The 46674-nt window shown below is 31.2% G+C and carries 41 protein-coding genes and 1 tRNA gene; 27 read left to right on the top strand and 15 right to left on the bottom strand.

The genetic code is table 11. The features are described 5' to 3' along the window. Positions 1 to 12: 12 nt before the first annotated feature. The 9 genes from M3Z80_RS01110 to dprA all read left to right on the top strand — a co-directional run bounded on the left by M3Z80_RS01110 (position 13) and on the right by dprA (position 13839). A complete protein-coding gene (locus M3Z80_RS01110) occupies positions 13 to 501 on the top strand; it encodes a hypothetical protein (RefSeq protein ID WP_293916723.1) in 489 nt (162 codons plus the stop codon). Between the two features lie 463 nt (positions 502 to 964). Continuing rightward, positions 965 to 3628: a methionine synthase gene (gene metH / locus M3Z80_RS01105; protein WP_293916721.1), complete on the top strand. Its 2664-nt coding sequence runs from the start codon at positions 965 to 967 to the stop codon at positions 3626 to 3628. 199 nt (positions 3629 to 3827) lie between these two features. Next, complete coding sequence (locus tag M3Z80_RS01100; RefSeq protein WP_293916720.1) at positions 3828 to 4505, top strand: response regulator transcription factor; 678 nt, start codon at positions 3828 to 3830, stop codon at positions 4503 to 4505. Further along, on the top strand, positions 4502 to 5872 hold the full coding sequence (locus M3Z80_RS01095; protein WP_293916719.1) for a sensor histidine kinase: 1371 nt from the start codon (positions 4502 to 4504) through the stop codon (positions 5870 to 5872). The genes M3Z80_RS01100 and M3Z80_RS01095 overlap by 4 nt, the downstream gene beginning before the upstream one ends. Before the next feature lie 113 nt (positions 5873 to 5985). Beyond that, the gene (locus M3Z80_RS01090) at positions 5986 to 7110 is read left to right on the top strand and encodes an efflux RND transporter periplasmic adaptor subunit (RefSeq protein ID WP_293916716.1); all 1125 of its coding nucleotides are present in this window, start codon (positions 5986 to 5988) and stop codon (positions 7108 to 7110) included. A 15-nt stretch (positions 7111 to 7125) separates the two neighbouring features. Further along, a complete protein-coding gene (locus tag M3Z80_RS01085; protein WP_293916714.1) occupies positions 7126 to 10215 on the top strand; it encodes an efflux RND transporter permease subunit in 3090 nt (1029 codons plus the stop codon). Positions 10216 to 10233: 18 nt separating this feature from the next. After that, entirely contained in the window at positions 10234 to 11514 is a 1281-nt protein-coding gene (locus tag M3Z80_RS01080; protein WP_293916712.1) for a TolC family protein, read from the top strand. A 91-nt stretch (positions 11515 to 11605) separates the two neighbouring features. Continuing rightward, positions 11606 to 12586 (top strand): tRNA dihydrouridine synthase DusB, encoded by a 981-nt coding sequence (gene dusB / locus M3Z80_RS01075; protein ID WP_293916709.1) that lies wholly within the window; start codon positions 11606 to 11608, stop codon positions 12584 to 12586. 167 nt (positions 12587 to 12753) lie between these two features. After that, on the top strand, positions 12754 to 13839 hold the full coding sequence (dprA, locus tag M3Z80_RS01070) for a DNA-processing protein DprA (RefSeq protein WP_293916706.1): 1086 nt from the start codon (positions 12754 to 12756) through the stop codon (positions 13837 to 13839). On the opposite strand, the gene M3Z80_RS01065 is transcribed toward dprA, so the two are convergent. Next, entirely contained in the window at positions 13826 to 14551 is a 726-nt protein-coding gene (locus M3Z80_RS01065) for a DUF6796 family protein (protein ID WP_293916704.1), read from the bottom strand. The genes dprA and M3Z80_RS01065 overlap by 14 nt on opposite strands. Before the next feature lie 198 nt (positions 14552 to 14749). Then, a complete protein-coding gene (locus M3Z80_RS01060) occupies positions 14750 to 15412 on the bottom strand; it encodes a class I SAM-dependent methyltransferase (protein WP_293916702.1) in 663 nt (220 codons plus the stop codon). A gap of 244 nt (positions 15413 to 15656) precedes the next feature. Between M3Z80_RS01060 and M3Z80_RS01055 the strand changes: the two genes are divergently transcribed. The 3 genes from M3Z80_RS01055 (at position 15657) to M3Z80_RS01045 (ending at position 18666) form a co-directional block, all read left to right on the top strand. Then, a complete protein-coding gene (locus M3Z80_RS01055; protein ID WP_293916700.1) occupies positions 15657 to 16649 on the top strand; it encodes a helix-turn-helix transcriptional regulator in 993 nt (330 codons plus the stop codon). A 288-nt stretch (positions 16650 to 16937) separates the two neighbouring features. Beyond that, positions 16938 to 17453: a YceI family protein gene (locus M3Z80_RS01050; protein WP_293916698.1), complete on the top strand. Its 516-nt coding sequence runs from the start codon at positions 16938 to 16940 to the stop codon at positions 17451 to 17453. Between the two features lie 214 nt (positions 17454 to 17667). Then, positions 17668 to 18666, top strand: a complete 999-nt coding sequence (locus tag M3Z80_RS01045) for a homocysteine S-methyltransferase family protein (protein ID WP_293916695.1) — start codon at positions 17668 to 17670, stop codon at positions 18664 to 18666. Positions 18667 to 18783: 117 nt separating this feature from the next. Here the strand turns inward: M3Z80_RS01045 and M3Z80_RS01040 are convergent, their stop codons facing one another. Next, a complete protein-coding gene (locus M3Z80_RS01040; RefSeq protein ID WP_293916693.1) occupies positions 18784 to 19200 on the bottom strand; it encodes an Hsp20/alpha crystallin family protein in 417 nt (138 codons plus the stop codon). 288 nt (positions 19201 to 19488) lie between these two features. Here M3Z80_RS01040 and M3Z80_RS01035 point away from each other — a divergent pair, with 288 nt between their 5' ends. Then, entirely contained in the window at positions 19489 to 20142 is a 654-nt protein-coding gene (locus tag M3Z80_RS01035; RefSeq protein WP_293916691.1) for a DedA family protein, read from the top strand. A 118-nt stretch (positions 20143 to 20260) separates the two neighbouring features. Beyond that, the gene (locus M3Z80_RS01030; RefSeq protein ID WP_293916689.1) at positions 20261 to 21658 is read left to right on the top strand and encodes a dicarboxylate/amino acid:cation symporter; all 1398 of its coding nucleotides are present in this window, start codon (positions 20261 to 20263) and stop codon (positions 21656 to 21658) included. 408 nt (positions 21659 to 22066) lie between these two features. Here M3Z80_RS01030 and M3Z80_RS01025 read toward each other — a convergent pair whose 3' ends face one another. The 8 genes from M3Z80_RS01025 to M3Z80_RS00990 form a co-directional block, all read right to left on the bottom strand. Beyond that, the gene (locus M3Z80_RS01025; RefSeq protein ID WP_293916688.1) at positions 22067 to 23941 is read right to left on the bottom strand and encodes an acyl-CoA thioesterase; all 1875 of its coding nucleotides are present in this window, start codon (positions 23939 to 23941) and stop codon (positions 22067 to 22069) included. A gap of 128 nt (positions 23942 to 24069) precedes the next feature. Further along, positions 24070 to 25170: an ABC transporter permease gene (locus tag M3Z80_RS01020; protein WP_293916686.1), complete on the bottom strand. Its 1101-nt coding sequence runs from the start codon at positions 25168 to 25170 to the stop codon at positions 24070 to 24072. Then, entirely contained in the window at positions 25167 to 26273 is a 1107-nt protein-coding gene (locus M3Z80_RS01015) for an ABC transporter permease (RefSeq protein WP_293916684.1), read from the bottom strand. Before M3Z80_RS01015 ends, M3Z80_RS01020 begins: the two co-directional genes overlap by 4 nt. Before the next feature lie 36 nt (positions 26274 to 26309). Further along, positions 26310 to 27041 carry an ABC transporter ATP-binding protein gene (locus tag M3Z80_RS01010; RefSeq protein WP_293916682.1) on the bottom strand — a complete coding sequence of 244 codons (732 nt, stop codon included), beginning with the start codon at positions 27039 to 27041 and terminating at the stop codon, positions 26310 to 26312. Then, positions 27010 to 27921: an ABC transporter ATP-binding protein gene (locus M3Z80_RS01005; protein ID WP_293916680.1), complete on the bottom strand. Its 912-nt coding sequence runs from the start codon at positions 27919 to 27921 to the stop codon at positions 27010 to 27012. Before M3Z80_RS01005 ends, M3Z80_RS01010 begins: the two co-directional genes overlap by 32 nt. A gap of 62 nt (positions 27922 to 27983) precedes the next feature. Beyond that, positions 27984 to 28883, bottom strand: a complete 900-nt coding sequence (locus M3Z80_RS01000) for an HlyD family secretion protein (RefSeq protein ID WP_293916679.1) — start codon at positions 28881 to 28883, stop codon at positions 27984 to 27986. Positions 28884 to 28887: 4 nt separating this feature from the next. Continuing rightward, on the bottom strand, positions 28888 to 30153 hold the full coding sequence (locus tag M3Z80_RS00995) for a TolC family protein (protein WP_293916678.1): 1266 nt from the start codon (positions 30151 to 30153) through the stop codon (positions 28888 to 28890). A 10-nt stretch (positions 30154 to 30163) separates the two neighbouring features. Continuing rightward, positions 30164 to 30775 carry a TetR/AcrR family transcriptional regulator gene (locus M3Z80_RS00990; protein ID WP_293916675.1) on the bottom strand — a complete coding sequence of 204 codons (612 nt, stop codon included), beginning with the start codon at positions 30773 to 30775 and terminating at the stop codon, positions 30164 to 30166. A 420-nt stretch (positions 30776 to 31195) separates the two neighbouring features. Between M3Z80_RS00990 and pdhA the strand changes: the two genes are divergently transcribed. The 7 genes from pdhA (at position 31196) to M3Z80_RS00955 (ending at position 36495) form a co-directional block, all read left to right on the top strand. Beyond that, on the top strand, positions 31196 to 32200 hold the full coding sequence (gene pdhA, locus M3Z80_RS00985; RefSeq protein WP_293916674.1) for a pyruvate dehydrogenase (acetyl-transferring) E1 component subunit alpha: 1005 nt from the start codon (positions 31196 to 31198) through the stop codon (positions 32198 to 32200). 22 nt (positions 32201 to 32222) lie between these two features. Further along, complete coding sequence (locus M3Z80_RS00980) at positions 32223 to 33854, top strand: 2-oxo acid dehydrogenase subunit E2 (RefSeq protein WP_293916671.1); 1632 nt, start codon at positions 32223 to 32225, stop codon at positions 33852 to 33854. A 94-nt stretch (positions 33855 to 33948) separates the two neighbouring features. Then, positions 33949 to 34380 carry a nucleoside-diphosphate kinase gene (locus M3Z80_RS00975; protein WP_293916669.1) on the top strand — a complete coding sequence of 144 codons (432 nt, stop codon included), beginning with the start codon at positions 33949 to 33951 and terminating at the stop codon, positions 34378 to 34380. A gap of 123 nt (positions 34381 to 34503) precedes the next feature. Then, on the top strand, positions 34504 to 34968 hold the full coding sequence (gene cdd / locus M3Z80_RS00970) for a cytidine deaminase (RefSeq protein WP_459251431.1): 465 nt from the start codon (positions 34504 to 34506) through the stop codon (positions 34966 to 34968). Between the two features lie 93 nt (positions 34969 to 35061). Further along, on the top strand, positions 35062 to 36015 hold the full coding sequence (metF, locus tag M3Z80_RS00965; RefSeq protein ID WP_293916665.1) for a methylenetetrahydrofolate reductase [NAD(P)H]: 954 nt from the start codon (positions 35062 to 35064) through the stop codon (positions 36013 to 36015). After that, positions 36016 to 36375 carry a dihydroneopterin aldolase gene (folB, locus tag M3Z80_RS00960; RefSeq protein ID WP_293916664.1) on the top strand — a complete coding sequence of 120 codons (360 nt, stop codon included), beginning with the start codon at positions 36016 to 36018 and terminating at the stop codon, positions 36373 to 36375. A gap of 49 nt (positions 36376 to 36424) precedes the next feature. Beyond that, positions 36425 to 36495: transfer RNA gene (locus tag M3Z80_RS00955), tRNA-Cys, on the top strand. A 785-nt stretch (positions 36496 to 37280) separates the two neighbouring features. Here the strand turns inward: M3Z80_RS00955 and M3Z80_RS00950 are convergent. The 3 genes from M3Z80_RS00950 to M3Z80_RS00940 form a co-directional block, all read right to left on the bottom strand. Continuing rightward, positions 37281 to 38459, bottom strand: coding sequence for an acetyl-CoA C-acyltransferase (locus tag M3Z80_RS00950; RefSeq protein WP_293916662.1), 1179 nt, complete (start codon positions 38457 to 38459; stop codon positions 37281 to 37283). Positions 38460 to 38636: 177 nt separating this feature from the next. Then, positions 38637 to 39710: a 2Fe-2S iron-sulfur cluster-binding protein gene (locus tag M3Z80_RS00945; RefSeq protein ID WP_293916659.1), complete on the bottom strand. Its 1074-nt coding sequence runs from the start codon at positions 39708 to 39710 to the stop codon at positions 38637 to 38639. A gap of 73 nt (positions 39711 to 39783) precedes the next feature. After that, complete coding sequence (locus M3Z80_RS00940; RefSeq protein ID WP_293916657.1) at positions 39784 to 40194, bottom strand: hypothetical protein; 411 nt, start codon at positions 40192 to 40194, stop codon at positions 39784 to 39786. 187 nt (positions 40195 to 40381) lie between these two features. On the opposite strand from M3Z80_RS00940, the gene M3Z80_RS00935 reads away from it, so the two are divergent. Next, the gene (locus tag M3Z80_RS00935) at positions 40382 to 41599 is read left to right on the top strand and encodes an MFS transporter (protein WP_293916654.1); all 1218 of its coding nucleotides are present in this window, start codon (positions 40382 to 40384) and stop codon (positions 41597 to 41599) included. Positions 41600 to 41636: 37 nt separating this feature from the next. Here M3Z80_RS00935 and M3Z80_RS00930 read toward each other — a convergent pair whose 3' ends face one another. Next, on the bottom strand, positions 41637 to 42080 hold the full coding sequence (locus M3Z80_RS00930; RefSeq protein WP_293916652.1) for a type I restriction enzyme HsdR N-terminal domain-containing protein: 444 nt from the start codon (positions 42078 to 42080) through the stop codon (positions 41637 to 41639). Between the two features lie 10 nt (positions 42081 to 42090). On the opposite strand from M3Z80_RS00930, the gene holA reads away from it, so the two are divergent. The 5 genes from holA to M3Z80_RS00910 all read left to right on the top strand — a co-directional run. Further along, positions 42091 to 43101 (top strand): DNA polymerase III subunit delta, encoded by a 1011-nt coding sequence (gene holA / locus M3Z80_RS00925; RefSeq protein ID WP_293916650.1) that lies wholly within the window; start codon positions 42091 to 42093, stop codon positions 43099 to 43101. A gap of 246 nt (positions 43102 to 43347) precedes the next feature. After that, complete coding sequence (locus tag M3Z80_RS09765) at positions 43348 to 43470, top strand: hypothetical protein (RefSeq protein ID WP_366519834.1); 123 nt, start codon at positions 43348 to 43350, stop codon at positions 43468 to 43470. Positions 43471 to 43783: 313 nt separating this feature from the next. Further along, positions 43784 to 44641 (top strand): ATP phosphoribosyltransferase, encoded by an 858-nt coding sequence (hisG, locus tag M3Z80_RS00920; protein ID WP_293916647.1) that lies wholly within the window; start codon positions 43784 to 43786, stop codon positions 44639 to 44641. A 68-nt stretch (positions 44642 to 44709) separates the two neighbouring features. Then, entirely contained in the window at positions 44710 to 45990 is a 1281-nt protein-coding gene (hisD, locus tag M3Z80_RS00915; RefSeq protein ID WP_293916645.1) for a histidinol dehydrogenase, read from the top strand. 71 nt (positions 45991 to 46061) lie between these two features. Then, positions 46062 to 46674 (top strand): pyridoxal phosphate-dependent aminotransferase (locus tag M3Z80_RS00910; protein ID WP_293916644.1); only part of this gene is annotated, 613 nt, incomplete at its 3' end.

The raw sequence follows: 46674 nt of genomic DNA, 5'->3' as shown, positions 1-46674 counted from the left end.
AATTAACAACACATGAAACAAAAATTTTGGACTGCCGTATTATTATTATTTTCAACTTTTTATCTTTCTGCTCAAATACAAGATTTAGCAAATCTAGCTGAAGGAGAACTTGAATATGAACAAATATTATACACTAAAAACAATGAAGTATACGGGTATATCTACTTTTTCAATCAAGGTAAAATAAATAATGAAATAGAAAAAGTAGAATATGTTATATTAGATAAAAAATTTCACAAGATATCCAATGGCACATTTACCAGGGAGATATTCGAGTATTTGTCTAGAACTTTAACTCATTGTAATTTTATGGATAATGATTTATTAGTAAATTACGAATTAAGTAATCCTGCTTATGATATAACAATTTGTTCCGCCAACATTATTAATATCAGAAGGAAAACTATAGATAGAGAATATTGGTATTATATTGATAGATGGAAAGATATTCCTAGAACTTATGAAAAATATATGGAAATAATTAATCCACCTATACTGTAGCCCCCCCAGAACCTTAAAAATACAAAATTCAGAATTTTTTAGAAGATTAAAAAGTGTAAATTTTGGGGAAAGTTGGGGTTACTTTTTTCAATTTATTATAAATCTGGCAAAACGAGAATTATAAATAAAAGTCCTCCCTCTTTAATTTGTTTTTCAATTTCTTTATTAAAAGATGAATAATTTTCACGTCATTGTTTTACCTATATTTTTAAGATAATTTACCTGAGTAGATTTCCCCCTTTCATGCTCAGAATTTAAAAAAATTGAAACTGCAAGCTCTCTATCAGCCTTATCTAGAATATATTTAAGTTAACAATAAATTTGTAAATACAAGAAATACACACTTAATTATTTTTATTTCTAAAATTTTTTTGAATCAAAAATACAGTATTCATAATAGTTTCAAATATTCAATAAAAATGAATACAAAAATTGTAACTTTGTTATTCTTTTGAATAACCCCATGGGAAATACATTGAAATTATCAGGCTTAGAAGTTTTCTCTGCATATCCTGGAAGCAATTTTATAAATATAGGCGAAAGGACAAATGTGACCGGATCGCGTAAATTTTTAAATCTTATAAAAAATGAAAGATATGATGAAGCGCTATCCATAGCACGAGATCAAGTGGAAGGAGGAGCTCAAATTATTGATGTATGCATGGATGAAGGCCTAATTGATGGTGTAAAAGCGATGACAACCTTTTTGCGTCTAATAGCTTCCGAACCTGATATAGCGCGAGTACCTATCGTCATTGATTCCTCCAATTGGGAAGTTATTGAAGCCGGTTTAAAAAATATTCAAGGAAAAGGAATTGTTAATTCCATAAGCCTAAAAGAAGGAGAAGAAGAATTCATAAAAAAAGCTAAAATTATTAAGCGGTACGGAGCAGCCATTATTGTAATGGCTTTTGATGAAGATGGACAAGCAGATAATTTGGAAAAACGGAAAATAATTTCCCGTCGTTCCTATGATATACTGGTTTATCAGTTAGGTTTTAACCCATCAGATATTATTTTCGATCTTAACATATTTCCAGTTGGAACGGGAATGAAAGAACACCGAAAAAATGCTCTTGATTTTTTTGAAGGCACTCAATGGGTAAAAGAAAATCTTCCGGGATGTTTCGTTTCCGGAGGAGTAAGCAATGTTTCTTTTTCATTTAGAGGAAATAATAAAGTACGTGAATCTATTAATGCGGCTTTTCTTTTCCATGCCATTACATACGGACTCGATATGGGAATTGTAAACCCTACACAATTAGCTATTTATCAAGAAATAGAACCGGAATTACTACGGAGAATTGAAGACGTATTATTTGACAAAGATGAAGACGCTACAGAAAGATTGATAGAATATGCCGAAACCGTCGTACAACAAAAAGAAGAGAAAGAGCATAAAATAGAAGAATGGAGAACCTGGAGTGTTGAAAAAAGATTGGAATTTGCTTTAATCAAAGGAATCGCAGAGTATATAGAAAAAGACGTTGAAGAGGCACGCTTGCAAGCAAATAAACCTCTCGATGTTATTGAGGGGCCTTTAATGGATGGAATGAATACTGTTGGAGAATTATTTGGTGCAGGGAAAATGTTCCTTCCACAAGTTGTTAAAACAGCAAGAGTGATGAAAAAAGCCGTAGCCTACTTGCAACCTTATATTGAAGCTGAAAAGAATGGAGATTCCCAATCTAATGGACGTATTCTTATGGCTACCGTAAAAGGAGATGTACACGATATTGGTAAAAATATAGTTGGTGTAGTGCTCGCCTGTAATAATTATGAAATCATTGACTTAGGGGTTATGGTTCCCAAAGAAAAAATTATTGAAACCGCAATTAAAGAAAATGTAGATCTAATCGGACTTAGCGGTTTAATTACCCCTTCGTTAGATGAAATGATCAGTGTAGTAGAAGAAATGGAAAGAAGAAAACTTTCTATCCCTATTATGATTGGCGGAGCTACCACCTCTAAAATACATACTGCTTTAAAAATTGCCTCTAAATACAGTCATACCGTTATACATGTTTTAGACGCATCCAAATCAGTCACCGTTGCGTCATCACTGTTATCATCTCAAAGTGAAGATTTTAAGCAAAAGATTTTCGAAGAATATACCTATCTCAGAGAAGGTTATATTAATAGAAGTGCGGAAAAAGAATACTTAACCTTGGAACAAGCTCGTTCTAATAAATTTAACATTAATTGGTGCCAATATATTCCTTATAAACCTAACGAACTTGGAATACAAGTAATTGAATCTATAAAACTGGAAGAGTTAAAAGATTACATCGATTGGCAACCATTTTTCAGAACTTGGCAACTTACCGGAAAATATCCGGATATATTCTCAGATAAAACCATAGGCAAAGAAGCCACCAGCTTATATAATGATGCCTTGAAAATGATCGAAAAAGTAATTCATGAAGAATTACTACAACCCAAAGCCGTATTGGGTTTATTCAAAGCAAATTCCAATACGCAAGACGATATTGAGATATATTCAAATGAAAATATTAAAATTAATACATTCAGAACTTTACGACAACAAACAAAAAAGTCAGATGGATCTCCAAATTTAGCCTTATCTGACTTTATATTACCCATAAATGAGGAAAAGACACATGATTATATAGGTTGTTTCGTCGTAACGATATTTGGAGCAGAAGCTTTAGCAAAACAATACGAAGCCATTAATGACGATTATTCCTCTATCATGATAAAAGCTGTTTCTGACAGATTTGTAGAAGCTTTTGCCGAATATTTACATTTAAAAGTTCGTAAAGAAATTTGGGGGTATGCACCCGATGAAGCCCTGGATAATAAATTACTTTTTAAAGAAAAATATCAAGGTATACGTCCAGCTCCCGGATATCCAGCCTGTCCTGATCATTTAGAAAAATTAACAATCTGGGAATTGCTTGACGTCAATAATACCATAGGTGTACAATTAACAGAAAGTCTCGCTATGTTTCCTGCTTCATCCATTTCAGGATATTATTTTGCCAATCCGCAATCTAAATATTTCGGTTTAGGTAAAATTACTCAAGGACAAGTAGAGGATTACGCAAAACGTAAAGAAATAAAATTAGAAGATGCTCAATATTGGCTTCAACCTAATTTAGCTTAATTTAAGAACATTTAAAAGTAAGCTATAGTAATTTTAACTAGGCTTTACATTAAAAGCATTTATCATAAATTATTTTTTGTCGAAGACAAAATAACAGCATATAAAATAAATATTGACAACCATGTCTTGATTTATTATTGCTATGGTATAGTATAACAAATCGTAATTTATCTAAAAAAGAAACAATACCTTTGTATATATGAATATTCTTTTAGTTGAAGACGATTTAAGAGTTTCGGAACTAATTAAAAAGGGGCTAACTGAGCAAGGTTTTACTCTTACTTTAGCCTATGACGGCTTATCGGGAAAAAAATTACTTGCTAGCAAAGAATTTGATTTGCTGATTACTGATATTATAGTACCGAATATAAATGGAATTGAGCTATGTAAAGATATAAAAACGATAAAACCCGAGCTACCCATTATTATGTTAACGGCTTTGGGGACTATGGACGATAAAATTGAAGGTTTTGATGCCGGAGCTGATGATTATCTGGTAAAACCTTTTGAAATGAGAGAATTAATAGCAAGAATCAAAGCGCTTTTAAAAAGATCTTTGAAAAATAAAGCGGATCTCGTCTTGAAATTTTGCGATTTGGAAATGAATTTACAAACAAAAATCGTCAAAAGAAACAATAAAGAAATAAACCTTACCCTAAAAGAATTTAAATTGCTCGAATTTCTATTGCAAAATCAAGGAAGAATTATTTCCAGAACAGAAATTGCCGAAAAAGTGTGGAATACTCATTTTGATACAGGAACAAACTTTATAGACGTTTACATAAACTATCTAAGAAAAAAGGTGGATAAAGATTTCAACAACAAACTTATTCATACAAGATCAGGAATGGGTTTCATTCTAAAATCCGAACAATGAAAATCCGTACTAAAATAACCCTTCTATTTTCACTTATTACGGCAAGTTTATTATTTATATTCGCTTCTATAATATATTATTCAGCCAAGCAAAACAGAGATAAGGAATTTTATTCCTTATTAAAAAAAGAAGCAGTCACAAAAGCAAATCTTTATTTCAAAGCAAAAGTACCAGCTCAAACCCTTCAACAAATCTATCATAATAATTATCAAACAATTCAAGAAGTAGAAGTCGCTATATATAACAAAAATTTTAAACTACTCTACCATGATGCCGTAGATATAGACTTTGTAAAAGAAACTCCTGAAATGATTGATAAAATCTATAACCAAGGAGAAATACAGTTTCATCAAGGTGATTGGCAAGTAATCGGACTAGTCTATTCTTATGAAAATAACAAGTATATAATTACGGCAGCCGCTTACGATCTATATGGATATAATGAGTTAAAATCCTTATTAAAAAATACATGTATTATTTTTATTCTTTCTATTCTTATTATATTCATTGTCGGATACTATTTTTCCAAAAAAACGCTTGAGCCGATTAAAAATTTAACGGAAAAAATGAATAAAATATCGGCACGCAAATTAAATGTAAGATTAAAAACTTCTCCTCAAAAAGATGAAATTTCGGAATTGTCAGCAACATTTAATAAAATGCTCAATCGTTTGGAAGACTCATTTGAAGCTCAAAAACATTTTGTTTCTAATATTTCCCATGAATTGCGTACGCCTATGGCAGCAATAATTGCAGAACTTGAATTATCTTTAAATAAACAAAAAACATCGGAAGAATACCGTATCGTTATTAAAAATATCTTATCTGACGCACAAAAAATCACAAAATTATCTAATAATCTTCTTGATTTAGCCAAAGCAAGTTATGACCCATCTGAAATTACTTTCAAATCTATACGAATTGATGAAATCCTTATCGATGCATGCGGTCAAGTACAACAAGCCAACACAAACTACCATACAAAATTATCCTTTGAAAATGACCAAATACATGAGAATCAGATCATAATCAATGGAAATGAATATTTGCTAAAAATAGCCTTTATAAATTTGATGGAAAATGCTTGCAAGTTTTCTGAAGACCACCAATGCAACATATCCATTTCTTTCAATAACTCAACAATTCAACTTAAATTTTCCGATCGTGGGATCGGTATACCTGAAGAAGATATACCACATATTTTCGTACCTTTTTACAGAGGGAAAAACAGAGGCTTTACCAATGGTAATGGTATAGGTCTTTCCTTAACTGAAAAAATTATTCAACTACATTCCGGAACCCTACAACTAACCAGTCAATTACATAAAGGAACTACTTTCATAATACAATTCACCCACTTACAGTAGTGACTTCTCTAATAAAATTCTAATTTTTTTTTAAAGATTTTTTAATACTCATTAACAATAAGTTACCTTACTTTTGCAAACAAAAAGTTTACAATCTGAAAAAGGTGGAGAATATGAAAATTATAAAAATTCGAAGCATATGCTTACTAATTTTAGGAGTGTGTTTGATAACTTATTCATGCCACAAACAAAATACGGAAGAAGAAAAACCTGAATATATCGTACGTGGAAATACCATTATTTTAACGGATAATTCTAACATAAAAAATCACTTAAAGGTAGAGCCCGTAAATAAAGAATGGCTAAGCCCCGATCTATCCACAGTTGGAATTGTAAGGGCGATACCTACCGGTTATGCCGAAATAGTTCCTCCCTTTGCCGGAAGAATTACTCAATCATTCGTGAAACTAGGACAAAAAGTGAATATAGGTTCTCCCCTTTTTGCCATTAGCTCTCCCGAATATTTCAACGCACAAAAAGATTATTTCGAAGCTCAACAAGAATATTCCTTATCTAATTTAAATTTAAAAAGACAAAAAGATTTATTACAACACGGAGTAGGAATACAACGAGTAGTGGAAGAGGCGAAAACTGATTATGAAACTAAAAAATCGGCACTTGAAAATGCAACTGCAGCATTAAAAGTTTTCAATATAAATCCAAGCAATTTAAAATTAGGTCAACCACTGGTTGTTAGCTCCCCTATCAAAGGAGAAATTATTACAAGTAACATAGTTATCGGTCAATATATAAAAGAAGAGGCAGAGCCTATTGCAACGATTGCCGAATTAAATAAAGTATGGATTGCAGGTCAAATAAAAGAAAAAGATTTGGGTTTTATTAATAAATTAAGAGAAGTTACTATACAAGCGGATGCTTTTCCAACTAAAAACATAACCGGTAAAATATTCCATGTAAATGAAATGGTTGATGAGGACACTCGTAGCGTAGAGGTATTGGTGGAATGCGACAATTCAGACAAAATCTTAAAACCCGGAATGTATGTTAACGTACATTTCAAAAATGAACCGGAAGAAACCCTTACCGTACCTACCAAGGCTATATATCAGGTTAACGATGATCAATTTGTTTTTGTTCAAATTGATAAAAATAAATTCGTAAAGAAAAAAGTCCAAACCAAAGACATATCAAAGGATAAAACCGAAATTAAAAACGGTATTAATGCCGGTGAAAATGTAGTTACCGAAGGAGGAATTTATTTACTAGAGGCCCAATAAATCAAAAGAAATACTATGAATAAACTTATTCAAACAACTATACATAAACGTTGGGTGCTCATAGCCCTTTTCGTCATGCTGGCTATATTTGGATATTATTCTTGGAAGCATCTCTCTATTGAAGCATATCCAGATATTGCCGATGTAACCTCACAAGTAGTAACCCAAGTACCGGGATTGGCGGCTGAGGAAATAGAACAACAAATAACCATTCCTGTGGAACGTGCGCTTAATGGACTTCCGGGAATGCATGTCATGCGAAGTAAAAGCACGTTCGGTCTATCAATTATAACCATAGTGTTCGAAGACGGTGTAGATGATTATTGGGCTAGAATGCGAATTCAAGAACGGCTAAACGGAGTAGAACTTCCCTATCAAGCAAGTCCGGAATTAGATCCCCTTACTTCACCGATTGGAGAAATCTATCGATACATCATTGAAAGCAAAACGCACGATCTTCGCGAATTGACCGATTTACAAAACTTCGTTATCATACCAAGAATTAAGCAAGTGGCCGGCGTGGCAGATGTTACAAATTTTGGAGGAATAACAACCCAATTTCAAATTGAACTGGAACCAAAAAAGTTAGATCAATATAAACTCTCTTTAGGAGATGTTATTAAAACAATTGAAAATAATAATGTTAATGCAGGTGGAAGTATTTTACCCCATGGAGATTTAGGATACGTAATTAGAGGAATCGGTTTGGTTAAAAACTTAGACGATATTGGTAAAATAGTGGTAAAATCAGAAAATGGAGTTCCCATTTTATTGAATGACATAGGAAAACTCAAATACGGCAATATTGAACGAAAAGGAATTTTAGGATACACTGATAAAAAAAGAAATTACTCTGAAAGTATTGAAGGAATTGTACTCCTATTGAAAGGACAAAATCCATCGAAGGTTTTGGAAGGAATTCATGAAGCCGTACATGATTTAAACACCCAATTATTACCTGAAGGGGTAACCATACATCCGTTCTTAGACAGAACCGAATTAGTCAATACAACCTTACATACCGTATCTCATACTCTCTTTGAGGGAATGTCTCTTGTCATCATTGTTTTGATCGTTTTTCTAGGAAGTTGGAGAGGAGCATTATTAGTGGCCGTTACCATCCCTCTTTCACTCCTTATCGCGTTTATTCTCATGTATTTTACGCATATTCCTGCCAATTTATTATCTCTAGGAGCTATAGATTTCGGAATAATTGTAGACGGAGCTATTGTAATGATGGAAACCATTCTTCGCAAACGTGAAGAGGAACCAGATAAAGAACTTCAGGAAAAAACAATAGCACAAAGAGCATCTGAAGTGGCAAAACCTATTTTATTCTCAACAATTATCATTATTACTGCCTATTTGCCACTATTTGCTTTTGAAAGAGTAGAAAAAAAATTGTTTACTCCTATGGCTTTCACCGTCAGCTATGCACTTTTCGGGGCCTTACTTGTCGCCTTATTGCTTATACCTGGATTAGCTTATTTTATTTACAAAAGACCTCAAAAGCTTTATCACAATAAATGGTTAGAAAAATTGACCGAAAAATATTTTGCAGGCATTAAAAAGATCATGAGATCGCCGAAAAAAATATTTCTTCCTTTAGGAATTCTATTAGGAATTACGTTTTTATTAGCTTTTTATGTAGGAAAAGATTTTCTTCCCCCATTAGATGAAGGTTCTATATGGCTTCAAGTACAACTTCCTCCAGGAATTTCAGTGGAAAAATCAAAAGAACTTAGTGATACTTTACGGGCGCGAACTATGAAATATGATGAAGTTACCTATATCACAGTTCAAGCAGGAAGAAATGATGACGGAACAGATCCATGGACTGCTTCCCATTTTGAAGTTTCTATCGGATTAAAACCTTACAAAGAATGGAAAAGAGGGAAAACCAAATACGATCTTATTGCTGAGTTGGAAAAAGAATATGAAAAACTTCCCGGTTTTACCGTTGGATTCTCTCAACCCATGATTGATGGAGTGATGGATAAAATATCCGGTGCCCATAGTGAACTAGTTGTTAAAATATATGGAGACGATTTTAGCGAAACCAGAAGAATTGCTGAAGATGTGCTAAAAACTTTAAAAAACGTGAAAGGCGCGGTAGATTTAGCTATCGATCAAGAACCTCCTTTACCTCAACTTCAAATCGTTGCCAATAGGGATAAAATTGCGCAATATGGACTTAATGTTGCCGATGTGGCTGAACTAATTGAAGTTGCCATTGGAGGTAAAGCCATTTCGCAAATATTTATAGGCAATAAAGTTTACGATATTATATGCCGTTATGATGAAAACAGTAGAAATACTCCTGACAAAATATCAAACCTAATGCTTACCTCCGATACGGGCGCCAAAATACCACTTTCTCAAGTCTGTGATATAAAGTTAAGTACAGGAGAAAGCACAATTACTAGGGAAATGAATAAAAGACATTTAACGGTAAAGCTTAATTTAAGGGATCGAGATTTAGGAAAATTTTTGGTAGAAGCACAAAATAAAATTGAAAAAAATGTGAAATACAATCATGAAAAATATCAAATTAAGTGGGGAGGACAATTTGAAAACCAGAATAGAGCTTATGCGCGCTTAGCATTTATCATTCCTTTATCTCTGGGAATTATGTTTATTTTATTGTATAGCGCCTTCGGAAATTTTAGACAAGCCGGATTACTTATGAGCATTGTCCCTTTAGCTTTATTTGGTGGAATGCTAGCGTTAAATATTAGAAACATGACTTTAAATGTTTCTTCCGCCGTAGGATTTATTGCTTTATCGGGCGTAGCAATACAAAATGGAGTGATTATGATATCTCATATTAATTTTTTACGAAAACAAGGTTTTTCACTTTTTAATGCCGTAATAATGGGAGCAAAAGACCGCTTCAGGCCTGTATTAATGACTGCTACTGTAGCAATTTTAGGGTTACTGCCGGCTTCTTTAGCTACAGGTATTGGTTCTGATGTACAAAGACCATTGGCTACAGTAATCGTATATGGTCTTTTATTTTCAACTGTTATAACACTATTTGCCTTACCTGCTTTATATTACATTATAGAAACCAAATGGGGTAAAGATTCAGCAGAAGACTCTTAAAAAAAATAATTTAAACAAATGAAACCAGTCTACAATATTTTTAAAATAATTATAAGCTTTCTGTTTATCACATCGACTTTACAAGCTCAGGTAGATACAAGTTTTGCAAAAAAACAGTTAAGTTATACCGATTTTATAAAACAAGTTAAAGAAAATAATCTTGAATATGCTGCTGAAAAATTTACAGTAAATCTTGCAGAGGCAGAAGTGGAAAATGCTAAGATTATTCCGGATGTGGAATGGACCACGGAGGGTTCCACCAATCAAAAACACATGGGAAACAATTTGGAAACCGGTCTAAATTGGACTGTTGAGTTGGGAGGAAAACGAAAAGCTCGAATTGATCTAGCAAAAAGTCAAGTCAACTTAAATAAATATTTGCTTCAGGATTTTTTAAGGAATTTATATTCTGATGCTTCCTTACAATTTCTTGAATGTATTCTCAATAAAAATATATTGGATGTACAGCTGAATTCCTACAAAACTTTATCTAACCTAGCAGCCTCCGATAGTATCCGTTATAAATTAGGAGATATAACATTAACAGATTCCAAACAAAGTAAATTAGAAGCTCAATTCATGCTTAATGAGGTTTACAAGGCAGAATCGGAATGGAAAAACTCTTTGACTTCCTTAAGTTTAATTATGGGGAAAAAGCAAAAAGACACCTTATATACTGCCTATAGTACTTTTTCCAATTTCAACCGAGATTTTGTATTAGCGGATTTAATTACAACTGCGCAAAATAATCGTGCTGATTTACAAGCCGCCCTACAAACGAAAAATGTTTCTCAAAAAATGTTACAATTAGCTAAAGCCAATCGAGTGATGGACCTCGGAATTAATGCCGGCTTACAATTTAATGGGAAAGCCACCAATGAAGAAGCTCCTTCTCCATATCATACAGGAATTACAGCCGGAGTATCCATCCCCCTACGTTTCTTAAATAATCGGAAAGGAGAAGTACAAACGGCACAATATTCTATCCAAAAAGCAGAAGTAGAATATAAACAAATAGAACTTCAGATAGAAACTGAGGTCACTCAGGCATATCAAAATTATATAAATACTAAAAAGCAAATGCAACAATTTTCCAATGGAATGCTCTCTAATTCTAAAGCTATTCTTGAAGGAAAAATCTATTCTTATAAACGAGGAAATACTTCTCTTCTTGAGGTATTGGATGCACAAAGAACTTATAACGACGTTCAAGAAAATTATTATCAAACTTTATATAGTTATTGTTCTGCACTGGTAAAATTGGAACGTAGTGTAGGGATTTGGGATATATCCTTTTAATTGGTAAAGAAACACATCATCGAAATTGGATTTTATACGGACCTTAGGTAATTTAATTTGTAGAATATATCTTTGTAAAAATTTTTGATTTTTGGTTAAAATAGGAAATATAGAATTACCCGACTTCCCCTTTTTATTGGCCCCAATGGAAGATGTGAGCGATCCACCTTTTCGTCGATTGTGTAAAATGCATGGAGCCGATCTCATGTATTCTGAATTTATTTCTTCAGAAGGTCTTATTCGTGATGCGATAAAAAGTAAGAAAAAACTTGATATTTTCGACTACGAACGACCTATCGGAATACAAATATTCGGTGGGGATGAAGATGCTATGTCCTTATCTTCAAAAATTGTTGAAACGGTACAACCAGATTTGGTTGACATAAATTTCGGCTGTCCGGTAAAAAAGGTTGCCTGTAAGGGTGCTGGTGCTGGAGTCCTTAAAAATATCGATTTAATGGTTCGTTTGACAAGAGCTGTGGTACGAAACACCCATCTTCCCGTAACGGTTAAAACCCGATTAGGATGGGACGAATCTTCTATTAACATCAACGAAGTTGCAGAACGATTACAAGACGAAGGTATACAAGCACTTACGATTCACGCTCGTACGCGTTCTCAGATGTATAAAGGGCATTCTGATTGGTCATACATTGCGCGTGTTAAAAATAACCCGAGAATTAAAATCCCTATATTCGGAAACGGGGATATCAATTCCGCAAGGAAAGCAAAAGAATATAAAGAAACTTATGATGTTGACGGTATAATGATTGGTAGAGCCTCCATCGGAAATCCTTGGATATTCAGTCAAATCAAACACTTTCTAAAGACTGGAGAAGAGTTACCCCCTCCTACTTTAGAACAGAGAATTGAAGCTGCTAAAAATCATGCGATTTGGTCAGTTGAGTGGAAAGGAGAACGTACCGGTCTACTCGAAATGCGACAACATTATTCCAATTATTTTCGCGGAATTCCTAATTTTAAATCTTACAAAACGAAATTACTTTCTGCCATTAGCTTATGTGAATTAGAACAAGTTTTTACAAATATTCTTGAAAATGAGAATGAATAATTTTCTTATATAAATTATTTAATTAAGAAACTCTATAAGTAATTTAGTAATATAGAATTTCTTGATAGACACTTTTTTCTATTTAGTTTAAATTATAGGTATAGTAATTTACAGTATTTATACTGAATTTTTTATCTTTATCCAATCTATTATAAAGCGATCTATTTATGAATCATGAAATTATTTACCTTATTGCTTTACGAATGTGCCCATTAATTGGGGATGCTGCTATAAAAAAACTAATTTCTTATTTTGGAAGCGCGCAAAAAACATGGTTTGCTTCAACAGATGAATTGCTTTCAATATATCATATAGGACAAAAAACAATCCAGCATATTGGGAATAATTCCATTTTAGATGCTGCCCATAAGAACGTTGAATATTGTCTAAAGAATAATATTTGTATTACTCATTTATGGGACGAAACATATCCAATACTTTTAAAAGAATGCTCTGATGCTCCTGTTCTATTATATTACAAAGGAAATATAAATTGGAATTTACCGGCAATAAGCATTGTGGGGACACGAAAGATGACCTCTTATGGTGAAAATTTTACAAAGAGATTAGTAGAATCTTTTCAAAATAAAAAGATTAATATCATCAGTGGATTGGCTTTAGGTATTGATGGTTGTGCTCATAAAATAGCTTATGAACTAAAACTTCCAACGTTGGGAGTTTTAGCTCATGGGCTTTCAATTATTTATCCTCCTCAACATAAAGAATTAGCCAGAAAAATAACAGAAAATGGCGGAATTCTTACTGAGTTTTTACCCAATACAAAGCCTGAAAGGGCTAATTTTATACAACGAAACCGAATTATCGCAGGGCTCTCTTCTGCTACGGTAATAATTGAATCGGGATATGGAGGAGGCGCTATTTCCACTGTTAAATTCGCAAATTCTTATAATAGGGAAATATTTGCATTACCGGGAAAAATAACAGATATAAATAGTCAAGGATGCAATCAGCTTATTCGAAATCTTGAAGCGCAAATCATAACTCGGCCAGAAGACGTATTATCTTTGTATGGAGAAGATAATTTAAAGAATTTGCAACAAGAGTTATGTTTTGATTTTACGGATCAAGAATTACATGTTATTTCTTATCTAAAAGATAAAGGCAAAACTCAAATTGATACTTTATCATTGGAGCTGAATTTACCAACCTTTCAACTCATGCCGATATTATTAAATCTTGAACTTAAAAATATTATTGAAACATTCCCGGGTAAATATTTTAATTTGATTTAATATCTAATTTATTTTTAAATAAAATCAATAATAAAATAAAAAATATCAGATAAGATATATTAAAAGTAGCGGCCTCTAGCCAACTCTTTAAATCCGATGTCGGTAATAATGAGATCAAAGGTTTTTGATATAAAGTAATGAATACCGGAGTTATCAAACCCGCCCATCTCGGTAAAATAGTTTTTTTAAAGAAAACCATAAGAGAATACAATATCCAGCCAATAAATAAAACTATAATCGCAGGCTTCCAAGCTATATAAAATATTTTCATAAACCCAGATGCAGTTTTCAATAAATAAGGATGTGCAACTACATCTGTATGATAAATTGACTTATAAATTTCTCCTACAAAAAAGAAAACGGCATGTCCTAAAGGCATTAACATTACACTTAAGATGAGTACAAAATAGGTTAAATAAAAATACCATGTATTTTTATCTTTACAATATTGAATGGCTAACCAAATTGCCGGTAGAAATAATGAAGCTGTCATTGCTGCTATTAAAGCTCCAGACATCAATCTCTCAGTTGATCCTTGTAACATAAGTATGGAAAATTCTGGATCCACCTTGCCTACATAATCTTTAGTAAATAACGGATAATCGTTTGGATCTACCGTAAAACCTGCAATAAGAATATCCCCCATAACCCAGCATATAGATGCTATAATTGCGGAAATAAAACATAATTTAACTTTAGTTGAATAAGTCATATGTTTAAATTAAAGTTAAACGTATAATTTTTGAGTTAATTTGCGAAAAATTTTCAATTAGTATTTAAATAATTGATTATATATTATGTTATTCATTAAAATGAGCGTTGGGGCTTAAATTAATTTTACAATTTTCTATTTTTATATTATTTATCTTTATAAGAAAATAATTAAAAGAATCTTAATTATTTTTGTTATTTAAATTTGTTTACGCATTGAGCATATAAAATAAGGTCGAATTACCTTTTGTCCATCTTCACTTATTACCTCATCATTATAATCTTTAAATTTTATATCATAAAATCCTGCTTTTTTACCAAATGACTCAATGGTATCTTTTTTATAAAATGTAAAACCTTTTTTTAGAAATGGTATCTTTTCAGCAAATTCCTTATCAATAAAAGTTAAGAAAAGATTACCATCAGGCTTTATCACTCGATGAATCTCTTTGAAAAAATCAATAGGGTTTTCGATAAAATAGATCGTGTTCAGAGATAAACATACATGAAAATAATTATCTTGAAAATCGTATCGAGATTGTCCGTCAATAATTGAAAATGATCTATTTTGTGTATGTTTTAAGGAATTATAAGTAATAGCTTCATTAACCATAGTTTGGGAAATATCTACACCATAATAATAAATATTATTTTCTTTTTTAAACAAATAATCTAAATGTTTTCCATTTCCAAATCCAATCTCTAAAATATAACTTCCTGACTTAAGATTTAGTGAATCAATAGTATTATAAATCATGGACTTATTAGACTTAAACATATTTTCGCCCGTCTCTAACCCTTTTTCTCCATGTGGACAACGAAGCTGATCAGCTAATTCTTCATATTTTAATTCTATTTTCATTATAGTTATAGTTTATTTTTTACAATTTGTTTATATATATTCTCAATTAATTGAAAATAAATCCTTTTTTGAGCTATAACAAAATCTATTATTTTGTTTTATTTATACATATAAGACTATTAATAATTAAGAATGGTTCTAAATAATTTTTATTTTTGTAAATATATAAACATACTCAACAGAGTAGGGATGTAAAACGGAGTAAATTATCCGTAAAAGGGATAATTACAATAAACTTACAACAATGGCTTTTAGATTATATAATGACAAAGGGATTGAATTTTTTATTGAAAATGATATTTTCAATACATCGACTAATTCAGATAAAGTTACACATCAAGTCATTTTCTTTATCAATCCACTAATAGGTAAAGGTTTCTTTAAAAAAATATTTATTAATGGAATACAAGTTGTATACGGCACTGGAACTTTAGCAGAAAAAACACTTTTTTGCTTTGATAACGATGAAGAATCGATTCATATGTTTTTCTTACTAAAAGGTAAAAGTACTACTTTTTCCGATAAATTGACCTTTAATGTGGGTTTTGAGGCTAATCAACATAACTTAATATACACAAACCATATTAGCGGAAAAATACAATGGGAAAGCAATGATTTTCAGCTATGCGAAATAAATTTTAACCGTGAAATTTTTGAACGTTTTGTTCCCGAGGAAGAATTATTCGCTAATTTCAAAACTTCAATAGACGAAGGAAAGTCAGGAGCTTTTAGTGTACATAATTTTTTCATCAAACCTCAAATGTTTCAACTCATTCAAGATATCATTGAGTGTGAAAGAAAAGGAGTTTATAAAAAAATGTTTTTGGAATCCAAAATTATTGAACTTCTACTATTGCAGTTGGAACAAATCTCTTCGTACGAAAACCATGCTCCTTCTATAAAGAAAAAAGACATTGAAAAGATGTATGCCGTTAAAGAGATAATTATAAAAAACCTCAACAAAAATATTTCACTTGTTGAATTAGCCCATCAAGTAGGTACTAACGAATTTATGTTAAAAAAAAATTTTAAAAAATTATTTGGAACTACTGTATTTAGTTTTTGGAATGACGCAAAAATGGAACAAGCAAAATCAATGTTAATAAAGCAAGATATGAATATTAAAGAAATATCTGATTTAATCGGATATAAAAATCAAAGACATTTTGCCTCTGCATTTAAAAGAAAGTTCGGAATTTCTCCCAGTCAGTTAAAAAATAATACACGATATTTTTAACCAAATATAATATTTGAAATCAAATAGTATTATTTTAAGTTCATAAAATATCTTATTTAGTTAAAGTATACTACCTTTCTTTTAGATTGACAATAAAATATTTTAAACCTAAATCGAACAGTATAAAAAATCTCAAAATAAAAATTAACACTTCATTATTAATATCTGGAATAATCTAGTGATAAGGAATGTTTTTTGAAATGAATTTAGAAAAAGGTCATTAAAACCTTATCAACTATAATTACCAAACTGCAACTTATCAACAGAAAAATATAAAATAGATAAATAATGAAAACAAAATGGACAACAGATCCCGCACATTCTGAGATCTTCTTTAAAGTTAAACATATGGTAATTTCAACTGTTACTGGGGAATTTACAAAGTTTCAAGGATCCGTAGAATCAGAAAATGATGATTTTACGAATGCAAAATTTGATTTTTCTATCGATACTGATTCTATAAATACTAAGATTAGTGATAGAGATTCTCATCTAAAATCTGAAGCTTTTTTTAATACTTCACATTACCCTAAAATTACTTTTAAAAGCGATTCGGGAATAAAGAATAATTCCATTACAGGTATTCTTACCATAAAAGAAGTTAGCAAAGAAATTACGTTGGATGCAGATTTTGGCGGGATTGTCAAGGATCCATGGAATAATAGACGCGCCGGATTTGAGTTTAGTGGAAAACTGAATCGCAAAGACTTCGGTTTAAATTGGAGTCAAGTGACAGAGGCCGGAGGCTTAGTAGTCAGTAATGAAGTCAGATTACTTATAAATCTTGAATTTATAGCACAATAAACATTTTTTAGAAACAGATTGATTTTATAGAATCAATCTGTTTTTACTTACTAATATGATTATCCAATATTTCTTTATCATAATTAGATTATATCCAGTAAGCATTTAAATTCTAAAAAAAGATATAATTGATATTTCAATCGTTTATAAACATTTTTAAACTACCATAAACTAATCATGTTTTATGTATTTTTGTATTTAGGTAAATGTAAAAATGAAAATAGAAGAACTTATTAAAGAGAAAATTCTTATTTTAGATGGCGCCATGGGTACCATGATTCAATTATATAAATTGAAAGAAGAGGATTATAGAGGCAATAGGTTTATTAGCTGGAATAGAGATTTGAAGGGAAATAATGATCTATTATCAATTACTCAGCCTGAAATTATAAAAAAAATTCATTTGGAATATTTTGAGGCTGGAGCAGACATCATTGAAACAAATACATTTAATTCAAATCGGATATCTATGGCTGATTATGAAATGCAAGATTTTGTCCAAGAACTCAATCATGCTTCGGTTCAAGTAGCAAAAGAGGCTCGAGATGAATTTTGGAAAAAAAATGGTAAAAAGCCTTTATATATCGCAGGATCCATAGGTCCAACTTCAAAAACAGCTTCTATCTCTCCAGATGTTAATGATCCTGCCTATCGTGAAGTCGATTTTGATTATCTAGCCGAGATATATAAAGAACAAGCAACCTCATTAATTAATTCGGGTGCTGACCTACTATTAGTCGAAACCATTTTTGATACTTTGAATGCAAAAGCAGCATTTTTTGGTATTGAAGAAGCTTTTGATGAAACCGGTAAAAACCTCCCTTTGATGGCCTCAGGCACTATAACTGATGCTGCCGGAAGAACCTTATCGGGACAAACCACAGAAGCATTTCTTGTTTCTCTCTCACATTTACCCCTCTTATCTATCGGATTAAATTGCGCATTGGGAGCTGAACAATTATTACAATATTTAGAAATATTGGCTAAGAATGCTCCTTTTTACATCAGTGCATATCCCAACGCTGGATTACCTAACCCTTTAGGTGGATATGATGAAACTCCTCAAATGATGGCAGACAAGGTAAAATTATACTTAGAAAATCAATTGGTTAATATTTTAGGCGGATGTTGTGGCACTACTCCTGCACATATAAAACTATTCAGTGAACTAGCTGCTAATTATACTCCAAGACAAATTCCATCACTTATTTGACATAATCTTAATTGTAAAATATCTTACTTTTAACAATTACAAATATAAAAAGGGAGTTAAAGCATTAAATCTTTAACTCCTTAACATAAATATTGATAAATTATTCTCTATGTAAATTTATTTTACTTCAATTTGTTTAGGTGCAATTTCGGTTTGTTCTTTTTTGGGTAAAACCAATTTTAATACTCCGTCTTTATAGGAAGCATGTATTTTAGTTGCATCTATATTACTGTCATCTAAAGTAAAACTACGCTTAAAACTTGATTGGAAATACTCTGTCCTATGAGACTTTTTATTGTGTGTTTCAGTTTTTTTATCATAGCTGATAGTCAATAATCCTTTTTCTAGATTTACTTTAAAATCATCTTTTTTTAATCCTGGAGCATATAAATCTACCTCAAAATTTTCTTTATCTTCAGAAATATTTACTGGAGGAAATTTTAATTCTGCTCTATTCCATGCCGGAGCATTAGAAAAAAAATCATCTAATAAGTTTCCAAAACTCTTGCTGTTACTTTTAATTAAATCTGCCATAACTTTTTTTAATTTTTTAAGATTTATAATGAATGATTTTCAAATTACAGACCAAAAAATATAAAAAGCCATAATTAATTTATTGACAAGGATTTAAATCTAATATATTATTTTTTAAAATGACATTTTGTCATTAAAATCAATGATTATACAATAAATTAGGTAATTTTGTCGTTATAATTATATTAATTAAAATATTATTATATTTTATTTCATTTATAATACCTCTATGATTTTAGTATATTTACAATCTAATTTATTTTTTAATTTCTAGTTCAAATATTATTCATGGAAACCCTACATTATTTAATTGATTTCATTCTTCACATAAATATACACTTAAACGAATTAATGCGCAATTACGGCAATTGGGTATATGTGATTCTTTTCTTAATTATATTTTGCGAAACCGGCTTGGTGATTACCCCTTTTTTGCCGGGAGACTCATTATTATTTTCGGCGGGCGCTTTGGCTGCAGCTAGTGATGAATTTAGCATTTACTTATTAGCATTATTATTTGTTGTCGGTGCTATTGTCGGAGATACGGTTAATTTTGAAATTGGAAAATATTTTGGACATAAGCTTTTTAGCAATCCTAATTCCAAGATATTTAAGCAAAGTTATCTCCAAAAAACTCACAAATTTTATGAAAAACACGGAGGCAAAACTATTATTCTTGCAAGGTTTGTTCCTATTGTAAGAACATTTGCCCCTTTTGTTGCCGGAATGGGACGTATGAGCTATAAATATTTTATTTTCTACAATATTATCGGAGGCATTTTATGGGTATTTATTTTCTTATTCCTTGGATATTTTGTTGGTAACATCGAATGGGTAAAAAATAACCTACCTCTTTTAATGGTCTTAATAATCATCGTTTCCATTTTCCCTGGAATTTTTGAAATTTTAAGAAACAAATTGGTAAACAAAAAGGATAAATAAACTCATATATATTAAATTAAGAGTTTTTAATTAAAATTAAATTTTAATATATTTGTTTGTTTTTTATCCATTATTGGATAATTTGACGATAAAAATTTACAAAAACTCTTAAATTTTCATGAATATATCACGTTTTTTAAATTCCCTTCCTTTTATCTTATTTACATTAACAGGTATACTGTATCTGATTGGTTATCTTTTTGGAATAATTCCTGAAGCATTATTATTCGCTTGTCGTTGGTTATTTAACATTTCAATAATTATTTATGCTTTTAAAAAGAGAAATTTAACGATATGGATTTTTGTAGCTCTAATATTAGGTGCTTGTATAGGACATGATTTTCCCGCTATCAGCGGAAAATTAGACATATTAAGTAAAATATTTTTAAAATTAATAAAAACAATCATTGCTCCCCTTATATTTGCAACTCTTGTACATGGAATAGCAGGTCACTCAGATTTAAAGCAGGTAGGACGAATGGGCTGGAAATCTTTAGTTTACTTTGAAATCGTTACTACTTTTGCACTCTTTATAGGTTTAGCAGCCATTAATATTACACAAGCCGGTGTTGGCACGAAGAAAATAGATGTTATCCACGAAAAATTACCGGAAACTTCCTCCCAAAGTTGGGAAGATATTATTCTACATATTTTCCCTGAAAATGTAGCAAAATCGGTAGCTGAAGGACAGGTTTTACAAATTGTAGTTTTTAGTATTATTTTTGGAATTGCCCTAGCAATGGTTAGTGAAAAAAAGCGATCCTTTATGGTAAATTTCACAGATAGTCTGGCCGATACTATGTTCAAATTTACCAACATAATTATGTATTTTGCTCCATTCGGTGTATTTGGTGCTATGGCTTATACCATTTCCCATATGGGATTGGATGCTTTAATACCTCTTGTAAAACTTTTATTGACTTTATATGGAGCTTTAATTGTATTTATACTTATCGTATTCTTACCCATAGCTTTACTTATAAAATTGCCTATTAAAAGATTTATTCAAGAAATTAAAGATGTAGCTTTTTTAGCTTTTTCAACGGCTAGTTCCGAAGCTGCCTTACCCAAAGCAATGATCGCAATGGAAAGGTTGGGTGTTCCAAGAAAAATAATCGCTTTTGTAATGCCCACAGGATATAGTTTTAATCTAGATGGAACTACATTATATTTGTCTTTAGCCATTATATTTGTAGCGCAGGCAACTGGTGTTCATGTATCTTTTACTACCCAATTAATTATGGTACTTACTTTAATAATAACAAGTAAAGGAGTTGCCGGAGTACCACGTGCGTCTTTAGTTATCTTAATGGGCACAGCAACCACTTTCAATTTACAAGAATGGCCTATATTAATGATATTGGGAATAGATACTTTAATGGATATGGCTCGTGCGACAGTAAATGTTATTGGAAATTGTTTAGCTTCTGTAGTTATTGCTAAATGGGAAGGCGAATTTGATCCTAATACGGTAGAACAAAATCTTTTAGAAGAAAACAAAATACAAAACATCTAAATATTAGATTATTGATTAGTTTACAGATTCATATTAATACAATTAGACATATAAAATAAAGAAAATCAGTTTTTTTATATGAATAAAAACTGATTTTTCTTCTCATTGGACTTATTTTTTTATGAGGCTACTTAAAGTAATTAATGCTTCTTTAAAATTTAAAACAATTTTATATTACCTTAAATTTATGCTTGTTTTAAAAAAATTAATTATAAAGCGTAGATCAAAATAATCCCTTTAAAATTTTATTATTAGTTCTGAGATTTTCTCATTTTGAAAATTTAATTAAAAACAATACATGAGCTGTTTTTAATCAAATTTAATTAATATTAGCTTAAATAGATATCTAAAATATTAATTTTTTTGCATAGCTAATAATTACCATACAATTATATAAAGTTTTACTTATTACATATAAGGCATAAAAGCATTTATAACTATAGGCGGTATATCCAATAATTTATAATCTTTAGGAGAAACAAATATCAATTGTTGTTTTCCCTTTCCTAATAAATTTCCTGCAGAATCATAAACCTGATGTTCTAACGTTGCAATCTTACGATTATATTCTGAAACACGTATCTTAACACTAATCCTCTCAAATTCACGAGTTTCGGTAATATATTTATGCTCAAAAGACCGAGTCAATATCAAAAAGGTGGTATCTTTTAAATTAAAATCAGGCAATACATAATTAAAAAATAATTCTCTGGTCTTTCCTACCCATAAAGCATACACACCAAAATATACATTTCCCACGGAATTTGTATCAGAATAGGTTGCCATAAATGTATGCACAAACCATTTATCTTCAAAATGACTTCCTGTGCTTACCTCCAGCGTTTTTCCATTGATTGCCGTTTGTGTAGCTTTAGATAAATTTTTTAATACAGGTATTTCAGATGCTGCATCAATAACCTCTTCAACTTTTTCTTTTACAACTCTTAATAAATCAGTATTTAAAACTAACCAAAAAACATAAACAATTGGTAATATCGATCCTAAAATCATCAGCGATGCCATTTGCATAAAATATCCTCCTGCAAAAACTACTAAGGAAAGCGCTCCAATTGAAAAGAGCTTAACTTGTGGAAGCGAATGTTGTGAATTAGGAACAAAACATCTAGCTATACCCAAGGATGCATAGGCTACAAAAAAAGTCGCATAAAATACCATAAAATATTCCAGCTCGACATTAGCTAACACAGAAAATATGGTTATCAATCCTACCAAGATATAAGTAGGAATAGGTGAACCAGGAATTCCATTGGGAATCATTGACAAGACCGGACTAGTACTATTTTTAGAAATTTCTTTTAGAAACCATTGGGTTGATACATAGCCACTATCTAATGTTGTTAAAACTGCTAACATAATAAATAAATAATACGATAAGGGAACCCATTCAGGAAGTATGGATTGGAAATATATCATATAATCAACAATTAATTCATGACCATATCTTATTCCCCCTAACCCAACAGATGCCATATCCGAATGAAACCATTCACTATTAAAAACTAAACTTGCCAACAAACCGTGAAAAATAAGAAATAGAAAAAAAATAACGGAACCGAAAAAGTATCCGCTGCAAATATTACATCCTTCTTTTCTCATTTGTATCGCTCGGTGCCATTGTTGTAAATCAAGCCAAGGCCCTACAAAAAAACCTACCAGAATTGCAACCATGTATCCTAAAAAAATCGGTTTTCTAGTTTCTTCTTTGATCCATGCACTGTAGCTATAGACCTCTTTAGGCTGTAAATAAACCAGTAAAGAAACAATAATAACCAGTATGATTGAGCCAACAAATAAATGCCAATATTTTATAGATTTAATTGAAAATTCCTCGCCTATTAAACATGCAGCAGATATAACGAGGGAAACTACCAGCAACAGCGAAAAGATTTGTAATATATTCCCTTCATTTTCCCATCCCGGCCAATAAGAAACTAATAAGGGTATAAATAAATATTTTACTGTAGCAAATACTGTTAAAGTGAGAGCCAATAATTGATACAGATATAAACTGAGACGGAAAGGTTTAGACCATTTTTTAAAAAATCGCTCTAAAGATTCTTGTCCTTTATCTCGACAGGCGATCTTTTGAGTTCCGTAACCAAATAAAAATAGTCCAATTGAATTAAGAAAAGCAAAACTAAATAACCCAGTTAACCCGAATAAATAGGTTACTTGTACGGAAAAAAATAATCCTAATCCCCACAACCACGAAAGAGCAACTGAATTACCCCAAAAAAAAGTATTTAGAATTCTAGATTTCATTTATTTTCAATTTAAAGCCCAAGTTATAAATTTCATCTTTATAAAATATAAACTTTTCAAAAATAATGCATAAAAATTTTATTCTATTCTCATTATTCTTAAGAATACACTAGAAGATGTACATACAATTAATTTGTTTTTTTATAACTTAATATCGCAACTGAATTTAATACAATAGCAAAAATTATTATTACAAATAATTGATGTGATATATCAGCTAAGGTACTTCCTTTCATATAAACTAATCTTATTACTTCTATAAAATAACGTACAGGATTAAACATGGTAACAATTTGTGCCCATCTGGGCATGCTGCTGATAGGGGTATATATTCCCCCTAATAGAAAAAATATAATTATAATAAAAAATAATACAAACATCGCTTGTTGTTGCGTAGATGAATAATTAGATATGATCAATCCTAATCCTGTAAACGCAATGAGATAAAAAAAGCAAAAAATGTATATAATGTATATATGTCCAGAAGGAACTAGTCCATAAATAAGCCAGGCTATAGTCATCCCTAGAGTAAGTATGAACATTCCCATTCCCCAAAAAGGTATCAACTTTCCTATTATAAAAATGTACTTTGGAATAGGTGTAACATTGATTTGTTCAATTGTTCCAGCTTCTTTTTCTTTAACAATATTCAACGAAGAAAGAGCTCCGCCTATGATACTAAGCAACATAACCAAAATCCCCGGAACCATAAAATTACGATAATTCATTTCAATATTATACATATAATAAGGTTTAATAATGATCTTCCCCGAACTTTGAAACTGATTTTTCAAATCAAGATTATATGCTGCTAAAATTTGTCCTAAGTAAGAAGAACCCAGCCCCGCTTTCTGTCCATTTATGGCGTTTACAGATAGCATTACTTCGGCAGCTTTTTCCCTTATAAAAGTATTTTCAAAATCATGAGGAATTTCCAAAATCAAATCTGCCTGATTTCTCTCCACAATTTTCAAAGCCTCGGAATAGGAAGTGGAATAATCTGCTAATTTAAAATATCCGGAGGAGATCACTTTTTGTATCAATTTTCGAGAAGCAGTACTATGATCATTATCTATTACGCTTAATAATATATTTTTCTGCTCAAAGGTAGCCGCCCAAGGCAATATAAGTAATTGAAAAACAGGCATAAATAACACCATTCTTAATATAGTTTTATTCCTGAATATTTGAAGAAATTCTTTTTCCAATAAAAATTTTAACGCTCTCATAACCTGTTTTTAAACATTTTAACACTTATTACCAACAAAAAAAGGGTCATCCCAATAAGAATCAGACATTCCTTCCAGATAGCAAAAAATCCAAGTCCTTTTATCATTACATCCTTAACGGCAGTTATAAACCAAGTTGCAGGTAAAATGGTTGAGATAACTCTAAGCGGTAAAGGCATATTTTCTACCGGAAAAATAAGTCCTGAAAGTAATAAGGTAGGCAGCATCAATCCCATTGCTGAAATTAACATGGCCGCTTGTTGAGTTTCCGTAATAGAAGAGATCAATAGTCCCAGAGATAAAGTTGAAAGAATAAAAATTGTACATAAAAAAATTAGTAATACTAAATTTCCGGCAATTGGTACTTCTAAAATTGTTACAGATATGATTAATATAGAAAATACATCTATTAAAGATACTATAAAATAAGGAACCACTTTAGCTAACACAATACTGATAGGCTTTACCGGAGAGACAAGCAATATTTCCATCGTGCCTTGTTCTTTTTCTTTAACTATGGAAATAGAGGTCATCATACAACAAATAAGCATAAGTACCAGTCCCATAATTCCAGGCACAAAATTATATGCACTTTCCAACTGAGGATTATATAGCATTTTTACTTGGCTTTTAATTATATATGATCCTGAACCTAATTTATTCATTTGTTGATTTTGATAGTCCCCTATGATTTGTTGCAAATAACTAACAACGGTAGATGCTTCATTTGGATCAGATGCATCTACTATAAGTTGTACCTCACTAACTCCCTGATGATATAAATCTTTATCAAATCCTTGAGGAATTACTACGGCCAGTTTGGCTTTTCCTAAACGGAAGAATTGTTCTACCTCTTCTAATTTATTAAGGTAGCCGGTAAGATCAAAATATTTACTAGCATTTAATCGTTCAATTAATTGCCTTGATTCAATTGTTTTAGAATCATCTAAAACGATAAAAGAAGTATTTTTAATTTCAGTCGTTATCGCAAAGCCAAAAATCATAAGTAGAGCTATAGGCATTATTAAAAGCATAAGCATAGTTCGGAAATCACGTGTAATATGAAAGATTTCTTTTTTTATAAAGCTAAAAAATTGATTCATGCCTTTTACTATTATATTCCTTTTTATTACAATTATTTATTCCCTTTTTGCTCCCCTTGCTAGTAATTGAAAAACTTCATCCATCGTATCAACTTGATATTTTTGACGAAGACCTGAGGGGGTATCCAAAGCCACTATTTTACTGTTAACCATAATTGAAACCCGATTGCAATATTCTGCCTCGTCCATATAATGAGTAGTTACAAAAATAGTTATGCCATTTGTAGAAGCCTGATATATCATTTCCCAAAATGTCCTTCGGGCTATAGGGTCTACCCCACCGGTAGGCTCATCTAAAAAAACGATTTCTGGTGAATGAAAAGTGGATACTGCGAATGAAACTTTTTGTTTAATTCCTAAAGGCAACGATTTAACTAAGGTATCTCGTTCTGCTTCTAATGTAAGTTCACGTAAAGACACTTCGGTTTTTAGCTTTATATCTTTCGAACTCATACCGTAAATTCCACCAAACACACGCATATTTTCTTTTATAGTAAGATCTTCATATAATGAAAACTTCTGACTCATATATCCTATATTCTTCTTTATTTTATCAGCATCTTTATAAATATCATATCCTGCCACTTTTCCCTCCCCCGAAGTAGGACTCAACAAACCGCACAACATCTTAATGGCTGTTGTTTTTCCTGCTCCGTTAGCCCCTAAAAACCCAAAAATTTCACCTTTAGAAACTTCAAAACTGATATGATTAACCGCTGTAAAATCTCCAAATTTTTTAGTTAATTCTTTCGTTACTATTGACTTCATTCTTTTTCATTAAATAAATAAAACAATCTTCAATTCCCGGCTGTATTTCTTTAATTTCAGCACCGGCTATTTCTGTCATTTCTTTTTTGAACGTTACATGTAAATATTCACCGAATATATAACAGCTGTTAATTTCTTTTTGATTACGCAAATGCAAAAGAAGCTTATAATTATTCTCTGATCTCACAGCGTATAGCTTAAAAGGATATTCATTAGTAATTTGTATAGGAGTATTTACAGAAAGTATCTTACCTCCCTGAATTAATGCAATTTTATCACATAAACTGGCCTCATCCATATATGGTGTAGAAACCATAATCGTGATATTTTGTTCTTTAAGTCGAGTCAGCATATCCCAAAATTCTTTACGTGAAACCGGATCTACTCCTGTAGTTGGCTCATCTAAAAATAAAACTGAAGGCTTATGGATTAACGCACAACATAAAGCAAGTTTTTGCTTCATTCCTCCGGAAAGTTTACCTGCTCTTCTTTTCTTAAATGGTTCTATTTGAATATAAATATCTTTAATTAAATCATAGTTCTCATCTACAGTAGTATTAAAAACCTGAGCAAAAAAATTGAGATTTTCTTCAATAGTTAGATCTTGATACAGAGAAAATTTACCCGGCATATAGCCAACAATTTCGCGTATTCTTGAAAAATCTTTTTTAACATCAAATCCCTCCACTGTTGCTTCTCCCCTATCTGCTACTAATAAGGTAGTCAATATTCTGAATAGCGTCGTTTTTCCTGCTCCATCCGGCCCAATCAAACCAAATAGCTCTCCTTTATTTATTTGGATGGAAATATCTTGTAAAGCTTTTACCGGAACTTTTCCCGTATAAGTCTTTGAAATATTTTGTATTGAAATAGTATTCATTATCTTTTGCTAAAAAAGATTTTGTAATTATTCTTCCCTAAATTTTGAAGCTGATATTAATTTTATCTAAAATCCACATCTCCATACATACCAATCTTAATCAGTCCATCTGTATTGGTAACAGCAATCTTTACTGCGTACACCAAATTTTGACGTTCATCTTTTGTCTGAATAGTTTTCGGAGTAAATTCTGCTTTATCGGATATCCATGTTATAGTTCCCGGATATGACTTTTGTTTATCTTCAGTAATATTTATAAAAACAGTTACCTTTTCACCAATCTTTACTTTTTCTAATTGCTCAGAAACTATATAGGCACGTAAAAACAAATTTTTTGTATCAGCGATTTTGTAAAGTGCTTTTCCTTGAGTCACTACTTCCTTCTCTTCCACATATTTATTCAATACAGTTCCCTGAATCGGATTTATGATTTTGCATTTTCTTAATTGGTCTTCTATTTGCGATACTTGAACATTATTTGTATTACTTTCTTCATCCAGTCCGTTTACTGAAGTTGAAAGCGTATTGACTTGAGCATTTAAAGATTTTTTAAGAACTTCAATCTGAGAATTAGCATCATCAAGTTCTTTTTGGGTTGCCGCATTATCTGCCAACAATCTTTGGATTCTCCTTCTTTCAAATTCGGCTTTAGCAATTTGCTCTTTAATAGAGGATACTTGAACAGAGATATCAGGCTTTTTTACCTGAATTGCTTTATTTGTAGCAAGAAGCTGTCTCTTCTTCAAATACAGCTGAATACTGTCAATATAGCCCACATATTGTCCTTTAGTTAATATATCTCCTTCTATAATTTGAAATGATTCCAATTTCCCATTGGCTTCTGATGAAACAATTACTTCGGTAGATTCGAATGTCCCAGATGCATCATGCTCAAATTTATTTCGATTACAGGAAAACATAATCATAAATGTTCCTATGGCTAATATTATAGACTGTTTCATATTTCTAATTTCCTTGTGTATATTTATAATTATAGATACTTTGTAAAAATTGCATTTCATGTAAAGATTGTGTTACACGTGCTTTATTTTCAGCATTGATATCTTGTATCAGATCGTTCATTTGATAAATACCATTTTTATATTTACTTTCTCCTGCTATTTTTACGCGATTCCTCAGCTGAATAATTTCTTTATCTTTAACCATAAGCATTTTATATTTAACTATTTCATTTTGAATTTGCGTTAATTGCACATTTGTATTAAATAAAAAGGTTTCTTTTTGCGTTTCTAACGAATTCATTTCATTCCTTATCAATCTATATTCATTTTTTTTAGTATATAAATTACCGATATTCCAACTTAATCGCACTCCTCCTACCGCATAAGTCCTAAAATCCGAATTCAGCATATTCAACCCCGGTCTTCCAAAACCTCCTTGGGCGAAAAGTGAAAATTTAGGCATATTTTTAGCTTTAATAGTGCTTTCTTGAGATTCATATAACAAATTCTGCTTCTCATACATTTTAAGCTCCGGACGATTAATTTCTTCGCTAAAATCTATATTGTTATCAGGAAGAATAAGCTTTGCCTTTTCACTTATTTCTTCATGAATAAATAAAGAAAGCATTTTTATATAAGCTATTCGTAGAGTTGTTAATTCAATCCTTTTTTGATCGGTATTTAATAATTCGACTCTAATTAAATCCTGATCGGAAACCATGGCTACTCCATTTTTCAACATTGCACTCACTAGTTCGTAATTGGTTTGTAAATCAGAAGTTAATACATCAAGCTGTTTTAATTGCTCATCAATAGTAAGAATTCCAAAATACAATTGGTTAATTTTATCTCTTATTGAATATAAGTTCACTTCAAGTTTTTGTTTTTCGAAATCTGAGTTTGCTTGCGTAATTTTACTCTGCGATCTTGTAGCTCCGCCATCCCATATTAATTGTGATACCTCTAGTGTTATCTTATACTGATCCTTATTCATTTCAGGAATATGTATTCCCGGAATTTTTACTGGAATTTTAGTTACTTCGGACTGATATGAAGCCTGCCCTCCCAATGAAACCTGAGGCAAATAATTCTTAGCCAAGTTATCTAAATTATAATCTTTAGCCAACGATATTAAATCATATTGTCGTATTAATGGGTAATTATCCTTTGCTTTTCTCTGACATTCCTCAAGACTTATTTCCTGAATTTGAGAAAACAATAGACATGGAAATAAGCAGATTTGCAATAAGATGTGTATTTTTGTTTTCATAAACTCATTATTATTCTAGCTTTAACATTGATTTTAACCATATTGGTACTAATATTTTCCGCTCTTCTATGAAATGTTCATATTTTTTTTCATCCATTTTATTAAAATATTTCAAACTTGGACGTCCTATTATTGGAAAAATGGATAGGGAAATCAAATTCATAAAAAAATGTAGAGCAGTAAAGTTTAATTTTTCTTTAGCTATTTGTTCATTTATTTGTTCAAACATATAACTGTCTTTTATAAATCCCGTTGGAATTTTAATTTTATCGTATAGAAATTGTGGATTTACCTGTAATTCACTAAACAAAAAAATGGGTAATTCAGGATTTTTAGATAGTCCTTCTATATATCTACACACAGCTGCATCAATCTTCTCAGATAAATTTGTATCATTATTATTAATTATATTATCTATATAAGAAAACATTTCTTGGATACATTCTTTCATTACTATTTCAAATAAATTTTCTTTACTTCTATAATAATAATTTAATAGAGCTAGATTTATATTGGCTTCTTTTGCTATATCTCGAGTTCGCGTCATACCAAAACCTTTTTTTATAAAAACACGCTTTGCTGCTTCCTTAATTTTTTGCTCTGTAGATATATCTTTTACCATATATTAATTTTTCATTTCCAAAATTATCAATTAACTTATTGCAATTGTATTGCATTTTTTATACCACCAACAAATTTTAAAATAAATATATTTAATTTTTTGATTTAATCAAATGTTTAATTTATTTTTCATTTCTCTAGATGTATTTATAGAAATTATTTTTTTATGTTCTTAATATGCCTATTTCAAATTTTGAAATGATAAAACAACATTAAAAAAAATAAGAATATTAAAAAAAATAAATTATTATTACAATAAATTATTATATTCAATTATCAAATCGATATATTATTGAAAAAAAATATCGATTTAGATAAAATTTCACTATAAATAACAGAGATATAAGAATATAAACTTATAAAATCTAAATTTTGTTAGTTCATACTATTTAATGTAAATTTGCATGTCAAATTGTAAAGGATGAAAGAATTTAGTAAAGAAGTATACCTCAAGTGGTTTGAGGATATGACTATGTGGAGAAGATTTGAAGACAAAGCTCGTTCTCTATATTTAAAAGATAAAATCAGAGGTTTTTTGCATTTATATAATGGTCAGGAAGCTATTGCAGCAGGTTTTACACATGCAATGGATATCGCAAAAGACAAGATCATTACCTCTTATCGTTGTCATGCTCACGCATTAGCTATGGGATTAGATCCTAAAGTAGCTATGTCAGAATTATGCGGTAAAGCCACTGGTTCCTCTCAGGGTTTGGGTGGATCTATGCACCTATTTAGTCGTGAACACAATGTGTATGGTGGTCACGGAATAGTAGGTGGTCATATTCCATTAGGTGCCGGTATAGCTTTTGCCGACAAGTATTTTGAACGTGATGGAGTAACTATTTGCTACATGGGTGACGGTGCAGTAAGACAAGGCACCCTACATGAAACTTTCAATATGGCTATGAACTGGAAATTACCAGTTGTATTTGTTTGTGAAAACAACCAATACGCAATGGGTACTTCAGTTGAAAGAACCACCAACAATTTAGATATTTATCAATTAGGTTTAGGATATGAAATGCCTTGCGCTCCGGTAGATGGAATGAACCCTGAAACCGTTGCTGAAGCAGCATTTGAAGCTATAGAAAGGGCTAGAAGAGGTGACGGTCCTACTTTCCTTGAAGCAAGAACTTATCGTTTTAGAGGACACTCCATGTCTGATGCAGAACCTTATAGAACAAAAGAAGAAGTTGAAGAGCACAAAAAAGAAGATCCTATTCTTCTTGTTAAACATAAAATCTTGTCTAATAATTGGGCTAGCATGGAAGAATTAGACCAAATAGATAAAAGAATTAAGGATGAAATGAACGAAGTAGGTAAGTTTGCAGAAGATGCTCCTTATGCAAGTGATGACGTATTATATAAATATATCTATTCAGAACCAAATTATCCTTTTTTAGATAAATTAGAAAACCAATAAAAACACGAATCAAAACCAAATTATGGCTGAAGTTATAAAAATGCCCCGTCTAAGTGATACTATGACTGAGGGTAAAGTATCAAAATGGAATCTTAATGTAGGAGATCCTGTAAAAGAAGGAGATATCTTAGCAGAAATAGAAACAGATAAAGCGGTTCAGGATTTTGATTATGACGGTGATGATGGTATTCTCCTATACCAAGGAGTAAAAGAAGGTGATGCAGCACCGGTAGAATCGTTATTAGCTATCGTTGGGAAAGCTGGAGAGGACATTAGCTCATTAATCGGAGGAGCTGCAAATACTAATACTTCAAATTCCGAATCTACTATAGCTAGTGAAACTACCAATACTAATCCAACCCCTTCATCTTCCGCTTCAGTAGAAATTCCTAAAGACGTGGAAATCATTAAAGTTCCAAGACTTAGTGATACTATGACAGAAGGTAAAGTTTCTAAATGGAACGTAAACGTAGGAGATAGTATAAAAGAAGGAGACATCATTGCAGAAATAGAAACAGACAAAGCAGTTCAGGATTTTGAATATGATGGAAACGGAGGTGTTTTACTATATCAAGGAGTAAAAGAAGGTGACTCTGCTCCTATTGAATCTTTATTAGCTATTGTGGGTCCTGCAGGGACCGACGTTAGCGGTATTATTGCTGGAGGTGGTTCAGCCTCTGCTTCAGCTCCGAAACCGACATCTGCTGAATCTGCTGTGGTTGCCAATAATGAGAAAAAAGCATCTTCTGAAACTAATACGATTTCATCTAATGGTAAAATATTCGCTTCTCCTCTAGCAAAAAAAATAGCAAATGAAAAAGGAATAAGTTTGGAGCAGGTAAAAGGAAGTGGAGATAATGGAAGAATTATTCGAAAAGACGTTGAAAATTTTGTTCCATCTGCTAATACTAATGTAAGTCCTGCTACATCTTCTTCATCCAAACCGTCAACGGTAGTTCCGCAAATAACACCAGGTGTGGATAGTGAAACCCCCAATTCATCCATGAGAAATGCTATTGCTAAAAGCCTTAGTCATAGCCTATTTACAGCCCCTCATTACAACCTTGTATTTGAGATCAACATGGATAATGCAATAGAAGCAAGAAAAGCTATTAACAGTCTTCCTGATACCAAAGTCTCTTTTAATGACATTGTGATTAAAGCTGTTGCTATATCTTTAAGAAAACATCCACAAATTAATAGTACATGGTCTGATACAAAAATCATCCATCGTGGAAATATTAATATAGGTGTTGCTGTTGCTGTTGAAGACGGATTAGTTGTTCCAGTAATTAAAAATACAGATTACTTATCTCTAACTCAAATATCATCTGCAGTTAAAGATTTAGCCGGAAGAGCTAGAGATAAAAAATTAAAAGCTAATGAAATGGATGGATCTACTTTCACAATTTCCAATCTTGGAATGTTCGGAGTAGAATCTTTCAATTCGATTATAAATCAACCGAACTCTTGTATTTTATCCGTTGGAGCTATTATTCAAAAACCAGTAGTTAAAAACGGTCAAATTGTAGTAGGTAATGTAATGCAAATATCATTAGCATGTGACCATCGAGTAGTAGATGGTGCTACGGGAGCGCAATTTTTACAAACACTTAAATTGTATCTTGAAAATCCAGTATCCTTATTGGCATAATGATATTAAAATATAAAAAAACACTCAGTTCTTTTATGAATTGAGTGTTTTTTTTTACCTTTATTGACCTATACCTAACTTATTTACAAGCACTATGTCAATATCTAATTATACTTTTACGATGATAAAGCCCGATGCTATTTCAAAAGGCTTAACGAGTACAATTTTAAAAGATATCACTGATGCCGGATTTATTATAACGGCACTTAAACTTACTTCTCTTACTAAAACGGAAGCTGAAAAATTTTATTCAATACATCAAGATAAGCCTTTTTTTGATGATTTAGTAAGTTTTATGACTTCCGGACCTATTGTTGCTGCCATTTTAAAAAAGGAAAATGCTGTTGAAGATTTTAGAAGGTTACTAGGTGCTACCAATCCTGAAAAAGCTGAAGAAGGTACACTTCGAAAAAAATATGCAGAAAGCATGCAACGAAATGCTATTCATGGTTCTGATAGCGATGAAAATGCAATTATCGAAGCTCACTTTCATTTTGCAGAGAAAGAAATTTATTCTTTCTTATAAAAATACTACCACTTATATTTTTGAATTTATATAAATTATATCATATTTTCTAATTCTTTAGAACCTTGTTATAATTTATTAGTAACTTAGGTGCACACAATAAATACTGAGATGATAAAAGAAATGAAGGTAAAATATGAAGAATATTCTACTTGGAATGAATTATCTAAAGATGATCTTCTTTTAGTTAACAAGGCTAAAGAGGCAAGAAATTTAGCCTATGCCAACTATTCCAAATTTAAAGTCGGAGCTGCAATACTACTGGATAACGGAATAATATTAACCGGAAATAACCAAGAAAATGCAGCATATCCAAGTGGCTTGTGTGCGGAAAGAACAGCAATTTTTTATACTATTGCCAATTATCCTTCTTCTAAAATAATAAGAATGGCTGTAGTAGCAGGAAAAGATGATACAAATTCGATTCCCATATCACCCTGTGGAGCCTGTAGACAAGTATTGTTAGAATATGAACACAGACAAAAAAAACCTATTGAATTTCTTTTTACTGGTATGAAGGGTAAAGTAATAAAATTTTTCCAATGCGCAGATTTTCTTCCTTTTTTTTTCGATGAAAACTCATTGTAAATTATATAATTTTTAACACTTATAAAATATTTAGTAAAAAAATAAAATTTATTTTATTCCTTCAATTCTCGATTTTGTCCCAAAGTAATTAACATGAAAGTTACAGAACATATTAAGAATGCCAATGGAAAAACGTTATTTTCCTTTGAAATTCTACCCCCGAAAAAAGGTGAAGATCTACAAAATATATTTTCTAACATTGATCCCTTAATGGAATTTAAACCTCCTTTCATTGATGTCACTTATCATAGAGAGGAATATGAATATAGGGAGTTACCCAATGGATCAATCCAAAAAATTATTACAAGAAAACGTCCTGGAACAGTTGGAATTTGTGCAGCTATCCAACAAAAATATAAAGTCGATGCAGTACCGCATCTAATATGCGGAGGATTCAATAAAGAAGAAACAGAAAATATCCTAATAGATTTCAATTTTTTAGGAATTGATAATATTTTAGTATTACGAGGAGACCCAATAAAAAGTGAAGGTTTTTTTAAGCCCCATCCGCAAGGGCATTCCTATGCAAATGAATTAGTTAGTCAGGTTGGACATATGAATTCAGGCAAATATCTACATGAAGAATATGCCCATGGAGCTACAAACTTTTGCATCGGTATTGCAGGATATCCGGAAAAACATTTTGAAAGTCCGAATTTAGATACAGATTTAGGATATCTGAAACAAAAAATTAATGCTGGAGGAAATTATATAGTCACCCAGTTATTTTTCGATAACAAAAAATATTTTGATTTTGTAAAGAAATGTAGAGAACTAGGAATTACAGTGCCCATAATTCCAGGAATAAAACCCATATCCATTAAAAAACATCTTACTATACTTCCTAATGTTTTTCATATTGATATGCCTCAAGAATTGGTTAAAGCTGTAGAAAACTGTAAAGATAATAAAGCTGTATATGAAGTAGGTATTGAATGGACAATAAATCAATGTAAAGAATTAATGAAACAAGGGGTACCCGTTCTACATTTTTATTCAATGGGTAGATCGGAAAATATTAGAAGAATTGCAACAGAACTTTTTTAAATGCAAAAAATAAAATTAAAAAATATAAAAATATACGCCTTTCACGGCTGTTTAGAAGAAGAAGCGAAAATCGGTTCTTTTTATATAGTGAATGTAAAAATATGGCTAAATTTGGAAAAACCCGGAAGATCGGATAATCTTCAAGATACCGTTAATTATGGCATTATTACGCAAATAGTAAAGGATCAGATGGCTATACGTTCCCATTTATTGGAACATGTTGCTTATCGTATTATTAAAGAAATAAAAACGCAATGTAAAAAGATTACAGCCGTTAAAGTATCTGTAGCAAAGGTTAATCCACCGGTTAATGCAAATATAGATCAGGTAAAAGTAACTTTTAAAAAGAAATTTTATTAGATTTTAAATTTTATTCAAAAAAAATTGTAGATTTGCAGTCCAATAAAACGGCTTCGTGGCCGAGTGGCTAGGCAGAGGTCTGCAAAACCTTGTACAGCGGTTCGAATCCGCTCGAAGCCTCAATAAAAACCATCTCTTCGAGATGGTTTTTATATTATATATATATTAGTTTTTTGCTCAGGTAGCAATTAATCTCTCTGGAGTCTGACACGCTTTCTTCTTCATTACAAAGAAATTTCTTTTTTTCAGAAAAATCCTTCCTTTCGTTTAATATATCTTCTTTCATGTGTTCTAATTCTTTCAACTTTACAGATAGAAGTCTTCCTCAAACGCATTTATATTATTCTAAGCCGGTTATCCAGTATTTTCAGCTACTTCAATAGAATTTAGATATACTTATATTCTCCTTAAATAACCAGCATATCTGTTTATTTTTAACATATTGTAAGGCTTGGATCATTCTTTTGCATTGCAAAGTACTCATTGCTCCATTATAAAAATTAAATGTAAATTTTCCTATTTTTCTTTTTTGAAAGTAATGTATGGTACTATACTCATCCATTCTTTGATCGATCTTTAATTTTTTTCTAATTAATTAAATGTAAAAATTATAAACCCAGATGATAATATTATATAGTTTGGAATTTAAAAATCATTGATTATATGCTTCTGTATTTGAATAATATTTTTAACTATTAAATCATATACATGACATGCTCAAATAAATAATAATTAAAGATAATCAATATCAAATATATATTAGGATGTCACATTTCTTTACTAGAACAATTAGTAACTTGTCTCTTACAAAGTATAAAAAATTTGATAATCTTCCTTTATTCGGAATAAAAAATAAAAAAGTTAGATTTTCGAGAAATCTAACTTTTTTATTTATCTTGTAAAAATTATATATTTTCTATAATCATAGCACTTGCTCCTCCCCCTCCATTACAAATTGCAGCAGCTCCATACTTGCCATTATTTTGCTTTAATACATTAATTAGGGTAACTAAAATACGTGCGCCACTATTTCCTAAAGGATGACCTAAAGAAACTGCTCCTCCATTTACATTTACTTTTGACAAATCAATATTTAAAATTTTTGAATTAGCTAATCCAACTACAGAGAATGCTTCATTAAATTCAAAATAATCTATATCATGTAAGGTTATATTAGCTTTTTTAAGTGCTAACGGTAATGCTAATGAAGGAGCCACCGTAAATTTTTCAGGTTCACAAGCTGCATCTGCATATCCTATAATTCTAGCAAGAGGTTTCAACTCTAATTCTTTAGCTTTTTCTGCTGTCATTATTACTAAAGCTGAAGCTCCATCATTTAAAGTAGATGCATTAGCTGCTGTAACAGTTCCTTCTTTTTGAAAAACCGGAACTAGCTGCTTCAGCTTATCAAAATTTACATTTTTATATTCTTCATCTTCTGTGATAAGTACAGGATCTTTTTTTCTTTGATATACTGTAACTGGTACTACTTCTTCCTTAAATTTACCTGATTTCCAAGCTAATTCAGCACGAGTATATGATTGAATTGCAAATGAATCTTGTTCTTCTCTAGATATGGAGTATTCTTCTGCACAGGAATCTGCACAGATTCCCATATGGTTACGATCATATACATTGGTAAGGCCATCCTTGATCAATCCATCCACAAGTTTCTGATCTCCGAATTTATTTCCCTTCCTGCCATTAGTGATATAATAAGGAACCTGAGACATAGATTCCATTCCACCGGCTATGACTATTTCATTATCTCCTGCTAGAATGGATTGTGCACCTGAAATTACAGCCTTCATTCCTGAAGCGCAAACTTTATTTATGGTTGTACAAGGAACCTTGTTAGGTATTCCGGCACCTAAAGAGGCTTGTTTTGCAGGAGCTTGACCAACATTAGCCTGTAAAACATTGCCCATAAATACTTCATCAATCAGGGATTTATCTAATTTAATTTTATGTAATGCTCCTTCAATAGCCGCTGCTCCTAACTGCACTGCTGAAAGGCTTGATAGACTGCCTAAAAAACTTCCGATGGGTGTTCTCGCGGCAGACACAATAACAATTTCTTTCATTTTTTAATGGTAAAGTATTTTAATTTCCGTTTTTCCGTTGACTTTTGGTAAATATACTTCTTTTAATTAAAAAAATAATTAGTATAATGCTTTATACTATCATTAAAACTAAAAATCAGTTATTAATTATAAGAATGAACTCCAATTTTACAAATAACTAGCGCTAAAAATGAATAATTATTTCATTGTATTTTGATCCAGATTAATGATTAATTTTTCAGATTTAGGATGAGCCATACAGGTTAGAATCTTACCATTCTTTAGATCATTCTCAGTTAAAACTAAATTTTCATCTACATAAACATCTCCTTCTTTCAAAGTACATATACAAGCTCCACAAATTCCTCCTTTACATGAATAAGGCGCATCCACTCCGCTGTCTAATAAGGCTCTTAATAGAGAGGATCCATTATTTATCCAATTCATGGTTTGCTTTGTATTTTTAAATGTATATGTAACCTTTACTTCTTTAACTGTAGATCGCTTAACTTTATCATCATAAAAAACTTTTTCCACGGGCTCATATAATTCGTAATGTATATTTTTTTTTGGTATTCCGTGTTTATATACAGCATTGGCAAGGGTAACTATCATATCTTTAGGTCCACAGATAAGAGCTTCATCTACCTCATCCCAATCTAGTATCTGATTAATAATCAATTTAACTTTATGCTCATCTAATCTTCCGTGAAACAACTTATCTTGCACTTCCTGTTGAGAATAAAAAAAATGAGGGAAGAAATTTTGTGGATACTCTTGATTTAAGTTAATTAGTTCATCTTTGAAAATAGTTTGTTCTTCATTAGTATTGCCATAAAAAAGATATAATTGAACAGCTGGTTCATGGTATAAAGTATCTTTACAAATGCTCATAATAGGAGCAATGCCACTACCTGACGCAAAAGCTACTATAGTCCTTTTTTCATTGGGTCGGGAAGGAATCCCAAATGCTCCCATAGGGGCAGAAACTAATAATTGATCACCTTCTTTAATATTTTCTTGTATATATTTTGAAACAAAGGCATGGGGAGTCTTTTTTACAGCAAATGAGAGATAGCCCTCATAAGGCGCAGTACAGATGGAGTATTCTCTTTCAACGCTTTGTCCTTCGATATCAAACTTAAAACGAATAAATTGTCCGGGCTTCCATCTAAATATTGATTGTAATTCGTCGGGAATCGATAAATCTATTCTCATACTTCTTGAAGTAAGCAGTTCTAATTTTTGTACGCATAAAGAATAAAAGTGCATAATCTTCTTACTTTTTGATACGCAAAAATACCGGATTTAAATTAAAAAAATTAAATTTTTAAAGTCTACTCCATTAGGGCATTTGTTCCGTATGATCTTCAGAAGAAATAATACTATCAACAATGTATTTAGTATAGCCCCTCCAAGGCAAAGCTCCAAAATATTCCTTATAATGAAGGATGACATCTTTTCCGGTTAGCTTCATTAATCTATGGGCTAAATATTCGTTATCAACTGAAAATTCAAATTCATTGGATTGCATACCGCCGGCAGCTCTTGATTTAAATCCTGTCTGAATTAATTTACCCTCATAGGTTTTGAAAATAATTCCTTTGTGCATGATATAATTTAATTGTCCCGATTTAACACTGCTATCTCCATAGGGAACATAGTAATACACATAAAAAATTCCAACGCCTAGAATACTAATCAAGAGTAAAATTATAATAATTGTTTTTTTCCACGAACCTGATTTATTTTCCATATTAACTAAATTTATTTTATTGATTTATCATTTTATTATCATTAGCAAAATAAGGTAGTGAAGCGACAAAGTTGAAACAGGGACAAATAGCTTAAATGATAGCTTATCAACTTTTTATAATCCAAATCTATTCCAATTAGAACAATTAATAATATATTTGCGGTTATTTCTTGATTTTAACGTAAATATGAAAAATTCATCTCATCAGACGGGAACAGTATTTACCATATTATCTTTATTAGCCGTATCCCATATGTTTAATGATACTCTACAATCGGTAATTCCTGCAATATATCCTCTTTTAAAGAATTCATTAGCCTTAACATTTACACAAGTCGGATTGATAACGCTGGTCTATCAAATGTCTTCTTCTTTATTCCAACCTGTAATTGGAATAATAACGGACAAGCACCCTCAACCTTACTCTTTACCTATAGGCATGACCTTTAGTATGATAGGAGTAATATCTTTGGCGGTTGCTACTAGCTTCACTCATGTATTATTGGCCGTTTTTTTTACAGGCTTAGGTTCTTCTATATTTCATCCTGAAGCATCGCGCCTAGCCTATCTAGCATCTGGAGGCAAACATGGATTAGCCCAATCTATTTTTCAAGTTGGAGGAAATTTTGGCAGCTCTATAGGTCCTTTAATTGCTTTATGGATTATAACCCCTTACGGACAAAAAAATGTTGGTTGGTTAGCAATCATAGCTATAGCAGGCATTGGAATTATGCTTATTATTTGTAAATGGTATAAGAAAAATTTATACCTCTTAAAGGCTAAAAAGGAACAAGCTAAAAACGATAAAGATGATAAATCTATTGAAAACAAATCCCTTCCAAGATCAAAAGTGATTTTTGCTATAGGAATTTTACTAGTTCTCATTTTCTCAAAATACGTTTACATGGCAAGTCTCAACAGCTATTACACCTTTTATCTTATTAATAAATTTGGGATAAGTATTGATGAGGCTCAATTATATTTATTCGCCTTCTTATTTGCGATTGCAGCAGGCACTGTTATCGGAGGACCGGTAGGTGATCGCATCGGAAGAAAATACGTAATTTGGTTTTCCATCTTGGGCACTGCGCCTTTTGCCCTCATCATGCCCTATGCCAATCTTACTTGGACCTGTATTTTAAGTATAATTATAGGGTTAATTTTATCATCTGCTTTTTCAGCAATACTTATTTATGCTCAAGAATTAGTGCCCGGAAAAGTGGGACTCATTGGAGGGCTCTTTTTTGGTCTAGCTTTTGGAATTGCAGGTATAGCGTCAGCGATTTTAGGAAAAATAGCTGATAGAACAGGAATTCAATACGTATATTATCTCTGTTCTTTTCTTCCCTTATTAGGTTTGGCTGCGAGCTTTTTGCCTAACACTAAAAAAATAAGTAAAAACTAATATGTCTATTTAATTATAAAAATAAATTATTTATCTATCACCAAATAAAGTCATTCACAACCTTATATTCATTATTTATACGGTCGTACTCAAAATATATATGTTTCAGCCCATTAGTTAATAAAATATATTTTGACTTAATTTGAGAGTTGTAACGAGCCGCTTGCTCAAATGTACTTTGTGTAAGAGCAATTTCGGGTGCTTTACATTCAACTAATACAAAAGGTTCAGATTTTTTATATAGCAATATATCCAATCGTTTGGTTTGCTGATTCAGCACAATTTTTTTTTCAATAATAAACGCTGATTTAGCAATTTTTTTTTCAGATTGTATAAAAAAAATAATATGTTGTCTTACCCATTCTTCTGGGGTCAGAATTAACCATTTTTTTCTAACTTCGTCAAAAATATACCAAACAGATTTATCCTCTTTTATTTGAAAATTATATTTTTTAGGAAAATTTAAAACCGGAAGTTCCATAATTCTATTTATGAAGGAGTACAATAATTTAGTCAAAGATATTAAAAATAAACAGTTTTTACCCGTGTATTTTTTACAGGGTGATGAGCCTTTTTATATAGATAAAATAAACGATTTGCTTGAAGCAAATGTATTAAAAGAAGAGGAGAAAGCTTTTAACCAAAACATTGTTTACGGTACGGAATCGGACTTAGATCAACTTATCTCATTAGCCAAACAATTCCCTATGGGAGCCGATAAACAGCTTTTAGTAATTAAAGAGGCAAAAGGATTGCCTTTTGAAAAATCTGAAGCATTTGAAAATTATATCAAAAACCCTCAACAATCCACTGTATTAGTTATAAATTATAAGTATAAATCATTAGATAAAAGAAGAAGTCTCACTAAATTACTTACCAAGCAGGGATATATTTTTTCGAGTGAAAAACTCTACGATAACCAGGTTCCGGCATGGATCGGTACAGTATGCCAATCTTACGGATTGGAAATTGATGAAAAATCCAGAATGTTATTGGCTGAATTTTTAGGAACAGAACTTTCCCGTATTGATAATGAAATTCAAAAACTTAAATTAATTCTGGGTAATTCTAAAAAAATTACTCCTGAAATAATCGAACGTAATATTGGGATAAGTAAAGAATACAACAATTTTGAGTTAAGAAAAGCTATTGTTGAGAAAAATAGTAAACAGGCTTATAAAATTATAGATTACTTTGAAAAAAACCCTAAAGCTAATCCTATCGTATTGACATTTGGAACTTTAATCGGCTTATTTACTAATATTCTCATTGTTCATACTTTGCCAGTAAAAACGCCTCAAAATATAGCAAAAGAACTTCGAATTAATCCTTTTTTTGCCAATGAATATCTAACCGCTATAAAAAATTATTCCTTAAAAAAGACTACTGCATGTATTTCTTATTTGCGAGACGCCGATATGAAATCAAAAGGAGTACAGGTTTCTTCTCATGCAACCTCTAAAGATATTTTAATGGAAATGTTATATAAAATACTTCATTAATTAATTTTAACTAACTATTTACTATTATTAAAAACCCACATAAATAATATATACATAATTCAAATTATATTTGTTTGATTTATTAATACCATGTCAGAATTAAAAGTTATTGCAACGATTCAGGCAAAGCTTGATTATCTTGATGAAATAAAAAATATTTTATATTCCGTAGCAGACAAATCCCGCAAAGGATAAGGAAACATCTCTTACAATCTGCATCAAAATATTTAACTTTATTTACTTGAAATATGGAAATCGCGGGAAGCTACTACTTCTCATAGTAATACAAAGCATTTTAAGGACTTTTTAAAATCAATGGAAGTAAAATACGATAGTTTATATATAAATTTAGTTAATAAGATTTATTAAATATTCTATGTTTTTCAAAATAAAAAAAACAGAGTGCCATATAAAAGTTAAACGAATAAAAAATTGCCAAAATTCTATATTATTACAATTTATTTTTATTTCTGTTCCATATTTTTTATAAATTTGTTCCAATAAAAAAGACAAAATATGATTCAACTACATTTTCATCATCATTATTTACACACTTACAATCAGGTGAGGTAAGTAATTTTGTTATGCAAAATGAAAAAAATAAATAATAGCCGCCTGATTTTTCGGGCGGTTTTTTTTTAGACCTATTTCAAATACAAATGAAAATTATAAACTATGACTAATGGGTAAACTGAAAATAGCTATACAAAAAAACGGACGTTTAAGTGAAAAATCACTCGATTTATTAGGCGAATGTGGAATAAAAATTCCGAATGGAAATCAAAAATTAAAAACAGTTTCTACAAATTTTCCTATTGAAATTTTATTTCTCAGGGATGATGATATACCACAATATGTGGAACAAAATGTAGCGGATATAGGAATTTTAGGAGAAAACGAAGTTTGGGAAAAAGACCGCAACATTGAAATTATAAAGAAAGTAGGTTTTGGAAATTGTCGTATGAGCTTAGCAATTCCTAAAGAAGAATCATATACCGGTATTTCTTATTTCAATAATAAAAAAATAGCAACCAGCTATCCTAAAATTTTAAAGAAATTTTGTGATAAGAATAATTTATCGGTAGAGATAGAAGAAATAGGCGGAAGTGTAGAAATTGCGCCCGGAATAGGCTTAGCCAATTGCATATTCGATATTGTTAGTACCGGAAGTACACTTCTAATGAATGGATTAAAAGAAGTAGAAATAGTAACCAAAAGTGAAGCAGTACTTATAAAATCAAGAAATTTATCTGAAGAAAAACAACAAATTCTTCAAAAATTACTGTTTAGGATACAATCGGTTTTACATTCTAGAGAAAACAAGTACATTTTGTTAAATGCCCCGAATGAAAAAGTAAAAGATATTATTTCTCTTTTACCTGGAATAAAAAGCCCTACTATCTTACCCTTGGCTAAAGAAGGATGGAGTAGCATTCATTCAGTAATTAAGGAAGATAAATTTTGGGATATCATTGAGCAATTAAAAGAACATGGTGCTCAAGGAATTTTAGTTATTCCTATTGAAAAAATGATTCTATAAGATTTATACTCATTGGAATATAAAAGTATTATCAAAATATATCTTTTAATCTTTACCAAATTTACAATATGAAAATTATAAAATATCCTCATACAAATGATTGGTTACGTTTGACTCAAAGACCGGAAAACGAGAAAAGTTCCCTTCGGGAAACAATTGAAAAAGTTTTTACGGACATAAAAAATGAAGGAGATGCGGCATTGAAAAAATATACGCTTCAGTTTGACAAGGTAGTCCTTACAACTCTCAAAGTTTCTGAAGAAGAACTATTGGAAGCGGATGAATTAGTTTCTACCGAATTAAAAGAAGCAATCATACAAGCAAAAAATAACATTGAAAAATTCCATTTCTCTCAAAAAGAGGAGAAAGAAATAATCGAAACACAACCCGGCGTAGAATGTTGGAGAGAATCTCGGGCTATAGAAAAAGTTGGATTGTATATTCCCGGAGGCTCTGCTCCCCTTTTTTCAACCGCACTCATGCTAGGAATTCCTGCTAAAATTGCCGGTTGTAAAGAAATAATCTTATGTACACCTCCTAACCAAGAGGGAAAAATACATCCTGCTATTCTTTTTGCTGCAAAAGAAATTGGAATTACTGAGATTTATAAAGTTGGAGGAGTTCAAGCTATAGCTGCGTTAACACTAGGAACTGAATCCATTACATCCGTATATAAGATTTTTGGTCCCGGTAACCAATATGTCACTGCAGCAAAACAATATGCTCAAGAATTCAAAGTCTGCATAGATCTTCCGGCTGGTCCTAGTGAAGTGCTTGTAATTGCAGATTCTTCTGCTAACCCTGAATATATTGCCGCAGATTTACTCTCTCAGGCAGAGCACGGTACTGATAGCCAGGTTTTATTTCTTACTACAGATGAACAAATATTACACGATACTTTAGATGCTATAAAGATTCAATTGGAAGATCTTCCGCGGAAAGAAATTGCGAAAAAAGCACTGGATAATAGCGTAGGCATATTATTTAATTCTTTGGATGAATGCTTCCAATTCAGTAATCTTTATGCACCGGAGCACTTAATTTTAACCATTATTAATGCAAAACAATATACACAACATGTTGAAAATGCAGGATCTGTTTTTTTAGGTAAATATAGTTGTGAAAGCGCCGGAGATTATGCCAGTGGCACAAACCACACATTGCCTACCCATGGGTATGCTCGTAATTATAGCGGAGTTTCTCTGGACAGTTTCTTAAAAAAAATTACTTTTCAAGAACTTAGTAAAGATGGCCTTCAACGCATTGGAAAAACTATAGAGCTAATGGCTGAAGCTGAAGAATTACAAGCTCATAAAAACGCTGTAAGCATACGGTTAAAGCATAGCTAAATAAACTAAGACAATGTGCATTATTAAAATTTATTAAAAAATTTACGCTTATAACTCAATCAATTATACCCATGAAAAATATAAATCAGCTAGCCCGTTCAAATGTACTTAACATGCATCCTTATTCATCTGCAAGAGATGAATCGGGAGGAATTCAAGGAATTTTTTTAGATGCTAATGAAAATCCTTTTGGTAATAACAATCGATATCCCGATCCTTATCAAAGGGAATTAAAACAAAAATTAAGTGAACTTAAAAATGTTGATGCTGAAAAAATTTTTGTTGGTAACGGAAGTGATGAAATTATTGACCATATTTATCGAGTATTTTGCAATCCCGGCAAAGATAAAGTGATGTTTTTCAGCCCTACATTCGGAATGTATCAGGTTGCAGCTGAACTAAACGATGTAGAGGTCATAGACATCCCCCTCACATCCGATTTTCAAATTAACACAGAAGAAATTAAAAAATATATTACAGATGAAAACCTAAAGGTAATTGTAATTTGCACGCCTAATAATCCAACTGGAAATGTAATGAATCCAAAAGATATAGATTATATATTGGATAATTTTAACGGAATCGTAGCTGTAGATGAGGCCTATATAGAATTTACCGATCAAAGGTCATATATAGATAAAATCAATCGCTATCCACACTTGGTAATTTTCCAAACCTTAAGCA

The organism is Apibacter sp. (assembly GCF_025291155.1).
Classification (GTDB): domain Bacteria; phylum Bacteroidota; class Bacteroidia; order Flavobacteriales; family Weeksellaceae; genus Apibacter.
The sequence above is the reverse complement of the archived record's forward strand: the minus strand, read 5'-3'. Positions and strand labels throughout refer to the sequence as shown.

Coding starts and splice junctions, on each gene's coding strand:
- M3Z80_RS00930 (WP_293916652.1), bottom strand. CDS start 42,080: ATGGAACTTCCGGTTTTAAATTTTCCTAAAAAATATAATTTTCAAATA.
- M3Z80_RS00975 (WP_293916669.1), top strand. CDS start 33,949: ATGTCAATATCTAATTATACTTTTACGATGATAAAGCCCGATGCTATT.
- M3Z80_RS01010 (WP_293916682.1), bottom strand. CDS start 27,041: ATGAAGTCAATAGTAACGAAAGAATTAACTAAAAAATTTGGAGATTTT.
- M3Z80_RS01100 (WP_293916720.1), top strand. CDS start 3,828: ATGAATATTCTTTTAGTTGAAGACGATTTAAGAGTTTCGGAACTAATT.
- M3Z80_RS00950 (WP_293916662.1), bottom strand. CDS start 38,459: ATGAAAGAAATTGTTATTGTGTCTGCCGCGAGAACACCCATCGGAAGT.
- M3Z80_RS00980 (WP_293916671.1), top strand. CDS start 32,223: ATGGCTGAAGTTATAAAAATGCCCCGTCTAAGTGATACTATGACTGAG.
- pdhA (WP_293916674.1), top strand. CDS start 31,196: ATGAAAGAATTTAGTAAAGAAGTATACCTCAAGTGGTTTGAGGATATG.
- M3Z80_RS01035 (WP_293916691.1), top strand. CDS start 19,489: ATGGAAACCCTACATTATTTAATTGATTTCATTCTTCACATAAATATA.
- M3Z80_RS01000 (WP_293916679.1), bottom strand. CDS start 28,883: ATGAAACAGTCTATAATATTAGCCATAGGAACATTTATGATTATGTTT.
- metF (WP_293916665.1), top strand. CDS start 35,062: ATGAAAGTTACAGAACATATTAAGAATGCCAATGGAAAAACGTTATTT.
- cdd (WP_459251431.1), top strand. CDS start 34,504: ATGAAGGTAAAATATGAAGAATATTCTACTTGGAATGAATTATCTAAA.
- M3Z80_RS00940 (WP_293916657.1), bottom strand. CDS start 40,194: ATGGAAAATAAATCAGGTTCGTGGAAAAAAACAATTATTATAATTTTA.
- M3Z80_RS01025 (WP_293916688.1), bottom strand. CDS start 23,941: ATGAAATCTAGAATTCTAAATACTTTTTTTTGGGGTAATTCAGTTGCT.
- M3Z80_RS01055 (WP_293916700.1), top strand. CDS start 15,657: ATGGCTTTTAGATTATATAATGACAAAGGGATTGAATTTTTTATTGAA.
- M3Z80_RS01095 (WP_293916719.1), top strand. CDS start 4,502: ATGAAAATCCGTACTAAAATAACCCTTCTATTTTCACTTATTACGGCA.
- M3Z80_RS01090 (WP_293916716.1), top strand. CDS start 5,986: ATGAAAATTATAAAAATTCGAAGCATATGCTTACTAATTTTAGGAGTG.
- M3Z80_RS01050 (WP_293916698.1), top strand. CDS start 16,938: ATGAAAACAAAATGGACAACAGATCCCGCACATTCTGAGATCTTCTTT.
- M3Z80_RS00995 (WP_293916678.1), bottom strand. CDS start 30,153: ATGAAAACAAAAATACACATCTTATTGCAAATCTGCTTATTTCCATGT.
- M3Z80_RS01030 (WP_293916689.1), top strand. CDS start 20,261: ATGAATATATCACGTTTTTTAAATTCCCTTCCTTTTATCTTATTTACA.
- M3Z80_RS01085 (WP_293916714.1), top strand. CDS start 7,126: ATGAATAAACTTATTCAAACAACTATACATAAACGTTGGGTGCTCATA.
- M3Z80_RS01045 (WP_293916695.1), top strand. CDS start 17,668: ATGAAAATAGAAGAACTTATTAAAGAGAAAATTCTTATTTTAGATGGC.
- hisG (WP_293916647.1), top strand. CDS start 43,784: ATGGGTAAACTGAAAATAGCTATACAAAAAAACGGACGTTTAAGTGAA.
- M3Z80_RS00935 (WP_293916654.1), top strand. CDS start 40,382: ATGAAAAATTCATCTCATCAGACGGGAACAGTATTTACCATATTATCT.
- M3Z80_RS01040 (WP_293916693.1), bottom strand. CDS start 19,200: ATGGCAGATTTAATTAAAAGTAACAGCAAGAGTTTTGGAAACTTATTA.
- folB (WP_293916664.1), top strand. CDS start 36,016: ATGCAAAAAATAAAATTAAAAAATATAAAAATATACGCCTTTCACGGC.
- M3Z80_RS01015 (WP_293916684.1), bottom strand. CDS start 26,273: ATGAATCAATTTTTTAGCTTTATAAAAAAAGAAATCTTTCATATTACA.
- M3Z80_RS00990 (WP_293916675.1), bottom strand. CDS start 30,775: ATGGTAAAAGATATATCTACAGAGCAAAAAATTAAGGAAGCAGCAAAG.
- hisD (WP_293916645.1), top strand. CDS start 44,710: ATGAAAATTATAAAATATCCTCATACAAATGATTGGTTACGTTTGACT.
- metH (WP_293916721.1), top strand. CDS start 965: ATGGGAAATACATTGAAATTATCAGGCTTAGAAGTTTTCTCTGCATAT.
- dprA (WP_293916706.1), top strand. CDS start 12,754: ATGAATCATGAAATTATTTACCTTATTGCTTTACGAATGTGCCCATTA.
- M3Z80_RS01110 (WP_293916723.1), top strand. CDS start 13: ATGAAACAAAAATTTTGGACTGCCGTATTATTATTATTTTCAACTTTT.
- M3Z80_RS01080 (WP_293916712.1), top strand. CDS start 10,234: ATGAAACCAGTCTACAATATTTTTAAAATAATTATAAGCTTTCTGTTT.
- holA (WP_293916650.1), top strand. CDS start 42,091: ATGAAGGAGTACAATAATTTAGTCAAAGATATTAAAAATAAACAGTTT.
- M3Z80_RS01020 (WP_293916686.1), bottom strand. CDS start 25,170: ATGAGAGCGTTAAAATTTTTATTGGAAAAAGAATTTCTTCAAATATTC.
- M3Z80_RS01060 (WP_293916702.1), bottom strand. CDS start 15,412: ATGAAAATAGAATTAAAATATGAAGAATTAGCTGATCAGCTTCGTTGT.
- M3Z80_RS00945 (WP_293916659.1), bottom strand. CDS start 39,710: ATGCACTTTTATTCTTTATGCGTACAAAAATTAGAACTGCTTACTTCA.
- M3Z80_RS01065 (WP_293916704.1), bottom strand. CDS start 14,551: ATGACTTATTCAACTAAAGTTAAATTATGTTTTATTTCCGCAATTATA.
- M3Z80_RS01005 (WP_293916680.1), bottom strand. CDS start 27,921: ATGAATACTATTTCAATACAAAATATTTCAAAGACTTATACGGGAAAA.